Annotated in this window: 52 protein-coding genes (1 of these 52 running past the window's edge); 26 read left to right on the top strand and 26 right to left on the bottom strand. The window is 44.9% G+C overall.

Annotated elements, in window-relative coordinates; genetic code table 11:
- Window positions 1-1,185, top strand: partial view of a methyl-accepting chemotaxis protein gene (locus tag BI182_RS16980; RefSeq protein ID WP_286809704.1) — the end only. 1,854 nt of this gene lie to the left of the window's left edge; only the last 1,185 of its 3,039 coding nucleotides appear in the window; its start codon lies beyond the left edge, outside the window; it ends in the stop codon at window positions 1,183-1,185.
- 166 nt (window positions 1,186-1,351) lie between these two features.
- Here BI182_RS16980 and BI182_RS16975 read toward each other — a convergent pair whose 3' ends face one another.
- From BI182_RS16975 to BI182_RS16950, 6 genes are all read right to left on the bottom strand, one after another.
- Window positions 1,352-2,566, bottom strand: coding sequence for an SHOCT domain-containing protein (locus tag BI182_RS16975; protein WP_286809700.1), 1,215 nt, complete (start codon window positions 2,564-2,566; stop codon window positions 1,352-1,354).
- A gap of 136 nt (window positions 2,567-2,702) precedes the next feature.
- On the bottom strand, window positions 2,703-4,295 hold the full coding sequence (locus BI182_RS16970) for an FMN-binding glutamate synthase family protein (protein ID WP_228878310.1): 1,593 nt from the start codon (window positions 4,293-4,295) through the stop codon (window positions 2,703-2,705).
- A 298-nt stretch (window positions 4,296-4,593) separates the two neighbouring features.
- On the bottom strand, window positions 4,594-5,283 hold the full coding sequence (locus tag BI182_RS16965) for a DUF4956 domain-containing protein (RefSeq protein ID WP_070370233.1): 690 nt from the start codon (window positions 5,281-5,283) through the stop codon (window positions 4,594-4,596).
- Window positions 5,284-5,295: 12 nt separating this feature from the next.
- Window positions 5,296-6,075, bottom strand: a complete 780-nt coding sequence (locus BI182_RS16960) for a polyphosphate polymerase domain-containing protein (protein WP_148638371.1) — start codon at window positions 6,073-6,075, stop codon at window positions 5,296-5,298.
- A 289-nt stretch (window positions 6,076-6,364) separates the two neighbouring features.
- Complete coding sequence (locus BI182_RS16955; RefSeq protein WP_286809694.1) at window positions 6,365-7,909, bottom strand: sensor histidine kinase; 1,545 nt, start codon at window positions 7,907-7,909, stop codon at window positions 6,365-6,367.
- 4 nt (window positions 7,910-7,913) lie between these two features.
- Complete coding sequence (locus tag BI182_RS16950; RefSeq protein WP_070370230.1) at window positions 7,914-8,585, bottom strand: response regulator transcription factor; 672 nt, start codon at window positions 8,583-8,585, stop codon at window positions 7,914-7,916.
- Window positions 8,586-8,785: 200 nt separating this feature from the next.
- Here BI182_RS16950 and BI182_RS16945 point away from each other — a divergent pair, with 200 nt between their 5' ends.
- Both BI182_RS16945 and BI182_RS16940 read left to right on the top strand, forming a co-directional pair.
- Complete coding sequence (locus BI182_RS16945; protein WP_228878313.1) at window positions 8,786-9,139, top strand: rhodanese-like domain-containing protein; 354 nt, start codon at window positions 8,786-8,788, stop codon at window positions 9,137-9,139.
- 23 nt (window positions 9,140-9,162) lie between these two features.
- Complete coding sequence (locus BI182_RS16940) at window positions 9,163-10,722, top strand: ASKHA domain-containing protein (RefSeq protein WP_286809686.1); 1,560 nt, start codon at window positions 9,163-9,165, stop codon at window positions 10,720-10,722.
- Window positions 10,723-10,786: 64 nt separating this feature from the next.
- Here the strand turns inward: BI182_RS16940 and BI182_RS16935 are convergent, their stop codons facing one another.
- Window positions 10,787-12,160 carry a TrpB-like pyridoxal phosphate-dependent enzyme gene (locus BI182_RS16935; protein WP_286809682.1) on the bottom strand — a complete coding sequence of 458 codons (1,374 nt, stop codon included), beginning with the start codon at window positions 12,158-12,160 and terminating at the stop codon, window positions 10,787-10,789.
- A gap of 477 nt (window positions 12,161-12,637) precedes the next feature.
- Between BI182_RS16935 and BI182_RS16930 the strand changes: the two genes are divergently transcribed.
- Window positions 12,638-13,759 (top strand): resuscitation-promoting factor, encoded by a 1,122-nt coding sequence (locus tag BI182_RS16930; RefSeq protein WP_286809678.1) that lies wholly within the window; start codon window positions 12,638-12,640, stop codon window positions 13,757-13,759.
- Window positions 13,760-13,848: 89 nt separating this feature from the next.
- On the opposite strand, the gene BI182_RS16925 is transcribed toward BI182_RS16930, so the two are convergent.
- On the bottom strand, window positions 13,849-15,456 hold the full coding sequence (locus BI182_RS16925) for a GGDEF domain-containing protein (protein ID WP_286809675.1): 1,608 nt from the start codon (window positions 15,454-15,456) through the stop codon (window positions 13,849-13,851).
- 523 nt (window positions 15,457-15,979) lie between these two features.
- Here BI182_RS16925 and BI182_RS16920 point away from each other — a divergent pair.
- Both BI182_RS16920 and BI182_RS16915 read left to right on the top strand, forming a co-directional pair.
- The gene (locus BI182_RS16920) at window positions 15,980-16,735 is read left to right on the top strand and encodes a tRNA1(Val) (adenine(37)-N6)-methyltransferase (protein ID WP_070370225.1); all 756 of its coding nucleotides are present in this window, start codon (window positions 15,980-15,982) and stop codon (window positions 16,733-16,735) included.
- 82 nt (window positions 16,736-16,817) lie between these two features.
- Window positions 16,818-17,426, top strand: a complete 609-nt coding sequence (locus tag BI182_RS16915; protein ID WP_070370224.1) for a CheR family methyltransferase — start codon at window positions 16,818-16,820, stop codon at window positions 17,424-17,426.
- Between the two features lie 35 nt (window positions 17,427-17,461).
- On the opposite strand, the gene BI182_RS16910 is transcribed toward BI182_RS16915, so the two are convergent.
- Together BI182_RS16910 and BI182_RS16905 are read right to left on the bottom strand one after the other, a co-directional pair.
- Window positions 17,462-18,427, bottom strand: a complete 966-nt coding sequence (locus BI182_RS16910) for an ATP-binding protein (RefSeq protein WP_286809667.1) — start codon at window positions 18,425-18,427, stop codon at window positions 17,462-17,464.
- Window positions 18,414-19,442 carry a DnaD domain protein gene (locus tag BI182_RS16905; RefSeq protein ID WP_286809664.1) on the bottom strand — a complete coding sequence of 343 codons (1,029 nt, stop codon included), beginning with the start codon at window positions 19,440-19,442 and terminating at the stop codon, window positions 18,414-18,416. The genes BI182_RS16910 and BI182_RS16905 overlap by 14 nt, the downstream gene beginning before the upstream one ends.
- Window positions 19,443-19,717: 275 nt before the next feature.
- On the opposite strand from BI182_RS16905, the gene murA reads away from it, so the two are divergent.
- The 10 genes from murA (at window position 19,718) to BI182_RS16855 (ending at window position 29,706) form a co-directional block, all read left to right on the top strand.
- Window positions 19,718-20,995 (top strand): UDP-N-acetylglucosamine 1-carboxyvinyltransferase, encoded by a 1,278-nt coding sequence (gene murA, locus BI182_RS16900; RefSeq protein ID WP_148638385.1) that lies wholly within the window; start codon window positions 19,718-19,720, stop codon window positions 20,993-20,995.
- A gap of 163 nt (window positions 20,996-21,158) precedes the next feature.
- Entirely contained in the window at window positions 21,159-21,947 is a 789-nt protein-coding gene (locus tag BI182_RS16895) for an MBL fold metallo-hydrolase (RefSeq protein ID WP_286809658.1), read from the top strand.
- A 29-nt stretch (window positions 21,948-21,976) separates the two neighbouring features.
- Window positions 21,977-23,080, top strand: coding sequence for a S1C family serine protease (locus tag BI182_RS16890; protein ID WP_070370219.1), 1,104 nt, complete (start codon window positions 21,977-21,979; stop codon window positions 23,078-23,080).
- A 439-nt stretch (window positions 23,081-23,519) separates the two neighbouring features.
- Complete coding sequence (locus BI182_RS16885) at window positions 23,520-24,773, top strand: ammonium transporter (protein WP_228878343.1); 1,254 nt, start codon at window positions 23,520-23,522, stop codon at window positions 24,771-24,773.
- 71 nt (window positions 24,774-24,844) lie between these two features.
- Window positions 24,845-25,183, top strand: a complete 339-nt coding sequence (locus BI182_RS16880) for a P-II family nitrogen regulator (RefSeq protein ID WP_070370217.1) — start codon at window positions 24,845-24,847, stop codon at window positions 25,181-25,183.
- Window positions 25,184-25,658: 475 nt separating this feature from the next.
- Window positions 25,659-26,915 carry an ammonium transporter gene (locus BI182_RS16875; RefSeq protein WP_502691647.1) on the top strand — a complete coding sequence of 419 codons (1,257 nt, stop codon included), beginning with the start codon at window positions 25,659-25,661 and terminating at the stop codon, window positions 26,913-26,915.
- A gap of 56 nt (window positions 26,916-26,971) precedes the next feature.
- Window positions 26,972-27,310: a P-II family nitrogen regulator gene (locus tag BI182_RS16870; RefSeq protein WP_070370216.1), complete on the top strand. Its 339-nt coding sequence runs from the start codon at window positions 26,972-26,974 to the stop codon at window positions 27,308-27,310.
- A gap of 192 nt (window positions 27,311-27,502) precedes the next feature.
- Window positions 27,503-28,513: a sugar-binding transcriptional regulator gene (locus BI182_RS16865; RefSeq protein ID WP_286809645.1), complete on the top strand. Its 1,011-nt coding sequence runs from the start codon at window positions 27,503-27,505 to the stop codon at window positions 28,511-28,513.
- A 2-nt stretch (window positions 28,514-28,515) separates the two neighbouring features.
- Window positions 28,516-29,310 (top strand): HAD-IIA family hydrolase, encoded by a 795-nt coding sequence (locus tag BI182_RS16860; protein WP_286809834.1) that lies wholly within the window; start codon window positions 28,516-28,518, stop codon window positions 29,308-29,310.
- A gap of 120 nt (window positions 29,311-29,430) precedes the next feature.
- Window positions 29,431-29,706, top strand: a complete 276-nt coding sequence (locus BI182_RS16855; RefSeq protein WP_228878349.1) for an HPr family phosphocarrier protein — start codon at window positions 29,431-29,433, stop codon at window positions 29,704-29,706.
- A gap of 40 nt (window positions 29,707-29,746) precedes the next feature.
- On the opposite strand, the gene BI182_RS16850 is transcribed toward BI182_RS16855, so the two are convergent.
- From BI182_RS16850 to BI182_RS16775, 16 genes are all read right to left on the bottom strand, one after another.
- Entirely contained in the window at window positions 29,747-30,577 is an 831-nt protein-coding gene (locus BI182_RS16850; RefSeq protein WP_286809640.1) for a hydroxymethylglutaryl-CoA lyase-like TIM-barrel protein, read from the bottom strand.
- Entirely contained in the window at window positions 30,555-31,532 is a 978-nt protein-coding gene (locus BI182_RS16845; RefSeq protein ID WP_286809637.1) for a homocitrate synthase/isopropylmalate synthase family protein, read from the bottom strand. Before BI182_RS16845 ends, BI182_RS16850 begins: the two co-directional genes overlap by 23 nt.
- Before the next feature lie 275 nt (window positions 31,533-31,807).
- A complete protein-coding gene (locus BI182_RS16840) occupies window positions 31,808-32,116 on the bottom strand; it encodes a 2Fe-2S ferredoxin (RefSeq protein WP_148638399.1) in 309 nt (102 codons plus the stop codon).
- A 203-nt stretch (window positions 32,117-32,319) separates the two neighbouring features.
- On the bottom strand, window positions 32,320-35,034 hold the full coding sequence (nifB, locus tag BI182_RS16835; RefSeq protein ID WP_286809630.1) for a nitrogenase cofactor biosynthesis protein NifB: 2,715 nt from the start codon (window positions 35,032-35,034) through the stop codon (window positions 32,320-32,322).
- Entirely contained in the window at window positions 35,027-36,376 is a 1,350-nt protein-coding gene (gene nifE / locus BI182_RS16830) for a nitrogenase iron-molybdenum cofactor biosynthesis protein NifE (RefSeq protein ID WP_070370209.1), read from the bottom strand. Before nifE ends, nifB begins: the two co-directional genes overlap by 8 nt.
- A gap of 239 nt (window positions 36,377-36,615) precedes the next feature.
- The gene (nifK, locus tag BI182_RS16825; RefSeq protein ID WP_070370208.1) at window positions 36,616-37,980 is read right to left on the bottom strand and encodes a nitrogenase molybdenum-iron protein subunit beta; all 1,365 of its coding nucleotides are present in this window, start codon (window positions 37,978-37,980) and stop codon (window positions 36,616-36,618) included.
- Entirely contained in the window at window positions 37,980-39,569 is a 1,590-nt protein-coding gene (nifD, locus tag BI182_RS16820; protein WP_286809627.1) for a nitrogenase molybdenum-iron protein alpha chain, read from the bottom strand. Before nifD ends, nifK begins: the two co-directional genes overlap by 1 nt.
- Before the next feature lie 15 nt (window positions 39,570-39,584).
- Window positions 39,585-39,968, bottom strand: a complete 384-nt coding sequence (locus BI182_RS16815; RefSeq protein WP_286809624.1) for a P-II family nitrogen regulator — start codon at window positions 39,966-39,968, stop codon at window positions 39,585-39,587.
- 14 nt (window positions 39,969-39,982) lie between these two features.
- On the bottom strand, window positions 39,983-40,309 hold the full coding sequence (locus BI182_RS16810) for a P-II family nitrogen regulator (RefSeq protein ID WP_148638407.1): 327 nt from the start codon (window positions 40,307-40,309) through the stop codon (window positions 39,983-39,985).
- 48 nt (window positions 40,310-40,357) lie between these two features.
- Window positions 40,358-41,179: a nitrogenase iron protein gene (nifH, locus tag BI182_RS16805; RefSeq protein WP_070370204.1), complete on the bottom strand. Its 822-nt coding sequence runs from the start codon at window positions 41,177-41,179 to the stop codon at window positions 40,358-40,360.
- 562 nt (window positions 41,180-41,741) lie between these two features.
- Complete coding sequence (locus tag BI182_RS16800; protein WP_286809617.1) at window positions 41,742-42,692, bottom strand: toxin-antitoxin system YwqK family antitoxin; 951 nt, start codon at window positions 42,690-42,692, stop codon at window positions 41,742-41,744.
- Window positions 42,693-42,704: 12 nt separating this feature from the next.
- Window positions 42,705-43,343, bottom strand: coding sequence for a Fe-only nitrogenase accessory AnfO family protein (locus tag BI182_RS16795; RefSeq protein ID WP_148638411.1), 639 nt, complete (start codon window positions 43,341-43,343; stop codon window positions 42,705-42,707).
- Window positions 43,344-43,564: 221 nt separating this feature from the next.
- A complete protein-coding gene (locus BI182_RS16790) occupies window positions 43,565-44,047 on the bottom strand; it encodes a DUF6773 family protein (protein WP_148638412.1) in 483 nt (160 codons plus the stop codon).
- A complete protein-coding gene (locus tag BI182_RS16785; protein WP_148638414.1) occupies window positions 44,034-44,246 on the bottom strand; it encodes a helix-turn-helix transcriptional regulator in 213 nt (70 codons plus the stop codon). The genes BI182_RS16790 and BI182_RS16785 overlap by 14 nt, the downstream gene beginning before the upstream one ends.
- Before the next feature lie 165 nt (window positions 44,247-44,411).
- Window positions 44,412-45,296 carry an SPL family radical SAM protein gene (locus tag BI182_RS16780; protein WP_286809615.1) on the bottom strand — a complete coding sequence of 295 codons (885 nt, stop codon included), beginning with the start codon at window positions 45,294-45,296 and terminating at the stop codon, window positions 44,412-44,414.
- Window positions 45,297-45,320: 24 nt separating this feature from the next.
- A complete protein-coding gene (locus tag BI182_RS16775; RefSeq protein WP_286809614.1) occupies window positions 45,321-45,965 on the bottom strand; it encodes a pentapeptide repeat-containing protein in 645 nt (214 codons plus the stop codon).
- A 151-nt stretch (window positions 45,966-46,116) separates the two neighbouring features.
- On the opposite strand from BI182_RS16775, the gene BI182_RS16770 reads away from it, so the two are divergent.
- From BI182_RS16770 to BI182_RS16725, 10 genes are all read left to right on the top strand, one after another.
- Entirely contained in the window at window positions 46,117-47,325 is a 1,209-nt protein-coding gene (locus BI182_RS16770) for a pyridoxal phosphate-dependent aminotransferase (RefSeq protein ID WP_286809613.1), read from the top strand.
- Window positions 47,326-47,345: 20 nt separating this feature from the next.
- Entirely contained in the window at window positions 47,346-48,293 is a 948-nt protein-coding gene (locus tag BI182_RS16765) for a 3'-5' exoribonuclease YhaM family protein (protein WP_084633490.1), read from the top strand.
- A gap of 9 nt (window positions 48,294-48,302) precedes the next feature.
- Window positions 48,303-49,031: an acyl-[acyl-carrier-protein] thioesterase gene (locus BI182_RS16760; protein ID WP_148638422.1), complete on the top strand. Its 729-nt coding sequence runs from the start codon at window positions 48,303-48,305 to the stop codon at window positions 49,029-49,031.
- 389 nt (window positions 49,032-49,420) lie between these two features.
- Complete coding sequence (locus tag BI182_RS16755; RefSeq protein WP_250933572.1) at window positions 49,421-51,097, top strand: formate--tetrahydrofolate ligase; 1,677 nt, start codon at window positions 49,421-49,423, stop codon at window positions 51,095-51,097.
- 94 nt (window positions 51,098-51,191) lie between these two features.
- Complete coding sequence (locus BI182_RS16750; RefSeq protein WP_070372694.1) at window positions 51,192-51,851, top strand: cyclodeaminase/cyclohydrolase family protein; 660 nt, start codon at window positions 51,192-51,194, stop codon at window positions 51,849-51,851.
- A gap of 41 nt (window positions 51,852-51,892) precedes the next feature.
- Window positions 51,893-52,798, top strand: a complete 906-nt coding sequence (locus tag BI182_RS16745) for a bifunctional 5,10-methylenetetrahydrofolate dehydrogenase/5,10-methenyltetrahydrofolate cyclohydrolase (protein WP_070372693.1) — start codon at window positions 51,893-51,895, stop codon at window positions 52,796-52,798.
- A gap of 28 nt (window positions 52,799-52,826) precedes the next feature.
- On the top strand, window positions 52,827-54,791 hold the full coding sequence (gene rsxC / locus BI182_RS16740; RefSeq protein WP_286809588.1) for an electron transport complex subunit RsxC: 1,965 nt from the start codon (window positions 52,827-52,829) through the stop codon (window positions 54,789-54,791).
- Window position 54,792: 1 nt separating this feature from the next.
- Entirely contained in the window at window positions 54,793-55,410 is a 618-nt protein-coding gene (locus BI182_RS16735; protein ID WP_070372692.1) for a methylenetetrahydrofolate reductase C-terminal domain-containing protein, read from the top strand.
- Between the two features lie 33 nt (window positions 55,411-55,443).
- The gene (locus tag BI182_RS16730) at window positions 55,444-56,346 is read left to right on the top strand and encodes a methylenetetrahydrofolate reductase (RefSeq protein ID WP_070372691.1); all 903 of its coding nucleotides are present in this window, start codon (window positions 55,444-55,446) and stop codon (window positions 56,344-56,346) included.
- Between the two features lie 282 nt (window positions 56,347-56,628).
- Window positions 56,629-57,486 (top strand): amidohydrolase family protein, encoded by an 858-nt coding sequence (locus BI182_RS16725; protein ID WP_070372690.1) that lies wholly within the window; start codon window positions 56,629-56,631, stop codon window positions 57,484-57,486.
- The last annotated feature ends 185 nt before the right edge of the window (window positions 57,487-57,671 follow it).

The following is a 57,671-nucleotide window of genomic DNA, read 5'->3' as shown; positions in this document are numbered from 1 at the left end:
AAAGTCATTGCTGGCTTTAACCAGACCCTGGATGCCGTGATTCATCCCATCAACGAGGCCTCCGAAACGCTCAAAGAATTGGCAGCCGGAAATCTCAATACTCAAATGAGCGGCGATTATCAGGGAGACCATGCCATCATTAAAGAAGCGATGAATCAGACCATTGCGAATCTGAAACGTTATGTCGATGAGATTGCCATTACGCTGGCAGAAATGAGCCGGGGAAATCTGGATCAGGAGATCACCTCCACCTATTCCGGGGATTTTCTGGTGATTAAGGAAGCCCTAAATGGCATCAGTGCCAGCTTGAGTAGCACCATGTCCGATATCGATGTGGCTGCTGCCCAGGTGGAGATTGGCGCCCGACAGATTTCTGATGGTGGTCAGGCGCTGGCCCAGGGAACCACCGAGCAGGCCAGCTCGATCCAGGAACTGACTGCCTCCATCGAAGAAGTGGCTGGTGAAACCAAACAAAACGCCAGCCGGGCTAATGAGGCCAACGAGCTGGCGGTGCGAGTTCGTAAAAATGCCGAGGTGGGGAATGGACAGATGAGCAAAATGATCTCGGCTATGGGTGACATTGATGAATCATCAAACAATATTTCAAAAATCATCAAGGTTATTGATGATATTGCCTTCCAGACCAATATCCTGGCCTTGAATGCGGCCGTCGAAGCGGCCCGGGCCGGACAACATGGCAAAGGCTTTGCGGTTGTTGCCGAAGAAGTCAGAACTCTGGCGGCCCGCAGTGCCGAAGCTGCCAAGGAAACCACCGGACTGATTGAAGGTTCGATGGAACGGGTCGAGGTTGGGACAAGGATTGCTGATGAAACGGCGGAAAGCCTGCGAGAAATATTAAATGAAATTGAGAAGGTAACTGGCCTGGTGGGCAATATTGCCCAGGCGTCCAATGATCAGGCCTCAGAAATTGCCCAGATCACTCAGGGGATTGAACAGGTTTCTCAGGTGGTGCAAACCAATTCGGCAACAGCAGAAGAAAGTGCTGCCGCCAGCGAAGAATTAACCGGTCAGGCCGAAATGCTTAAGGCCATGGTTGGAGCCTTTAAGCTTAAGGAACAGTCCCAGCGCCAAAAAGAAAACACCGCTCCGATTAATAACCGTGCTAAAGTAGAGTCGAATCAGCCCCAGATTATACTGGATGCGATGGAAATGGATAAGTACTAAGCGGTGAAAATCAACATTGGTCTGTAATTAGCCTGCAAACTGTTATTGGGAATGGTTGCTTGACGATGTTAACCGAAATAGTTTAAAAATTAAAAAAACCGAGAGCCGCACGTAAAAGTGCGGTTCTCGGTTTTTTAGGTGGCATCAAAATAAAGCGGAGACAAGCTTATAATTTAGCCAACAATTCCTGCTTTTTCTGATTGAACTCTTCCTCGCTGATAATGCCTTTTTCTTTTAAACCGGCCAGTTTTTCGATCATCGCAATCGGGTCTTCGGCTGTCGGCTCGGTGGTTTCGGTTTGGCCTGGTTCAGTTGGGGCCTGCTCTGGGGCTGCTGCAGTGGCAGCGTCTGGCTTATGGGCCTGATAAATCTGGATGACCCGCTCGGCTTCCCGGGCATAGAGGATGCTGATGGTTTCGATGGCATCAATGGTTTTGATCTCGGTGTCATTGGGGTTCATGCCCAGGGTCAGTGACAAGTCCAGAAAAGAAACCGTACTGGGCTGGGTGGTCAGTGACACGATCTGGTCGTAGGGAAAACTTTTTTTGGAACTTGATTCCCGATCATAAAGAACAATTTTTTGGCTGGTGCAGGTGATGAACTTTTTGGCAACCAGGCTACCCAGTCCCCAGGCAAAATAGACCAGCTTTTCCTCCGGTTCCAGAAAACCCGCAACAATTTCCCGGGTCGTGGGATCGAGCTTGGCAGTGATGAAGGCATCAACCTGGTTGTCGTCAATCACAAAATCGTTACTGCCCAGACGCTTTAAGTATTCTGTCAGGGTGAGGATGTCGATGGTTTTAATTTCTTCCACTGGAGTGGTGATCAAGGTGATGCCGTTAACCAGTAGGGTGCAGTGGGCATCGCCCTGATTGATGGTGATGCAAAAGAGTTTTTCTTGGGGGATTGAGCCCACCGCAAAAAAGGACGGGTTTTCAGGGAAAAGAATTTTAAAATAAAGGTTACTGGTGGTTAGTAGCAGGGTTTGTCCCTTGCCATCTTTGAATTGAAGCAGGAACTTTTCCTGGCTATTGTAGTTGGGGAAGGTTTTGGTTATGTTTTTCAAGGCTTTTTCTTCATCGGGGTAGAGCGTGATTTTTGTTGATACCGGACTATTGGCTGGCATTAATAGTTTATCGCTAAAATTTTTGGTAAAGCTGAGTAGCGCATCATCGTCGGCATTGATCAGGGGCTGGGCCGAAGTATCAGCAGAACTAATAAGTTGTTCCACCAGGATATCGGTATAGCTTTTAATTCGTTGATCCATTTCTGCTCTTAACCGTTCCTGTTCTTCTTTCTTAAGGGCTAAATCGGCTTGAATTGAATCAATACTTTCCTTGGCCAGATCGGTAACATCTTTAAATAGATCTTTTAATCCCATGAGTGATCTCCTTTTTCATTATAAAGAATTAATTTTATTTTACCCGTGAAGGAGTAAAATAGCAAATTAAAACAGCCGTCTGAATTTTTCTTAAGAAAAATTCAGACGGCTGATAAAGCCATTCAGTTAATGCTTTTTAGCCTTTTAAAATCGAAAGCGCTTCTTCGCGACCACAGTCCATCAGGTATGGAATTTTGGTGACCTTGGCACATTCTTCTGTTAAGGACATCAGTTCGTTGCGGGTGATGCTGTCGGTATTGAAGCATCGGGCCCCAGCCATTAACTGCTGTAAACCAACCCGGATTTTGTCAGAGTAGCTGTAGATCCCAATGGCGCCCAGAGGAATGTTCTTAATTTCTTTGGCCCCGACGATTTCTTTGACAGCTTCGTAGCAGACAAAAATTTCTTCTGCTGTGGAACCGAATTCGCTGACTGTTTTGGGCAGGTTGTTTTCTTTCATCCATTGCTCGATGTTTTTACCAACCATTCCCGGAATCATCAGTGCCCGGCCCATACAAACGGCTTTGACATAAGGCGCACCAAGTGCTAATGCTTTGAAAACACCGTCTTCACTGCTGAATCCGCCAGCAAAAGCCAGATCAGGAACGCGCTCGCCCTGAGCTTCCAGAATTTGAGCAAACTCAACGGCGGCTGAATGCAGGTAAATAGAAGGCATCCCCCATTCTTCCATCATTCGCCATGGGCTCATTCCGGTTCCGCCAGGAGCACCGTCAATGGTTAACAAATCGATTTTAGCTTTTGAAGACCATTTGATTGCCATCGCCAGTTCTCTTAAACCGTAAGCGCCGGTTTTTAAAGTAATTCGTTTATAACCTAAGGCTCTTAAACGCTCAACTTCGGCCATAAAGCTTTCTTCGCTGATAAAGCCCAGACGGCTGTGGCGTTCAAATTCGTGAATCGCGCCGTCATTAAAGGCGGCCTGAATCACGGGATCCATTGGATCAGGGGTGACAATGTAACCACGTCGCTGCAGCTCCATCGCGCGTTCGATCGTATTAACCTTGATTTCACCACCGATACATTTGGCACCCTGGCCCCATTTCAGCTCAATGGTTTCAATCTGGTGTTTGTTGATGATGTATTCGGCAACACCAAGACGGGTATCTTCGACGTTCATCTGGATCAGGATTTCACCCTTGCCGGTATGATATTTTTTATAGGCTTCAATCCGGCGATCCATGTCGGGTGCTTCAATAACCATGTTGTTTTTATCAAGAACCAGACGTGGGTCAATCCCACAGACGTTTTCGCCACATACAATGGTTACGCCAGAAACGGCCGCACCCACAGCAAAATGATCCCAGTTTTTCCGGGCAATTTCAGTTGATCCCAAAGCACCGGTAAAGATTGGAACATTCATGGCCACTTTAGAGTCCCAACCATAGGCACATTCAGTGCTGACGTTGGGGAAGCGGGTATTGTCGGGTGTCCCCACTTCGCCGTTGGGTAAGCCTTTGGCACCCAGGGCATAACCCTGAATATTTAAATGAGAATAATCGACCGGATAATCCTTATCACCACCGGCGGTGACATCGCCGAAGGGACCTGGATAAATCAGCTCCCGGCCTCGGAAAGTGGCCTTGAAAACTTCGCAATTTCCGCGACAGCCGTCCACACAGCGTGAACAGAGTCCGGAGCATGGGACAACACTTTTAGATCGGTTGAAAGTACCTGTGGCATCATTGCCATTCGGTTGTTGAAGATTCATAAATTTTCCCCCTTGAAAATTAGTTTTATCTTTATCAGGCAGCAGGCATAACTTAACGGTTGCTCTCGCCATTGAAAACAACCCTATCCGGATGACGTGATAAAAAAACTTACTTTACCATTATAAATCAAACGGGAATAAAGTCAATAGAGTACACCTTATTACGAATGATAACGTGAACAATTGCGCTGATTTGCCAGTGACCTCTCAATGATTGGAATATAAAACGAAAACACCGAGAAAACGATTTTTCTATAGCTTCCCGGTGTTTTCGTTATGAATCGATTATTAAAGAAGGTTAAATATAAACTTTTTCATCAATAATTTCGGTATTGAGGACAATGCTCAGGTTGCCATTACGGCAGCGTAATTTATCAATAAATTCTTTCTGATTGACATCGTCCTTCAGACAGATGCAATAGATGATTTCAAATAATGCGCCAAAATCGCTGGTTTTGACCCGTTGAATTTTATGACTGACGGTATAGTGTTTAAGAATGTCATCAAAACAATCCTGAAAGTCAATATCTTCAGGAATCGTAATTTTTAACTGCATGTTCTTGACCTTGGGTTTGCCATATTTGGTGATGTTTAGGATGACCATGACGGTACAGAGAATCACGGCAAAGATGGCGCCATAGAGGATATAGCCCATGCCACAGGCGAGGCCGACGGCCAGGGTAAAGAATACATAGGAAATATCAATAGGGTCGCCAGGGGCACTACGAAAGCGGATCAGGCTGAAGGCACCGGCCAGACTGAAGGCCCGGGCAACATTGTTGCCGACTAACAAAATGATAATGGCAATAATCATCGGTAGCATAATCAGGGTAACCACAAAACCAGGGGAATACCCGTCTTTGCCCCGGGTGCGGGTGTAGACAAAGCTGATAAACAAGCCCATGGCCAGTGCTGCAAAAATAACGCTTAGAGCCGTTTGGATGGTCAGGGTTTCGGTCAGGGTAGTAGAAAAAAGTGATTCAATCATGTAAGTCTCCTTTTAGTTATTAACACAGGGTGTCAATTGATTGGTGGTATAAATGGGTAGCGGAATCAGCTTACCGATACTCTGTTTGCGATAATCCTTATAGGCTTTTCCGTATTTTGAAAAACTGCTGCTGTAAACATCAAGTTCGGTTAAAGCGTGAGTCAGCCAGAGGGGGATGGCTCCAAGGATCTTAATCTCCATCAAGTATTGATCGGCGGGGATGAGCAAATTGCCAAAATCACCTTTTTCCAGAGAGAGACAATGCTGGCGGCTTTTTAAGTTGTAATCAAAGGTCACCCGGAGTTCGGGGTCGTTCTTTCCGACAAAGGCAATCCGTTCATAGCCGATGTAGGCTTTGGGGGTGACCGGATGATTTTTCAGGAAATACTCAATCTCCTCCAACACCAGCTGATTCATGGTGTTGATTTCCCGGGGGTATTGGAGCTTTGAAATAAAGCGGGAAGCTTCGTTGAGACTGAGGGTAGCCCGCCGTTTATTAACAACCCCGCCGATTTTCTTTTTCAGCTCCAGAAAAACCTGATCTTCCGGGGAGTTGGGAATGGAATAACTTCTCAGACGGAGTTTTTCTTTGTAATAGGGCTTGGAAAGAGAGTGACGGATAATGTCGTAGTTATCGGTATCATAATAAATATTGTAAATGGAATAGCTGCCATTTTGGGATGTGTAGGCGTCGGGTTTCATCTGCGTCAGCAGAACTGGCATCAGCTGTTTGAGCTTAGTTTCATTCAATTGATATTTATTTTCATAGCGTTTAAATGTTTTGGTGATCATGGTATTACCTCCGTAACGTTTATAGTTATTTCTCTGCGTTATCGCTGCTTTTCTAAAGTATACGCCAGCAGTTTGTTAAGCGTTTGTTAACTTTGTGTTTTTTTTGTGAACGTTCTGAAAATAAAAAAAGACACACCAAAGGTGCATCTTCAAGGTTGTCGATATACTACCGTACCGACCAATTGTTAATCTGTTGTTCGCTGCGGAATCGGACAGGCGATGCCATGTCCGCTCCGATGCGTACAACATGATGTAACAATTGTCGGTACTGGGTTAGCTTCTTGCGGGGTTAAATTTTAAGGGTAAACCAGAAAACCGAGCCTTCATTGAGTTTGGAGGTGACGCCGTAATCACCATGGTGCATATCCAGAATCGATTTGACGATCGACAGGCCCAGACCGGTGCCAGTGACTGCCCGTTTGTGGGTTTTATCGACTTTGTAATAGCGATCCCAAATATAGGGGAGGTCTTCTTCGGCGATCCCTTCGCCGGTATCACACACTTCAATCTTAACCCAGTCGGTTAGATCATCAGCCGGATTTGGGAAGATGGATTGGGTAACGGTAATTTTTTTATCCTCGCCGGTATAGTTGATGGCATTGGTCAGCAGGTTATAAAAGGCCTGGGAGATGCGGGTTTCATCGGCTGACAGGTTGACCTCCTGGTCGGCGATAAATTCGATGGTATAGCCTTCCATTTCCATTAGTTTGTTCATCCGGTTTATCGAGTCGCAGAGGCTGGTAGTCAAGTTGTAAGGCGCAGGATGAATGCTGAGATTGCCGGTTTGCAGCTTGGAGATATCCATCACATCGTTAACCAGGGTGGTTAAGCGTTTAGTTTCATCGACGATAATCTGGGCATTTTCGGCATTGTTTTCATCCGGTAAATCGCGCATTGCTTCGGCATAGCCGCTGATTAGAGTGAGCGGGGTGCGCAGATCATGAGAGATATTGGCAATCAGCTCCTGCCGCAGCAGCTCAACCTTGGAAAGCTCTCGGGCAGTATAGTTGAGGGTATCCGAGAGTTCGGCAATTTCTTTATAGCCGGTACCTTTGAACCGGGTTGAATAATCGCCGGTAGCCAGCATTTTGGCACTGTTATTGATGGCTTCGATGGGCCGGGAAATTAATCTGGCGATTACCAGAGCCAGGATTACTGAGAACAGAATCATGAAACCGGTAATATAATATAATTGCACCCGTAGCGTATTTACTGTCGCATTTACCGGGGAAATCATTGAGTTCAGTACCAGGGTTAATTCCTGATTGTTATTGTCTATGATGGTTTTAGAATAAATAAGCGTATCCTTTTCTTTTTCTTTTTCCTCGGCTGGCGGTTTGGTCTGAACGTCAGAGTTTTCAGAAAGCGCCGGATCTGAATCGGGAGCCGCTTCCGGTAGGGTCTCTTTATTATAGCCATCGTGGTTGTAGTACTGGAATAGTTCACCATTATTATCAGTGACTTCAGTATGTAGGGCTTTTTCATCAAATTCCGGTTTGCTGTGGATAATACAGCCTTTGACAACATGAGAAGAATAGATCGTTTCTCCGGAACTTGATAACACTTTGATGCAAATATCATTGTTTTCTGAAACAGACGAAATGATGGTTTCGATATTCTCATCATTAATGCTCTTTTCAATGGTGCTGGCGGTGGCCTTGATTTCATTGATTTTGATGCTTTTGTAAAAACTGTTCAAAAAAACAACCTGAAAAAACCACAGCAGCATCAGCAATACACCGCAAAAGCCAAGCAGGAAGAGAAAGATTTTCCATTTGACGCTGATCTGAAGGGGGCTGTTTTTCTTTGGGGATGATGTCCTGGCTGTTTTCAATGGTCTAGCCTTCAAACCGGTAGCCCACGCCCCGGAGCGTGGTGATCAGGCTGGCATAGTCGCCAAGGCTTTTGCGGAGCAATTTAATGTGGGTATCGAGGGTTCGGTCATCCCCGTAAAAATCATAACCCCATACTTCGGTAATCAGTTTTTCCCGGGTCAGGGCAATGTTTTTGTTGCGGATCATATAAAAAATCAGGTCAAATTCCTTGGGCGACATGTCAATATTTTCGTTATCAATGAGGATTCTTCGGGCAGTAAAGTCAGCAGTCAGGCCGTCCTTCACAAAGATGTCGTGTTCCTGGGACTGGTCCCGGCCGGCTCGTTTCATAATGGCATCAATTCGCATCATCAATTCTTTCGGCGAAAAGGGCTTCACCACATAATCATCAATGCCCAATTCAAAACCGTGAATTTTATCGTATTCTTCGCCCCGGGCTGACAGCATCAATACCGGAATGTTCTGGTTTTTTCGAATTTCTTTGACAGCCGAAAAACCATCCAGTTCCGGCATCATAATATCCATAATAATAATGTCAAAGGTTTCTTTGCGGCACAGCTCCACCGCTTCCATGCCGTTGGCGGCCTCCACGGCCGTATGACCTTCGAAAATGGCATATTTTTTAATCAGTGCTCTGATTTTTTCTTCATCATCGGTTATTAATATCTTATACATCCTCTTCACCTCTTTTGCTCATTATAATATAAACAGAATAATATTGCTAAGTGTTTATTACGTGAACGGGCGCTGATTAATGGCTGAAAAATTTTCCTTGTGTGACATTATCACAGATACAAATTGGGAAAGAAGGTAAACTAGTCATAGCAAGAAGCGTTAAAATTTACACCAATAAATTATGCAAGGAAGGTATTATTATGTTAAACTTATTATTAAGAAAATCAGAATCACGGCATTCAGTTAAGAAAATATCCCCGGATGAAGCGAAGCAACAATTGGAGACCAATCAAGCAATTGTGCTGCTTGATGTCAGAGAAGCAGCTGAATATGCCAATGCGCATATTCCCGGCAGCATTAATCTGCCCTTAAGTCAGGTTCAGCGGGTGGAAGAAATCATACCGGAAAAAAACACCACCGTCTTTGTTTATTGTTTAAGTGGTGGGAGATCCCAGGGGGCGGCCAGCCAGATGGTCAAAATGGGGTATCAGAACGTCTATAATCTGGGTGGCATCAATGGTTGGCGATATGAAACCGTCAGTGGAAGCCACTAAATAAAAACTTAAATGAGGTGGGCATGGGAGAACAAAAGATTAAGGCATTAACCAGGAAAGTATTTATTAAACTGTCGCCGCCAGGAAATGGCGACATTATCGGTGACCAGGAACGGATTCTTAGCGCATTGACCCACGAATTTGGGACAGTACGTTTTTCCCGTGGCTTGCTCAAAAAAGTATATCCGCTGTGCCGGGAGGCCAATTGGGAAATCACCCTGACCCTGGTAAATAACGGGATAAGCTGGGAGCTGATACAACTGGAAGCTGGTGATCAGTGTAAACGGCATTTTGGGTTAGCAGTTGATCTGGGCAGCACCTCGGTTGCTATGAAATTGGTTGATTTGAATACCGGCAAGGTGCTCGGTGAAGAGAGTATCTTAAACCATCAGATCCAGTATGGTGATGATATTCTCAGTCGGATCTTTTATGCCAAGAATAAACCCGATCATCTCATCGCCGTCCAGCAGGCAACTGTCAGCACCTTTAATGAACTGTTACAGCGACTGGAAATAACCACTGGGATCACGGCCCAGGAATCCTTTATCATGGTTGTTTCCGGCAATACCACAATGATTCACTTTTTGTTGGGCATTGATCCCTGGCCGATTTTTGAGTATCCCTTTGCACCGGTGTTTAACCATACCGGGTATTTGGAGGCCCGGGAGCTGGGTATTAACGCCGGTGGCTATCTGTATTGTATGCCCTCAGTGGCAAACTATTTAGGTGGCGACACTGTCAGCGGCTTGCTGGTGGCTGGCCTGCACGAAAAGGAAGAATTGGGTCTGTTTATTGATATTGGCACCAATGGCGAAATGGTGCTGGGAAATCGGCATTTTCTGGTTGCCGGAGCCGGGGCCGCCGGACCGGCATTGGAAGGCGGCATCAGCAAAAATGGCATGAAGGCCACCGCTGGTGCGGTGGATTCGGTTGTGATTGCCGAGAATGAGCTCCTCCTGACGACCATCGGCGGGCACCGGCCGCTGGGCATCTGCGGATCAGGGATTGTTGATTTGATTGCCCAAATGCTGTTAAATGGCTGGATCGATTTTTCCGGCCGCTTTAATCCCGAAAAATCCCGGCGGATTGTCAGCCGTGATGGAGAATACGGGGTGCTCTACGCCAATCAGGATGAATCCGGAAATGGCCAGGAACTGCTGTTTACCCAACGGGATATGAGTCAGTTTATTGACACCAAGGCCGCCGCCAGCACGATGGTTGCTTATTTACTGGAACGACTGGGGGTGGCGCCGATGGATGTTGAACGATTGTATGTGTCGGGTGCTTTTGGAACCTATATCAATCTGGAATCGGCCATTACCATCGGTCTTTACCCGGATTTACCCCGGGAACGCTTTGTGTTTTTGGGGAACAGTTCCCTGGAGGGCGCTTATGCTCTGCTGATCAATGGGGGAAAAATGGATGCAGTGGCGAGACTCCAGGAACGGATCGAGTATCTGGAATTCGGTGCCGCCACCGACTTTATCTCCCGGATGTACGCCTCCCGATTTCTGCCGCATACTGATTTTGATCTCTATCCCACTGTTAAAGCGGCCCTGAGAAAACAGGGACGTTTGCGATAATTAAAAAACAGGCCACCCGGCGATGGAAAAGATCCATTGCCGGGTGGTGCTGATTGGTTAAAAATTATTTTTGTTCAATCTCGGGCAGACTATCAAAGCCTTTTTGGAGATCTTCATCGGTGGGGACGTAGTCGGTCATGTTACCGGCGTTATAGTTCATGTAAGCCGTCATATCAAAGTAGCCAGTTCCCGTTAAACCAAAGACAATAACTTTCTTTTCGCCGGAGGCCTTGCAGGCCAGGGCTTCATCAATTGCTGCTTTAATGGCATGTGAGGATTCCGGGGCGGGCAGAATCCCCTCAACCCGGGCAAACTGGGTGGCCGCTTCAAAGACTTCATTCTGGGTATAGGCTTTAGCCCGGATATAGCCGTCGTGGTAAAGCTTGGAAATAATCGGGCTCATGCCATGGTAGCGCAGCCCGCCAGCATGATTGGGAGATGGCATGAAGCCGCTGCCCAGGGTGTACATCCGAATCAGCGGGGTGGTTTTCCCGGTGTCGCCAAAATCCAGGGCATAACGGCCCCGGGTTAATGAGGGGCAGGAAGCTGGCTCAACGGCAACAAAATCAATGTCATTTTTGCCTTCAATTTTGTCAGCCATAAATGGCGCAATCAGTCCCAGTAAATTGGAACCGCCACCGGCACAGCCGATGATAATATCCGGTTTAATGTCATATTTGTCACAGGCAGCCTTGGTTTCTAAACCGATAATCGACTGGTGCAGACCGACATGGTTTAAGACACTGCCCAACACATACTTGCAGTTGTCGGTGGTGACGGCTACCTCAATGGCTTCGCTGATGGCACAGCCCAGCGATCCGTTGGTGTCCGGGGTTTCTGCCAGAATTTTTCGTCCGGCGTTCGTGGTATCAGAAGGCGAAGCAATGACCTTGGCCCCATAGGTTTCCATGACGGCCCGACGATGGGGTTTCTGTTCGGCGGAAACCTTAACCATATAGACGGACAGATCCAGATTAAAGTAGGCACAGGCCATCGAAAGCGCCGTCCCCCACTGGCCAGCACCGGTTTCAGTGGTTAAGTAGGTGAGTCCCTGCTTTTTGGCATAATAGGCCTGAGCGGCGGCGGAGTTTAACTTATGCGATCCGGAGGTATTGGTGCCCTCATATTTATAGTAGATTTCAGCTGGGGTATCCAATTCTTTTTCCAGACAATAAGCCCGAACCAGCGGTGAAGGCCGGTACATTTTGTAGAAATCACGGATTTCTTCGGGGATTTCAATGTAGGCATCAGTGGTGTTGAGTTCCTGATCAACCAGTTCTTCACAGAAGACCGGCAGCAGTTCGTCTTTGGTGCAGTACTCACCGGTACCGGGATTGACAAAAGGCTCCGGCAGTTCTTTCATTTTGGCCCGAAGATTGAACCAGTATTTGGGCATCTCATCTTCACTTAAATAAATCTTATAAGGTATCTTTTCCATGGTATTTTCCTTTCTTACTGCGATTAACTCATTACAGACAGGGGGTCTGTAAATACAAAAAACTCGTCCTCTACTAAACGTAAAGGACGAGTATAACGACTCGTGGTGCCACCTTTTTTCGCAGGATCAAACCTGCCTCTGCAGAATACCAACATATTCCTCAACACTGACGTAGTTGTCACGTCATGGAATACTCGGCCTAAGCCTTTGACCATGCCCTCAGCGGTCCATTTGAAGGATTGCGTTCTGCAAGGCTCTCAGCTTACCTCGCTCTCTGTAAGGGCATTTTCCAACGTTATCTCCGCATCAACGGTTTATATTAATTTAATTAGATATATTCTAAATGAAAAATTAAGAAAAGTCAATCAGTAAATTCTAATCTTGACAATTATTCGGAAATGAAGTACAATCAATTTGTAAAGAAATTGTAACGAAACGGAGTTTCAATCTGTCGATTGAAATGGATAGGGAGGTTTTATGATAGAAAAAGCGAATAAAAGCCCGCATAAAAGAAAAAAGTCGATCTTAAAAATCGGGATGGCCAGCGTGATCATCACCTGTGTGGTGGGAACGGCCAGTTCCTTTGTTTTTGCCAAGGAGATCAAGGTAACCGTTGATGACCAGGAACGCGTGCTCAGCGGCGGGATGTTCCAGAATGTTGGTGAAGTGCTGGAGGATAACGGCATTGAACTGGGGGATCAATATACCGTCAATGTGGATACCAACTCGGTGCTGTTTACTGTTGATACTGTCGAAGTGAAGAGTAAAGCCAGTGGTGAATTGTCGTTCGATGGGAAAACCATTATTTATCAGTCTGAAGCAAAAACTGTCGGTGATTTATTGGGAGAGTATCATATAGAACTGGGCGACCTGGATCGGGTGGTCCCGGGACAATCAACCGCATTGGAAGATGTAAAAGAGGTCAAGGTTATCCGGGTTCAGATAGACGAACTGCCAAGCCGACAGGTGATTACCTATACAACCCAGAACAAAGATAATCCAGAGATGGAAGTAGGTAAAACAAAGGTGGTTCAGGCTGGTGTTGATGGTGAATCGAGCCAGGTTGAGCGGGTTCTATACGAGAATGGGGTGGAAGTCAAACGGGAAGTGATTTACGATGAGATTGTCACAGCCCCAATTCCCGAAATTGTCGAAGTAGGAACAAAGGCAGCTGCGGCGACTCCCGCTCCGGTGGTGGAAACGCCAGCAGTGGCAGAAGCACCAGCAGCAGTGGAAACACCGGTGACGGAACCGCCTGTGACTCAGACACCAGTGGTTCAGCCGCCAGCGGCGACACCGTCAACTGCCACGAATACCATTCCTGAAGGGGCGGTAAAAATGACGATCCAGTGTACGGCTTATACAGCAACCGGAAATGCCACGGCATCAGGGGTGATGCCAACAGCCAATCACACCGTAGCAGCCTGGAGTGGTCTGCCTTTTGGAACCAAGATCTATATCCCAGCCATGGGCACTACCTATACAGTGGAAGACCGGGGTGGGGCAGTTACCGAAGGAATTGTTGATATTTATATGGATTCCTATGATGCCTGTATTCAGTTTGGTCGTCAGAATCTGGAAGCCTATATCGTTTTTTAAATAAAAAAGGATGTGCCGTGGCACATCCCTTTTTTGTTTCATCATTTTGGGGAATTAAAAAAGCAGAAGCCGATCACACGGTTTCTGCTTTATTTTTTTAGATGTCTGAGAACCTGGGCACGGTAGTCAAAGGGATTTGCGATATCCCGGGTGTAGGGAATCGAAGCGATGTTGAGCGTCACTTCAGGTTCAATGCTTTCATAATCCAAAATCAGGGTATTAAAAGCATCGGTGATTTCCTGATTGATCAGCAATTGATTTTTGACCGATGTGTTTTCCATCAGAATGCTGAAAACACTGCCATCAAGGATATAAATCAGGTGCGTGCTGTAGCAATGGGTTTTGATGATCTTTAAGGTTTTATAGAGAATTTCATCCCAAAGTCTTGGGCCATTCATGGTTTTGAGTTCATCCAGATGGCGAATCGTGATCATTTCCAGAGTCAGGATGGTTTCGCCCCGGGAAGCCCGTTCCATGGCATATTTCAGATCCTTGTAATAAGCTTTTTCAATGGTCAGTCCGGGACTTTCTTCCAGATTATCATAGGAAGCAAGCTGCTGTTCGAGATTTTTTTTAAAACGGAACAATTCTCGTATCTTTCGGATTAACAAGGCACTGCTCAATAATACCATCGGGATTACAAGCAGCCAACCAACCTGATAGAATTCAAAAGGAATCTCCAGGTAGAAAACAGAAATTAGTGACAATACCACATAACTACAAAGGAGTAGAATCATAAAAAAGATACTAGCCCCATACGGCATGGCAATGGTAAAGATCAGACAAGTGAACAAAATAAATACGACACAATAATCAATGAAAGTAAACTCGGAAGCGGTGAAAATCAGAAAAGTACCAAAAACCATTAATCCCATAAAGAAAAAAACAAGCGGCGGAACCATGTCGGTTAGGCTGGGCTTTTTGAGGGTGGATTGGTTTACTTTTTTTTCAGGTTTAATCTTTTTTTCTTTGCTCGTTTTCGCTTGAGTCGTTTCAGTTTTCTTGGGAAGGGGTGGTGGTTTTTTATGAGCTGGCGTTTCGGTTGCTAAAACGGGTTGTTCTGGAGCGATTGGTTGGGTAAATTCCGGTTCGGGCGTCTGGGTAGGCATTTGGGCATCCAAAACAGATCCAGCAGGAGGTGATGCATGCTCAGTTTCCGAAAATCTGGCATTGAGAATGGCATCGACAGTATTTGGCTGCGGTAGCTCGGTTGTGGTTGGCTCCACGGATGCCTTGGGGATCGCAGTTGTCCGTTCCGATTCGAAAGCGTATGGTGTGGTGCGACCCAGTATTTTTGACAGGGTGGGCAGTTCGTCATCATCCTCGATTTCCCCAATGGGTGTCGAAAAGCCACCCGTTGGTTTAGGGGGGGGGGATGGATTCGTAAGGTGTTCACCATCAAAGGCCAGTCTGTTGGTACGTGTTTCAAAAGGACGGGAATTGAGTACGGCCTGATCGAGAGCGTCATCATCTGAAATATCCACCCCGGAAAGAAAATGTTCTCCGGGGTGGTAGGGATTCTGGATGGATGCTTCAAAAACATCGGAGCTGACTTCACGGGAAATGAAACCGTCATCAGTCAGCGAAGCAAGCTTCGCATCAATTCGTATTTCACATTCCTGAATGGTGGCATCCAGAAGCTGTTTCTTTTCGAGAATAATATCCAATTTGTTGGGTTGGATTTTGTCATTATTCATAAGTATCCATCGCTTTCGCTAATAATTTCAATGCAATATTTTTTGGTTATTGACTTTATCACCATAATCGTGGATGATAAAGGAGCTTTTAGAGGAGGGCGAATCATTACAATAAATTTGAAATAGTCCTCTACAACTACACATTATAGCAAAGATTTTACTTACATTAAAGGGAAAATCGAAAAAAGCCAGTAAATACAAAAAAATATTTTTTATCAACAGTGATTGACCAGTTTAATTCTCAAGCTGAAAGTTGAAAGCCGCTATTTATTGGGATTTTGATCAGGGGATGAGTTGTTTCAACTTTTAGCTGTGTATATGTGGATAAGTTTCAAAAAAACAATCAACAAACGGATTGTAAAATGATGGGTCAAAAAATCCCGCAATTTAGGGAGTTACAGGGAAAAGGTGGGAAAATTTCAAAAGTTATCCACAAACAGTGGATATAATTGGCGGAATTGTGGATAAACTTGTTGATTACCCCGCCAAATACTGAAATGACGACGATTAGGAGGAGTTAATTGTGGATAACTTTTTAAAAAAAGGGGAACGAATCGAAGACTTAGGATTAAATAATTTGAAAATAATCCAAAATCCTGAATTTTTTTGTTTTGGAATGGATGCGGTTTTATTATCCTGGTTCGTTTCGCGTCGGATAAAAGGATCTCCACATATCATCGATCTGGGATCTGGTACGGGGATTATTCCTTTGTTGCTTTATGGCAAAACCAGAGCGGCTTCGATAACCGGTCTGGAAATACAAGAACCGCTGGTAGAAATGGCCAGGCGGAGTATGGCACTTAATGATTTATCAGAGCAGATCCAGATTATCCAAGGCGATATTAAAGCGCCAGATGATAAGATACTACCAAACACTTATGATGTCGTGGTGAGTAATCCGCCTTATATGCGGGCCAAGGATGGTCTCAAGAACAATTGCGAAACAAAAACAATTTCCCGACATGAAATTCTATGCAGCATCGAAGATATTCTCATTTTCAGTAAACGCATGTTAAAAGATCGGGGGCGTCTGTTTCTAGTTCACCGGCCGGAACGGTTAGGCGACATTATTTCATTGATGCGACTCTATAAAATCGAGGTCAAGCAGCTGCAATTTGTATATCCTTCAATAAAAAAAGAGGCGAATCTGGTTTTGATTGAGGGGCGAAAAAGTGGGAAGCCAGGGTTAAAAACCGATGCCCCCCTGATTGTTTATCAGCAAGATGGTGCATATACCCAGGAAATTTATGATATATATGGGATGAAAAAGCCGGAATAGTCAAACGATTTAATTTCGGTAGCGGTGGGAATAGACCAGTGCTCATGACTTTTGACATCCAGAAAAAAAGCGGGAGGAATCGATGGCATTTACATATTTTTTTAGAGATTTACATACCCTGGAGCTGATCTGCAACCATGCCATCCCGGAACTTTGGTCGAAGCCGACGATTAAGATCTGGGATGCCGGTTGTGCTATGGGGCCAGAGCCTTACACCCTGGCGATGTTGCTGCGGGAGCGGTTGGATCAGGGTGGTTTTGAAAGAGTGAAAATCCAAGCAACCGATATTGATGGCAGCGACCTGTTTGATCAGATTATTTGTCAGGCTGAGTATCCCCGGGAGCAGGTGCAGCGGATCCCCGCTGAAATTTTTGAAAAATACTTTATCAAGGTCGAAAACCGGGATTTTTATCGGCTCAACGATGAGATTCGGGGGGCGGTAAGTTTTCAGAAGCATAACCTGTTGACCCTGAGAAGCATTGGCAATGATTTTGGCCTGATCGTATGCAAAAATGTTCTGCTGCACTTTAATGAACAGGAACGCATTGATGTGCTACGGATGTTTCATGATTCGCTGATGGATGGGGGCTATCTGGCCATGGAGCAAACGCAAAAGTTGCCAGCCGAATTAGCTGATCAGTTTGAAGCGGTGGTCTCAAATGCCCAAATTTATCAGAAACGCTGCCAATAAAAAGGTGTCCAGAATTAAGATCTGGACACCTTCTTTTATGAACGGCCCCGTCGGGCCTTGAGAATACGAATGTCTTCCCCTAAAAAGGGAATGGTTTTAAAATGGCCGCAGATACGGGAGGAAAGTCGTTCGTCATAAAGCTCCTTGATTTTTAGAACCGTCAGATTAGAGGAAATGATCATCTTTTTTTCGGCATTGAGGCGACTGTCAATCACCTCGTAGAGCTGTTTTTGACTGTATTCTGAAGAAAACTCAGCTCCTAAATCATCGATGATCAAAAGATCGCAGAGCAGCAGCGGTTCATAAATTTCGGTAGAGGTCTTCTTCTCCCGGAACAGCTGATCCTGAATGCTGGCCACCAGGTGGGCAGCAGTGACATAGACAATCCCATAACCTTTTTCGGTGAGTTTATTGACGATGCAATTGGACATAAAGGTTTTGCCGACTCCGGGCGGACCGGTAAAAAGCAGCTGGTCTTCGATGTTTTCAAAATTCTGACAATATTTCAGCATATTCTGTTTAATACTAAGAGCGTTGGAACGATGACTGGCTGATCCCGAACCAATCGGCTGTTGGGAATAATAGTCAGGGTTAAAGCTCTCAAAGGTTTCCCGCTGGGCCCGGGTTTTTAAATCATAGCTGGAAAAACTGAGTTCAGCCAGACACTGATTCAGGCAGGCACAGATTCCCTCGGGGAGAATCCCTGAGTCACGACAAAGGGAGCAGTAATACGAGTGGTTAAGCAGGGCGGCTTTTGCTCCGGCCAGAGTTTTTTTTCTGTCTTCAAGCGCACTCATCTGCTGGCGGATAGGAGCGGTTTTATTGACTTCTTTGGCGATGGTGGCTCGGGTCAGGGCAACCCCCAAGCGGTTGATTTCATTATCCAGTTCAGAAAGCTCGGGAATCTGGTTATAAAGAATGGCTTTCTTCTGTCGCTGTTTAAATTGGTAGGCTTGCTGCTTTTCTTGCAGCAGGGCATAGGCTTCATTATAGGTCTTCATTGTTTATCTCCAGTTCCGGCCATAAATCCTCGGCATAGTCAACTTCCATATCCAGGTAAGCCTGTTTTCGGGCATCGCTCATCGGTTCAAGGGACTCTTTATGAGCAAATTTTTGTTTTGGCTTGTCATTTTTGATATCTTCCAGGGTTTTAAAGCCTTGTTCGTGCCAATTCTTCAGAATGCCGTCAATATATTTCATATTGGGTTTGTTGGTGCGGGATAAGGCCTGGACAATGATTTCCATTGAAAAACCATAGTCATTAAACCAGGTATCCATCATCTGCCGCTCAGAAACCATCGGATTTCGCTGGATACCCAGATATTTGAAAATCTGATAATAGGCTGTGCGTTGATGCGCTGAGTTTTTGATATAGGCTTCGGCTTCGATATGATCACGAACCTCAGCCGTATAAAAACTTCTGGCTACGGTTTCCAGATACGAGACGACCTGGGTCGGGGTAAAGGTGCGATCTTTTTTATTGATCATGTTAATGGAATATTCGACAATCAGAATTACCGCTTCCGGAGTAAAATTGTATTCATCCAGCCAGCGCTTAAACAGCAACGTTTCTTTTTTTGTGATCGTCCGGCTTTCGTACATATCCTGGATGGTGGTGTACATCCGTTGAATCCGGTCTTCCATGCTATTGGAAGACTGGATATTTTTAGGTACGGTCGTCTCGGGGATCGCCTCATTTTTATAAAGAATGGTACCGGTGATATTATAAAAACGGACCAGGGCATCCCGGGTGCCGGTGTATTCAATGGCGATGATTTTTTCGGCGGCCCAATAGTCCCAGGCTTTTTTCACATCGGTTTCCAATAGATTCAGATCTTTGGCGATATCTTCGTTGCTGATGGGGGTCAGGCCCTGGTTAAAGCATCGCTTTAAGCCGTAAAGATAGACCTTCACGTAGTCTCCCCGGGCTGTTGGCATATAGTGATTAATAAAAATATTTTCGAGTGGGGTCACACCCAAGTCATCATGGCTGGAAACTAATTCAAAACGATTCATTTGTTACCTCAAGTTATGGATTAATATACTTTCTCGCGACTAAAAATCTTTAGTTTTGATAAATAGTGTGTTAAGCTATTATATCACATTGAAAATAATTTGTGAGGAATTCCTGCTTTCATTAAGCTGGGAAAAGAATTCTTAAAGAGTATAAGAAAAACGGCTTTGTTGATAAAAAAACGGCATAAAATCGATACTTTTCTTGATAAAACTGAAACTTATGATATAATAACCAATTGGATATTGCATATACATTTGCACTGAAAGGAATAAATATGGATGCTTTTATTATAGAAGGAGGTAACCCCCTACAAGGTGAGGTTGCGATCTCCGGGGCGAAAAATGCGGTGCTGGGGATTATTCCGGCGGCAGTACTGTGTGCCTGCTCAAGTAAAATAGATAATGTTCCCGATATTAAAGATGTTAACAAAATGATTGTTATTCTCGAAAAACTGGGAGCTGAAATATATAGAGAAAAAGATACCTTAATCATCAATACCGAAAAACCGATTTCATATGATGTGTCGGACTATGAAGAGGAAACCGGCCAGATGCGGGCTTCCTATTATCTGCTGGGAGCGCTGCTGGGACGATATCGTAAAGCGATTGTGCCCCTGCCCGGCGGTTGCAACATCGGGGATCGCCCCATCGACCAGCATATCAAAGGCTTTCAGGCTCTGGGAGCAACCGTGGTGATTGAACATGGCCAGGTAAAAATGGAAGCACCGGAACTGAGAGGAGCCCATATTTTTCTTGATGTTGTCAGCGTTGGTGCCACCATCAATATTATGTTGGCAGCCGTTCGGGCTGATGGCAAAACAATTATCGAAAATGCCGCCAAAGAACCCCACATCGTTGATGTGGCTAACTTTTTGAATTTGATGGGAGCAAACATCAAGGGTGCGGGAACAGATGTTATTAAGATTGTTGGTGTTGAAGAGATGCACGGCTGCGAGTATTCGGTGATCCCGGATCAGATTACCACGGGTACCTATATGATGGCCGCGGCAGCCACCGAAGGGGATATCTTAATTAAAAATGTCATTCCCAAGCATATGGAGGCGATCACGGCTAAGCTCAGCGAAATGGGGGTCATCGTTCTGGAAGAGGACGACGGAATTCGGGTTATTGGAAAACATCCATTAAAGGCGGTCAATGTCAAGACCATGCCTTATCCGGGGTTTCCTACGGATCTACAACAACCGATGGCAGTTTTAATGACGATTGCCCAGGGAACCAGCACCATCACTGAGAGTATTTTTGAAAGCCGATTTAAATACGTGGACGAATTGCGCCGGATGGGGGCCAATATTTCCATTAATAGTCGAACCGCCAGTATTACCGGGGTCAAGTCCTTATCAGCCACCAAAATCCGAACCACGGATCTGCGGGCCGGGGCGGCCATGGTGATTGCAGGGTTAATTGCTGATGGTGAAACAAAGATCACTGAAATTGTCCATATTGACCGGGGCTACGAAAATCTTCAGGAAAATCTGCGAAATCTCGGGGCAGTAATTCGTCGGGTTTCCGAGAAAGATCCTGCTTGCCTTTAGAGCGTATTGGGGATAGATACGATGACTATCTTAAATCCCGTAAAGTTAGGTTAAGTCAGGTTTAAGCATCATTCGCTAGGATAATCCTAACAATTCAGCTGGTCCTTGGCGCATTTAAATGGAATAATTTTACAAGATATTAAAATGAACAAGGGAGCAAGGATTGAAATTTTGCAGTTTATATAGTGGAAGTTCAGGAAATAGTTTATTTGTCTCAAACAACAGCACCAAAATACTCATTGATGCTGGCCTCAGCGGAAAACGAATCCAGTCTGCCATGGACGCCATTGAAGAAGATCCCCGGGAAATCGGTGGCATCATGGTGACCCATGAACATAGTGATCATATTCATGGGGTTGGGGTTTTGTCCCGGCGTTTTGACCTGCCGATTTATGCCAATGAAAAAACTTGGGCAGCAATGAAAAAGGACTTGGGAAAAATTGCCGAGCATAATGTAAAGATCTTTGATTTTGAAGAGCCTTTTATTATTCAGGATCTTCAAATTGAAGCCTTTAAAACATCTCATGATGCAGCGGATTCAGCCGGTTTTGTCATATCTGACGGCAAAAGCCGGTTGGGAATCGCCACCGACTCAGGGATTATTACGCCAGAAATGCGCAGCGCATTGTGCGGCTGTGATCTGGTCGTGCTGGAGTCCAATCATGATGTTTCAATGCTGGAAGCCGGATCGTATCCTTTCTACCTCAAACAGCGGATAAAAAGTGATTTTGGTCATCTATCCAATGAAACAGCCGGAGATCTGGCCTTGGCACTGGTACTGGAAGGGACCCGGAAACTGGTGCTGGCCCACCTTAGTCAGGAAAATAACTATCCATTGTTGGCCTATGAAACCACTGCCCGGATTCTTACTGGTTCCGGTGTGGTATTGGATGGAGATGTGAAACTTTCGGTGGCAAAGCGAAGCTGTGTGAGTGAGGCAATTAATCTATAAAGAACTTCAACTAAGATTGAGGTGAAACGATGAACGACGATCTGAAAAAAGAAAAAAAACCGAACTCCCTGATCATCGGCATGATCGGAGCCATTATTGGTGGCGTAATTGTTGGGGTACTGCTTCTAGGTGTCAACTTTTTTTTCGACAGTAATAGTGTAATCCAAGGTGCCAAGAACGAAATTATTGTCAATCAGGGTTCGGCGGACACGGTAGTTGAAGCCATTGCCCAAACCGTGCCACCATCAGTGGTGGGGATTGAAACAACCGGAGTGTCTATGACTGTTTATGGACCTCAGGAGGCGAGTGGCGTGGGTTCGGGATTCATCCTAACCAGTGATGGCTATATTGCGACCAACCAGCATGTGGCCTCGGATGATGTATCGGCATTAAAGGTTTCGCTGGCCGATGGGAATACCTATGATGCCAAACTGGTCTGGTCGGATGCGACCCTGGATATGGCCATTATCAAAATTGATGCCAAGGATTTACCGGTATTGGAATTGGGAGATTCGGATAATGTGGTTGTTGGAGAACTGGCAGTAGCGGTTGGAAATCCGATGGGACTTAATTTTGAGCGAACCGTTACGGCAGGAATCATATCCGCTCTTAATCGGAGCATCCCATTGGAAAACGGGCTGGCAGAAGATCTGATTCAAACCGATGCGTCAATCAATTCAGGAAATAGTGGGGGTCCGTTAGTTAACAAAAACGGTGAGGTAATCGGGATTAATACCTATAAACTAACCACTGGGGAAGGGATGGGCTTTGCCATTCCAATCAATATTTTAAAACCGATTCTCAATGAAATTGTCGCAACCGGTAAATTTGATTCCACCGTGATGGGTATTACCGCTTATGATCGGGCGATTGCTGATTATTATCTGACTGACAGTGATGTCAATTTTAACGAAGGGATTTATATTGCTTCGGTACAACAAGGCGGTGGGGCTGCCAATGCAGGTTTGGCTGCCGGCGACATCATTAAAGAGATCAATGGTGTCAAAACCAATACCATGCTGAAAATGAAAGAAATTCTCTATGCAGTTAATGCCGGTGATAAGGTCAGTGTGACCTTTGAACGGAATGGGCAAAGTCAGACAAAAGATGTGGTTGTGACGGCGGGGCAATAAAGAGAAAACTGTTTGCAATGAAAATTTATGAAAATCACATTGACAGTCGATTTTTATGGTGTTATAATCAAAAATATCTTAAGGTAAGCTTAATAGAAGTCAAAGAAGACCGGACTATTAAGATGATACCTGGGATTTAAGACGCTTATCAAAGGTGATAACAGAAGTTTCTGTTATCACCTTTTTTTTCAAACTAAAATAGGCAAATTAATTTATCAAAGGCGATAACAGTCATGAATGTTATCGCCTTTTTTTGAAGGATTTGTCTTTGACTATTGTTTGAATGAGAATAAGACAATGAATTGCCAGTGAACTAAGAACATTAGGCGAATTCCCCAAAAGACTGAAATTATAAATTGCATAAGAAGATGACTAAATGGTTTAAGATTATCATATTTAAATGATTGAATCAAAATAATTAAGAAAAGAGGAAGTTAAGATGATTAATTCTGGTGATGTCGCATTTGTTCTGATCGGTTCAATGCTGGTATTCTTTATGACCCCCGGCCTGGGATTATTTTATGGAGGGATGGTTCGGCGAAAGAACGTCATTAATACATTAATGTCGGTATTGTTTTGTTGTGGACTGGCGACCGTTATGTGGTTTGCCATCGGTTATTCAATCTCATTTGGAGAAGATGTTGGCGGTCTGGGTGTTGTCGGAAATTTGAGCAATGCTTTTTTTAGTGGGGTCAGTGCCACAGAAGCCGGACCTTATGCGGCCAATATACCGGGTGCCCTGTTTGCGATTTTCCAGCTGATGTTTTGTATTATTACACCAGCTATTCTGGTGGGAGCCTTAGAAGGCCGAATGAAATTTTCGGCAATGTTTATTTTTATTGCCTTCTGGTTATTGCTAGTCTATTACCCATTGGCTCATATGGTTTGGGGCTTAGGCGGCTTTATCGCCGGATTGGGAGCGGTCGATTTTGCTGGCGGAAATGTTATTCATATTAGTTCCGGAGTTTCTGGTTTGATTGCCTGTATCATCCTTGGTAAAAGAAAAGGTTATGGTATTTTAGCGTATCATCCGCATAACATTCCAATGGTTTTCACCGGGGGCGCGATTCTTTGGGTTGGTTGGTTCGCCTTCAATGGGGCATCAGCGCTGGCCGCTAATGGATTGGCGGTTCAGGCGATGGGTAATACAATGATCGCATCGGCTGCTGCAATGTTAAGCTGGATGCTGATGGAATCAATTCTTTATAAAAAAGTGACGGTTCTGGGGGCGGTGACTGGTGCTGTTATCGGTTTGGTGGCCATTACTCCGGGTTCAGGATTTGTACCATTTGGTGCGGCACTGGTGATTGGCGCTCTGGTTAGCCCCATCTGCTTATTTTTTATGACCAAGGTCAAACAGAAGTTTGGCTATGATGATTCACTGGATGCCTTTGGTTGCCACGGAATTGGCGGAATCTGGGGTGGTATAGCGACTGGTCTGTTTGCTCAGTCAGCCATAAACCCGATTGCGCAGTGGGACGGTTTGTTTTTCGGGGCAACCGAATTATTTGTGGCACAATTGATGGCCGTAGGAATTTCTGTTATCTATTCAGCTGCGATGACCACAGTCATAATGCTGGTGCTTAAAAAAGTCATGACTATCCGTGTTTCGCCGGAGGCAGAGGCATTGGGTCTGGATATCAGCGAACACAGCGAACAAGGTTACCCGGCTTTCTCGGGAATTGATCAATAGAACGATATTGAAATGTGGTTGAGGAGTCATGCCATCATGGCTTCGCAATCAGTAAAGAAAGGAAAAAACTTATGAAACTGATTGAAGCAATTATCCGTCCGGAAAAGTTGGAACCTTTAAAGGACGCATTTTTAGAAGCAAAGGTCAATGGTATGAACGTCCGTCAGATACTCGGATGCGGGAACCAATTTGGATGGGTAGCCCATAATCGGGGAACCTCGGTCATGATGAATATGCTACCTAAAATCGAAATAAAGATTGTGGTTGCCGATGATAAGGTTGAGGAAACTGTCCAACTGATTATGGATACCGTCCGAACTGGTGAAATTGGTGATGGTAAAATTTTTATCAAACCGGTGGAGGAGTGTATTCGGATCAGAACCGGCGAGCGGGGCGACATCGCACTTTAAAAGTTAGTGATTGAGGACTGAGACGATTATATTTAAATATAATCGTCTTTTTTTTGTGGCGTATTTTAAATAACTGTCAGCTTTGTGATTCTTGAAATTCTAGGATTGACTCCCGGGTTGAGTAATGCTATAATTCGACTTGCTGAGTCGGAAATGGGTCAGCTAAAATTAAATAGTAGCATCAACCTTAAATAATAGCGAAAAGGTTCAGTCGATTGTCAATGAAGAGGATCGACCCAGCGATGAACCGGATCTGAATTGCGATGATCAAAGGCGATAACAGTTTTTTTGTTGTCGTCTTTTTTTGCGTTGAGCGTCTGAATTACTGATTTATCAGATAATTCAATCAACTTATCAAAGGCGATAAGCATAGCGGCCGGCCATACGTGCAGGTTTTAAAGTGGGTTGATCAGATAATCACTGAACCCGATTCAGTGATTGGCATAAATAACGAAAAAAGAGAATTATGGAGGAAATTATGATTAATTCAGGAGATGTAACATTTATTCTGATTTGTACCATGCTGGTTTTTTTTATGACCCCAGGACTGGCACTATTCTATGCCGGGATGGTGCGACGGAAAAATGTGCTTAATACGATCATGTCAGTGGTGTTTTGCTGCGGACTGGCAACGGTGATGTGGTATATGGTGGGATATTCCCTGGCTTTTGGTCCGGATTTTGGCGGGTTTGGTGTGATTGGTGATTTAAGCAATGTGTTTTTCAGGGGCATTAGTGCATCGGCGCCAGGCCCCTATGCGGGTAGTATCCCGGGTCAGCTCTTTGCTATTTTTCAACTGGTATTCTGCATGGTTACGCCGGCGATTGTGGTCGGTTCGCTGTCGGGAAGAATGCGATTTTCGGCTTTGTTTATTTTTGTAACGTTCTGGATGCTGCTGGTTTATTATCCAATGGCTCATATGGTTTGGGGTCAGGGTGGTTTGATTGCCAGCCTCGGTGCGGTTGATTTTGCCGGCGGTTTTGTCATCGAAATAAGTTCGGGGATTTCTGGCCTGGTGGCTTGTATTATTTTGGGATCCCGAAAAGGATATGGCATTAAGTCCTATCATCCCCATAATATTCCGCTGTTTGTCATCGGTGGGGCGATTTTATGGGTTGGCTGGTTTGCCTTTAATGGCGGTTCTGCCCTGGCTGCCAACGGTTTAGCGGTTCACGCAGTGGTGACCACCCTGCTGGCATCGGCAGCAGCGATGCTAACCTGGATGCTGGTTGAAATGGTCGCTTATAAAAAAGTGACGGTCATGGGTGCCATTACCGGTTCGATCGTCGGCTTGGTTTCCATTACGCCCGGAGCTGGTTTTGTACCGACCGAAGCGGCTTTGTTTATCGGCGCTGTGGTGAGTCCAATCTGCTTTTTCTTTTTAACAAAGGTGAAGGTTAAATTCGGCTATGATGATACCCTGGATGCGTTTGGTTGTCATGGTATCAGTGGGATATGGGGGGTTATTGCCACCGGTTTGTTTGCTCAGACGGCCATCAATCCGGTCGCCCAATGGAATGGTTTGTTCTTTGGTGACACCCAGTTATTTGTGGCTCAGCTCATTGCGTTGTTAATTGCAGTGCTTTATTCAGGAACGATGACGGCAGTAATTATGTTAATCCTCAAAAAGGTCATGGCGATCCGGGTCGCTCCCGAAGCCGAAGCCCTGGGTCTGGATATCAGTGAACATAGTGAAGAAGGTTATCCCGCTTTTTCTGGAATTGACCAATAGTGGCTGATCGACTAAAATACCAGAAGACAGTAATTCTAAAACGAAAGGATAAAGAAATGAAACAGATCGAAGCGATTATTCGTCCGGAAAAGCTGGAACCGCTCAAGGATGCTTTTTTGGCAGCAAAGGTCAATGGCATGAATATCCGGCAAGTACTGGGATGTGGTAACCAGTATGGTTGGGTAGCTCATAACCGTGGCACCTCGGTAATGATGAACATGATTCCCAAAATTGAAATAAAAATTGTAGTAGCTGACGACAAGGTTGAAGAAATAATTCAGTTGATTATGAGTGTGGTGCGAACCGGGGAAATTGGCGATGGCAAAATCTTTATTAAGTCAGTCGAGGAATGTATCCGGATTAGAACCGGAGAACGAGGCGATATCGCATTGTAAAAAATGGGGTCTAATCGTTTTAAAAGAGCCCCCTATATTTGCATTCGTAAATATAGGGGGCTCTTTTATGTTTGCTCGTTTACAAAAACAAATGAAAGGATTGACATTTTCATCGATAATACTATAATTAAGGAATAGTTGCAAAATTTCAGAAATGAATATAAAAAAAAGTACAGATAGCGAGGTGAGGGAATGAAAAAAGTAGTGGATGATGAACGTCTGATGGTGAAAATCTGTGAGATGTACTATAACCAGGATATCAATCAAAAGTTGATTGCCAAAGAGTTGGGTCTTTCCCGTCCAACGGTGTCCCGGATTCTTCAGAACGCCAAGGAGCGAGGGATTGTCAAAATTATTATCGATCCTATTTTTGGTAACAACTATGTGGATCTGGAAAAAAAGCTGGAGAGTCGCTATGGCTTGAAAGAAGTTTTCATTGTGGATATGAAACAGGACAGCCGGGATCAGAAGGATGAGTTGGCTAAAGCGACTGCCAATTATCTCGAGCGGTTAATTAAAGATGATACGATTATCGGGGTTTCGATGGGTTCTTCCATTGGCCAGATCTATCGTTTTATCTCAAAGGGAACCTCAAAGCGGGTGACCTTCATTCCCCTCATCGGTGGGATCGGACATCTGGGTATGGAGCTGCACTCCAATACCATTGTCGAAGCTTTGGCAAAGGCTTTTGGCGGCGTTTCTTATTTGCTCCACGCCCCGGCCCGAGTGTCTGGAATCAAGATCAAAGAAGAATTAATGAAGGAGCCGGATATTAAGCGGATCATTAAAATGGGCGATGGCCTGGACGTAGCGGTGGTTGGGATCGGCGTTCCCAATCGTGGATCGGCGATTATGTCTACCGGTTATTATGACGAAAAAGATATGGAAACCATGCGCCAAAAAAATGTGGTAGGTGATGTCTGTATGCAGTTTTTTGATATCAATGGGAGCACAGAAGCCTTTGAGGCTGATAACTGTGTGATTGGGGTTGACATCAAGAAACTTCGGCGGGTTCCTCATTCCATTGGTGTGGCCAGTGGTTCTGAAAAAGCCCGGGCGATTCAGGGTGCCATCAAAGGTGGTTTTATTAATGTCCTGGTTACTGATGTGGAATGCGGAAAAAAATTGCTGGAATTCGATGAATCTTTTGATCAAGAGGATAAGAATAGATTAGGTACTTCAGAAATCGAGAGAGCCGATTGAAAATGATATTGTCAAAAGAGGAAGCCTTAAGAGATGTTAAATTATTTGCTCTGGATATGGATGGAACGTTTTATCTGGGTAACGGTTTAATTGATGGGGCACTGGATTTTATTGAAGCGCTCAGAAGCCATCAAAAAGATTTTATTTTTATCACCAATAATTCATCCCGGGGATCCAGCTTTTATCAGGAAAAACTGAAGAAAATGGGCTGCTTTGTGGAAGCCGACCGGATTATTACCTCCGGGGATGTGACCATAAACTATTTAAAAACCTATTATCCCGGACAATCGGTCTATCTGATGGGCACGCCGCTATTGGAGGAGAGCTTCCGGGAACATGGCATCAACCTGGTCCAGGAGCAGCCAGATGTGGCAGTCGCCAGCTTTGATACCACCCTGACCTACGAAAAGCTCAAAAAAATCTGCACCTTTATTAACAATGGCGCAGTTTTTTTATCCACCCATCTGGATTTGGTCTGTCCCACCGAAACTGGTTTTATCCCCGATTGCGGTGCCATGTGTGCTCTGATCACCAAATCCACCGGGGTGGAACCCAAATACTTAGGCAAGCCTTTTTCCGAAACCATGGAGATGATTTTAGCCATTACCGGGCATAAAAAAGAGGATGTGGCCTTTGTCGGCGATCGTATCTATACCGATGTGGCCACTGGCGTCAATAACGGCGGTAAGGGTTTTCTGGTGCTGACTGGAGAGACAAAAATGGCGGATGTCGCGAATTCAGCAGTGGTTCCGGATTGTGTTTTTGACTCGCTGAAAGAAATGATCAACTATCTATAAGCCTGTTTATTTTAGTCAAAAAGGGGAAGATAATAAGAAGACGAATCGAACATGTTGATGACGGGAACGAATAAATGAATAAACGGAAAGGAATGAAAGATTCATTAACAGGTAAGAAGTATGCATAGCAAAACAGTTACGATTATTAATCCCAGCGGTTTACACGCCCGGCCAGCGGCGGAGTTTTGTCAGAAGGCCGGAGAATTCAGAGCAGATATCCGCATTAAAAAACTGGGCGACGATTCCAAAGAGGGTGATGCCAAATCGCTCTTGAGTATTATGGCTACGGGGATTGGGCAGGGCGATGTGGTTGAAATTTTTGCCACCGGTGAAGATGAAATGCTGGCCGTGGAAACCCTGGTGGCACTCGTCGGCAGTGGTTTTGGTGAAGTGTAATTATTATAAGACGTAAAAAAAACACCGTGAGGTGTTTTTTTTAGTGGGCGGATATTCGATCAGGTATACGCCCCGGGTTATTTTTGTAAATAATCGATTTTAGATCGGCTTGACGCCACTGCAGTTCGTCCAGGTTGATACCGAAGTCCAGTTGACCCTGGGTGGCGATCAGGAGATGTTCCAAATTGCAGTTGCCGGCCCGCTCACCGATGCCGAAGAGGGTGGTATCGGCATATTTGGCGCCGGAGCGGAGTCCCTGGATGGAGTTGGGCACGGCCATGCCCAGGTCGTTGTGCATGTGTACCTCAATGTCGATGTTGTCAGGAATCCGGTTGATCGTGGCCTTGCAGAGACTGGGGGACATGATCCCCACGGTATCTGAAAAACGCAGGGTGGTGGCCCCCAGATGCTGGGCGGTTTCAATCAGTAAAACGACAAAATTCCAGTCGGCCCGGGAGGCGTCCTCCAAACCGATGGTCAGTTCTCTTTTTTCGGAATGGACAGCCGCGGCGCAGGCACTCAGGGTTTTAAGTACCTGGGATCGGGTGGTGCGCAGCTTCTCACGAATCAGCAGATCCGAAGCCGGGACACAAACATGGATAATGTCGGCGCCGCAGCCGATGGACTGGCTGATATCAGAGAGATTCATCCGGTTCCAGCCAATAATCTTCGCCTGCTTACAGGACAGTTTGATTTTTTCAAAGGCCCGGCATTCCTCTCTGCCCATGGCCGGGGTACCGGCTTCAATCCGGGCAACCCCCAGGGTATCCAGAGCTTTGGCGATGGTGATTTTTTCGCGGATCGAAAAGGCCATTCCGGGGCTTTGTTCACCGTCTCTTAAGGTCGTATCAACAATATATCTGTTTGTCATTTTGTACCTCTCTGGCAAGGGTTCGCAGTTCCCGATCGGACAGATTTCGGCCTAATTTAGTGCAGTGGGATTTTAAGTGTTTTAGAATGCTATGGGCGGCTGACTCGGATAATTGCGAATCGTTTAGTTTATACAACAGGCTTTGGCGGCCGGAGTGTTTGCCCAGGACAATTTCTCGCTGGTTACCAACGCTTTGGGGACTAAAGGGTTCATAGGTATTGGGGTTTTTTAATACCCCATCCACATGAATACCGGATTCGACCTTGAAAATATCGGTTCCGATGATCGCCTTCATTTTGCCAACCGGCTGGCCGGACAGTTTTTCATAAAGGTCACGTAGCTCACTTAAAACCGATAAGTCACCGGTAAACAAATCAGGTTGACTTAGTTTTAGCCCCATCAGCACTTCTTCCAGCGGTGGGAAGTTATGATGGTTGGCAAAACCGCAGCTGATACTCTGCCCGCCAGCCAATAGCCATTCCAGAGCGATGGCAGTGGCACAATGGTGGTGATTGCCGGGGCAGAGATCCAGAGTGTCAATACCGCTGTCCAGCAGGGCCTTAAAAACCTCTGAATAATCCCGGGTCATCAGGTCTTCTAATCCGGTGATCCGGATCTTTTGATGGTGACAGGAATGTAATTTGCCAACGGGGATATTTTTTTCCACCAGCTCATTTGGCTCCAGTTTCCAGAGGGCTTTCGGTTCTTTCGTCCCTGGGCTAGCCGAAGCGAGCGATTCGGGAAAAATCCGGGTTAGAAAAAAACGTCGCTGCCCCAACCATTGTTTTAAACCGGCAGCAGTGACCGGAAAATTAAGCCGGTCAACCAGCTCCGGGGTCAATTCGATTTTGGTGACGCCACAGGTAAAAAGCAGGTCACAGAAATGGTTAAGATCCTGGCTGGTCATCCCGGACGTATTAAAGGTTGTCAAGGTTCGATCAATAATAGTAACCATTTGTGTACCCCGCTTTCGTTTGTTTTAATTTAAAATTGATGCTGCCAATGTTAGGGCAGCATCAATTGGTGTAGTATAAAATAAAAGATTAGCCCAGTACCGACAATTGTTATATCATGTTGTGTGCCTCAAGGCGAACAGTTGCGGAGCTATAACATAATAGGGTGGCATTCTTGCATTCGCAACTGTACGAATTGTGCGCATTCAACAGATTAACAAGGGTCTGACCCCTTGGTCATTGGTCGGTACGGTAGTATGGCACTACCCCAAGAGAGCTAAATAACCAGGTCTTCGACCACCTTGCCGCCTTCGATGTGTTCGTCCATAATCCGTTCCACATCGTCGACGGTCACCTTGCCATACCAGACGCCTTCGGGATAAACAACCACGATGGGACCCTTGTCGCAGATGCCGAAGCAGCCGGTGTTGTTTAACATGACGTCACCGGATAATTCCCGCTCGTCGATTTCTTCAAGAAAGGTCTGCAGGATTTTCACTGAATCCTGTTGAAAACAATACCCCTGTTGGGTGCCGTTGATCCGGCAGCTGGTGCAGATAAAAATATGATGTTTAGGACTAACCATTTTTAAATTCCTCCTGATGCGTTTATAAATAGTTTTAAATGATAATAATTGTCAACTTTACCGACGGAAAGTCTGTCTAAAAGTTAACCCAGTACCGACAATTATTACATCATGTTGTTTGCATCGGAGCGAACAGGTTGATAAACCTGTCCGATTCCGCAGCAAACAACAGATTAATAATTGGTCGGTACGATAGAACAATGCTAGAAATTACCGGCCGTGCGCAGTTCGGACTTTAACATTTCCTGGGCGGCGGTTTTAACAGCATCTTCAATCCGGTCGTAGGTTGTGAAGACCTTGATACCCTTGCTTTCTAACCGTTTGGTGGGTAGATCACCGATACGCATGGTGATGGTACCGTCGCAATCATTTAGGGCTTTTAGAATGGTGCCGATCTTATCTTCCTTTTCGTCACATTCTTCTTCGCCGCTGCAATACTTGCCGATCACCCGCTTTTCTTTAAACTGAACTTCGTCGTCAAGGTAGTCATAGATATACAGTTCAGAGGCCTGGCCGAAATGCTGATCCACCAGCATCCCGCCTTTGGAGGTGATCGCAAAGCGCAATCCCTTTGGGGACACTATGGTCTTTGATTCACTTCTGGCTTCATTTTCCCGGAAATCCAGGGAGATGTCGCTGTCCAGCTTGCCGATGGCATCAGCCCGGCATTGTTTGCAGTGATACATTTGTTTTAGATGAACACCGCACTTATCACGAATCGCATTGATTTCGCGGTTGGTGGCGATTTTTAAACCTTCAAAGGCGGAGCCTTTCACGGGAATCAGGGGCATCACATTGGAGATAAAACAGCCCATGTCTTTGACCGTTTTGACCACTTCTTCGATGTGGGTATCATTGATTCCCATCAGGGTGACCGTATTGATTTTGACAATCACCCCTTCATCAATCAGGAGCTTGATCCCGGAAAGCTGGTTGGCCAGAAGAATTGAAGCAGCGGCTTCGCCATGGTAGCGGTTTCCCATAAAATCCACATGTTTGTAGATTTTGGCACCGATAGCCGGATCAACCGCATTGACGGTAACGGTAACATGGGATACCCCCAGTTTGGCCAGCTCTTTGGCATAGTAGGGGAGCATTAAGCCGTTGGTGGATACGCAGAAGGTAACATTGGGGTCATGCTCATGGATTAATGTCAGGGCTTTTCGGGTTTGTTCAAAGTTTGCCAGCGCATCTCCGGGGCCGGCTATGCCGACAACGGTGAGGTTGGGCACCTTTTCTTTAACCAGTTTATATTTTTCAAAAGCGGCCTCGGGGGAAAGAATGTCGGTGGTCACGCCGGGACGGCTCTCGTTGGGGCAATCAAATTTGCGGACACAGTAATTACACTGAATATTACATTTAGGGGCAATGGGGAGGTGCATCCGGGCGTTTTTCTGGGAGGCACCACAGCTATAGCAGGGATGGTTGGCGGTTTTTTCCTCAATGGTCTGAGCCTGCGGGGTTAGTGGGTCAGTAGTTTTTTTGTATTCCAGAACTTTCATTTGTGCCTCCGTTTTCGGCTCTAATCCGTATTTGGATTTGGGCCCTTCATTATAATAGGTGTTGTACAGGGTTTCCCGGAATCCTCCTTCCACTGTTTTAAGAATGGTGTTGGTTATCTGATCCAGGAGAACCTGAGAGCCTTCATAGCCCAAGGTCCGAACCCGCTGGCCGCCGATGCGGTCATGGATCGGAAAGGCACAGCGGATCAAGGGAATCCCATGTTTCTCTTCAATCCGGCGGCCATCGGAATTCCCCAGCATCAGGTTGGCACCGAGTCTCAGGGCTTCTGCTTCAATGGTTTCGAAGTCCACATCATTTAAGATCACGTAGTTGTCAACAAAAAGCACATCGGCCAGTTTGGAAAGCTCAGCTTTAATCTTTTCTTTGAGCTGGGGACAAGCAGAACCAGTGGCGGCAATCACGGGCATTACGCCATTTTCACAACAGAGGCGGACTGCCGAAACGACAAAATCGGGTTCGCCGAAGATGGCGATGCGACCCAGGGCATTGTATTTATGGGAGTCGACCATGCCATCAAGATAACGCCCGCGTTCTTTAACGATTTTCTCCGGAATGGCTTTTTTTGACAGTTCGGATAGAAGCTCCATTAAGGCATCAGTATCCCGGAGTCCCATTGGTAGGTTCAGCCGTTTGTAGGGGACACCATAGTTTTCGTAGAGGTAAACCCCCGGGGATTCGTCAGGTTTGATGGTATCAGACAGTTCGATGGTAGCCCGGGCTCCTGCCATTTTCTGGATTTCTGAAATCGGGGTACCATGCATCGGTAGCCGATAATAAGAACTCTGGTGGACACCATCGAGATTTTCGGAAAGATCCGGCAGCAGGATATAGGAAAGCCCAAACTGATCCAACACATCTTTTAAATAACGGGTATCTGCCGGGGAAATCATCGAACTGATGATATTGATCTTATTGTGTTTGGCAGTGTCCATCTCGACATGGGAGACAATCGCCCGGAGTGCCCGGGTAAAGCCTTCAAATTGGGTACCGCCGTAACCCGCTGATTTGACCGGAATGATTTTTACCGTCTCATCAGGATGAGCAGCATAAAAATTCTTGATGATGTATTCAATGTCTTCGCCGATGGTTTCGGCCAGACAGGTGGTGGAAACGCCGATGACTTCGGGTTGATATAATTTGATCAGATTTTCCAGGCCGATGATCAGATTTTTCTCGCCACCGTAGACGGTCCCTTCTTCAGTCAGGGAAGAGGAAGCGATGTCGACTGGCTCGTTGTAATGGGTGGCCATATGACGGCGGATATAGGTGCTGCAGCCCTGGGATCCATGGAGGATATTCATACATTTCTGAATGCCATAAAAAGCATTGGCGGTTCCCATCGGCATGCACATTTTACAGGGATTAATATTTAGGTTGACTAAATTTTTAGACATTGTTGATACCTCCTATGATTTCCCAGACCGGACTGTTCATCGACAGGTTGATTTCTGAGGCGAAGTTCAAGGTGCCTTCGTAGCCCGCCAGAGGATGCTTCCGTTCATGGTTGTGGTCACAGAAGGCGACCCCCAGTTTATAGGCCAGCGGCCGTTCCTTGACGCCGCCGACTAATATATCGGCTCCCATTTCCTTCATAAAGGCTTCCAGTTCGGCCGGATTGGCATCGTCTAAAATGACGGCATCCTCGTCGACCAAATGCGAGATAACTTCGTAATCATCCTTGCTCCCGGTTTGGGTGCCGACCATTACGGTGTTCATGCCAAATTCGTGAAACTGGCGGATCAGGGAGATTGCTTTAAAGCCGCCACCGACATAGATAGCGGCTTTTTTTCCTTCAAGATTTTTGCGATATTTATTTAAAAGAGGAATGACTCTATTTTTTTCTTCTTCAATAAAGGCTTTAGCGCGCTTGATCACGTCTTTATCACCGACCGCATAGGCAATCCGCATCAGTGAATCGGAGGTATCGGTGACGCCGAAAAAGCTGACTTTAATAAAAGGAATTGAAAAGGCTTCTTCCATCTGTTTGGCCAGATAGGTCATTGAACCGGCACATTGAACCAGATTGAGTTGGGCTGTAGGGGCTTGTTTTAAATCCTCGACTTTGGCGTCGCCGGTAATATTGGCAACGACTTCCACGCCGATCCGTCTTAAATAATTTTTGATGATCCACATTTCCCCGGCCAGGTTAAAGTCGCCGAGTATGTTGACACCACATGTTTTTTCGGGTAAAACGTCTGGGGTAACCAAGCTCATGATGGCATTACAGGCCATTTTATAGCCGGTTTTCTTGGTTCCGGAGAATCCTGGGGATTTAACAGCGATGACCCGGATGCCGTACTTTGCTTCGGCGTTGCGACAGACGGCGTCGATATCGTCACCGATGACGCCGACAATACAGGTGGCGTAAATAAAAATGACTTTTGGGGCATGACTGGCCATGATTTCATCAATGGCGGCCACCAATTTCTTTTCGCCGCCGAAAATGACGTCTGTTTCCCGCAGATCAGTGGAATACGAGTTGCGATAGCCTTCTTCGCCGCTGGATAGACTGCCGCGGATATCCCAGGTGTAGCTGGCACATCCAATCGGGCCATGAACAAGATGGAAGGCGTCAGTGATGGGGTTTAAAACGACCCGGGCGCCACAGTAAACACAGGCCCGTTGACTGACGGCCCCAGAGACACTGGCGGACTCACACTTGATGCCGTCGCCGCTGCATTCCGAAAAACGGATCGACTGGGCTCTTTCTGGTAAAATTGCCGCATCATTTTTCATTGTACAGCCTCCTTTCAAATAAGGGGAAGAAAATCCCCCCTGGTGTTTGTTTCTAAGAATCGTCCTGGAGACAATCACCAAATCGTTGTCTGCTACAAGATCGGACAGGCGCGCCTGTTCGCCTTGATGCAGACACCTGATTTATGATTGTCTCCGGACTTACTTCTGTTTGCTATCTGGGGGTATATATAAGATTAACCCCAGTTGTAGATAATGAGATAACCCAGTACCGACAATTGTTACATTACCATTTCCAGATCTTCATCTTCACAGTCACGGTCTTGACGGTCCATGAGCGCATTGAGGATCAGTTCAGCCAGTCGGATGGCACCTTTATAGCCAACGATCGGCATGTAAGAATGAACATAACGATCGATGATCGGGAAACCAACACGGACCAGAGGGATATCTTCGGCACGGGCGACTTGTTTGCCGTGAGTGCCGCCGATTAATAAGTCTACCGGATCATTTTTAATCCATTGGTGCAGTTCAAACAGGTCACCGGCTTGCTTGGCAGTACAGCCTTCAACGCCGAATTTTTCCAGTAGCGCAGCGGCTTTTCGGTCAAAGGCCGCTCCAGGGGTCCCAGTTACCATGTATTTAGGAATCATGCCCATTTCCAGAACGATCTGAGCCATCCCCAAAACAGTGTCCGGATCGCCGAAAATAGCCACGGTTTTGTTGTGGGTGTATTGATGAGAATCCAAGAGGATATCCATTAACTGGCCCCGTTCTTCTTCAATTTCATAAGGGACTTCATTTTTAGAGAACTGGTTCAAAGCCATAATGAAGGCATCGGTGTTTTCGACGCCAATTGGCAGTGGCAGGGTTTTGTAAGGCACCTTGCATTTTTTCTCCAGGGTGTCAGCGGCAAATTCAGAGGTCAGTTCGCCTAAGCCCAGACTCATTTCACAGTTGCCCAGATCCCGGATATCAGCAATAGTGGTGCCGCCTTTGGGATACATGGTGTAATTGCCGGTCATTGGGGCATCTAAAACGCCGCTGGTATCGGGCAGCATAATGAACTCGGTACCCATCAGCTTCATCAGCCGTTTCATTTCCCGCATGTCGCCAGGGTTGACAAAGCCGGGGAAGAGGGCCAGTTTGCCATTTTTTTCGCCAGTTGATTCAGATAGATATTTAATAAATCCGGAGATCATGTTATAATAACCGGTAATATGTGAACCAACATAGCTTGGCGTATTGGTGTGAACGACCAATTTGCCTTCAGGTACTTTGGCATCCTGGATGTAACCACTCAGGTCATCACCGATGGTTTCACTCAGACAAGTGGTATGCACTGCAATGATCTCAGGGTCGTAAATATCAAAAATGTTTTTAATCGCCGTTTTTAAGTTGGAGCCACCGCCGAATACGGATGCGCCTTCGGTAAATGAACTGGAAGATGCAATAGCTGGATCTTTAAAGTGTCGGGTTAAAAACATCCGATGAAATGAACAGCATCCTTGAGAGCCATGGCTGTGGGGCATACATTGGTGAACGCCCAGGGCTGCGTACATCGCACCGACTGGTTGACATGTTTTTATCGGATTGATTCGTAGGGTGGATCGGTCCGATAATTTTTTTGGGGTTAATTCTAACATTATTCCATACCTCCTAAGCTGCCAACTAACGTGGGTTCACTTTTCCATGGGGCTTGAACCATATTCCAAACCGGGGTATAAGTGGCCATTGTAATGTCTTTGGCGAAATTGAGTGCTCCTCTGAATCCAGCGTAGGGACCGCTGTAATCATAGGAATGTAGTTGTCGTGAGGGAACTCCTGATTTTTGAATAATAAATTTGTCTTTAATTCCCGAGAAGAAAATATCAGGTTTTAATAGTTTTAAAAATTCTTCTGTTTCAAAATGGTTAAAGTCATCGGTAATGATGGCACCTTCGGAAATATCAGACCATAAGCCATCATATTTTTCCAGCGGAACACCGGCGGCTTTCAGAGCTTCAAGTTTTTCGGGCGTATGGAAGGTTTTGTAATTTGCTTCGTCTTTAGTGACCGTAATACTTTCAATGTTTTTAGAATCCGCATCCATTTTAATCGTCGGAATCACATCACGACCTTCGTAGTCGTCACGATGTCCAAACTCGTAACCAGCCAGGATAACTTCCACTCCCAACGATTTTAACAGATTGATATAGTGGTGGGTTCGTGATCCGCCAACGTAAACAGCGGCTTTTTTGCCATCGAGTTTTGATTTATAATAACTCATTGCTTCTTCAATTTCGCCGATTTCTTCAGCAATGACGGCTTCGGTACGAGCCAGTAATTCGGGATCATCAAAATACAGAGCAATATCCATTAAAGACTTTTTAATCCCATCGACACCGATGAAATTAACCTTGATCCAGTCCATGCCGTATTTAGTTTTCATCATTTCGGCAATATAGTTAATCGAACGATGGCATTGAACCAGGTTCAGATCGGCGGTATGGGCATTTTTAAGATGATCATAGCTGCCGTCACCAGTCATGACAGAGACCACGTTGTAACCGATGCGCTTTAAGATCCGCTCAACTTCCCAACCGTCACCGCCGATGTTGTATTCACCCAAAAGATTGACGGAGTATTTTTGTGGTTCGGCATCACCGGTACCGATGATGTATTTCATCAAACCGTTGTTGGCAATATGGTGACCGCCGGATTGGCTGACGCCCTTATACCCTTCACAACTGAAGGCTAAAACCTTGATGCCGTACAGTTTTTCAGATTCTGCAGCCACCGCATGGATGTCATCACCAATTAATCCAACCGGACAGGTGGAGCTGATCATGATACATTCCGGGTTGAAAATTTCAACCGCTTCTTTGATGGCCTGTCGTAATTTTTTTTCACCGCCGAAGACGATGTCGGTTTCCTGCATGTCGGTGGAAAAACTGTATTGGGTAAAGTCTTTGGTGTTTTCATCACCCTTGGCTTTGTTTCGTCTGGTTCCCCAGGTGTAGTAGGCACAACCGATGGGGCCGTGAACGATGTTGACAACATCTTTTAATGGGCCGATAACAACCCCTTTACAACCTGCGTAGCAGCAGCCACGGTTGGTCATAATCCCGGGAATCGCCCGGGTATCAGCGGCGATGACTTGCGGCTCACCGCCTTCAATTTCAATGACATGTTCTTTTCGGTTTTTATATATTTTAGAGCTATATTTATCGAGTACTTTATCTCTAGAATCCATTCAAATCACCTCTTTCTAAAATGCATCCGCATTTTTTTCGCCACTTCGTACCCGAATGGACTCTTCAATTGGGATGACAAAAATTTTACCATCTCCCGGATTTCCAGTTTGATTGCTATCGATAATAATGGAAACAACCTTGCTGACATCCTCATCTTCACAAATCACGGTGAAAAATCGTTTCGGAATTAAACGGGAGGATTCGGTTAATGCTTCACCCATGGATGAGACGGGCATCTCACCAGCGTCAACAATATCCTGAATGATCGATAAATCAATACTTTTCTTGCCACGACCAAGCACCTTTAAACAGGTAAAAGCAGGATAGCCTTCGTTGACAAGGGCTTCTTTGGTCTGGTTTACTTTATTCTGCCTGATAATCGCCATAACTTCTTTCATATCAATTCCTCCTTTTACAGGCCGGCTGTTCCAGTACTGATTGTATACGCTTCTTCTACGGGAGAAATGAAAATACGACCATCTCCAAAAGTACCTTCCTTGCCAGTTTTTGCATATTTCATAATTATTTTTACAACATCATCTTTGTCTTCGTCTTTGACAATACAAAGCAGCATGACTTTGGGGATTTCATCATAATAAACGTCCCCAACTTTAATACCTTTTTGTTTTCCTCGTCCATATACATCCAGTTTTGTTACAGCTGAGAATCCAGCGGACAACATTTCGGATAAAACAACGCCTGTTTTCTCAGGTCTGATAATTGCGCGTACCATTAACATATGTAAAACCTTCCTTTCGCTCTTAAAGCATTAATCTTAATGTACCGACTAAATGTCCATCAAGCCGTGTTCCATCAACAGTTCTTCCAAACGATCCTGGTGCATTGGGGTAGGCACTACAAACATTTCATTACTGTCGACAGCAGCAGCCAAATTACGATATTCCTGAGCCTGGTTGGCAGTGTCATCAAATTCCAGAACGGTTTTTTTATTGATTTCGGCCCGTTGAACCATGTTATCACGGGGTACAAAGTAGATCATCTGGCTGCCCAGCTCTTTTGCAAAGGCATCAACCAGTTCTTTTTCGCCATCAACATTACGACTGTTACAGATGATCCCACCAAGTCGAACGCCGCCACTTGAAGCATATTTCTGAACCCCTTTTGCGATATTGTTGGCAGCATATAAGGCCATCATTTCACCCGATGCGACGATATAGATTTCCTGCGCTTTACCTTCACGGATCGGCATGGCAAAACCACCACAGACAACGTCACCTAATACATCGTAGAAGACATAATCCAGATCGTCGGTGTAGGCACCGAGTTGTTCCAGCATCCCGATGGAAGTAATAATTCCCCGGCCAGCACAGCCAACACCGGGTTCCGGTCCACCTGATTCCACACATTGAATGCCCCGGAATCCTGGTTTTAAGATCGCTTCCAGTTCGATTTCTTCGCCTTCTTCACGAAGGGTATCCAAAACGGTTTTTTGTGCCAGACCACCAAGCAACAACCGGGTTGAATCCGCCTTTGGATCACATCCGACTACCATAATGTTTTTGTCCATTAAGCCAAGTCCGGCTGTCAGGTTCTGGGTTGTGGTTGATTTACCAATACCACCTTTTCCATAAATAGCGATTTGTCTCATAATCTGTTCCTCCTGAGTGTGAAAAATTTAAGATCCAATGCAAGTTTTTGAGCAAAAATAAAAGAAGTCCTGGCCTTTCACAACAGTGTAAATGGTAAGACTTCCTTGTCTAAAAAACTTATTTTGTTTTGCATAAACGAAAAGGTCTTAATCGGCCGCCCTGATTGAGCAGCAAATTAAGACCTCTTTGTCTAAATAGGGGTGGATGTGAGGGTAACAAAAAGGTCTCAGCACTTACCCAATTGTAAGGAGCTGAGACCACATTGTCTTTGTCAAATCCGTATTGCATTGTTTTCTATGGGCTTATTATCCATGGAATTAAGGGATAAGTCAAGCTGCTTCGCTTGTAAACCCTTTTCAAAGTGAAATGGGTTTAAGAATTGGCTGGCAGTGCGAGTGTTTTTTTTGAGCCCAAACCGGGGTTGTACTTTAGTTTGCTGATGCGTTTATGAACTGTCAGATAGGATGAAATCATTTTCACGGGTTGCTAATGTATTTTGAATCAATTGACAAATTCTTGCTTAAATAAAACTTAAGAGATCCTTAAATATCACCCAAACGATCAGCCACAGCTGGAGCAGGAAGAACAGTCGCCGCAGGATTTTTTCATTGGATCATGAACCAGTATGGACCGGACGGTGGCGGTTTTTAAATCAACTGTTACAATATTATCCTGAATGATTTCCATTTTGCCATCACTAAAAACAATGGTCATCGGTTCGGGAACCAGTATTTCCGGATCCAGAGTACCCGGTTTCATCAGCGGCTGGACGAACTGCTTGCCTTCCGGGGTGGTGATCATCAAACCGTTGTTGCCGGTAATCAGGGAGCGGACCTTCCCGGCGGGGGAATAGTTCACTGAATTTTCGTCGCAATTAATGCCATGAGCGTTGCTGTCATAGGCGATCACAATCCCGATCGGGGTGACAATGGGTTCGGGCAGGGCGGGTTCAAAACTTTTCAGCTTGCCGTTTTCATATAAGGAGAAACCGTAGCGCACCTTCACCAGCCCATCGGGACTATTGATTTCGATGGTTTCCTGAGGCCACATGGTCAGACTCTTCAGTGCCCCGCTTTCATAAAAGCAGAGGCTCACGACCTTGGCGGAAAAGGCTCCCACCGCCAGATCAAAGGCCATTGGTTTGGCCAGGGTATATTCGTCATGCTCGGTCCAGTAGCCGTTAATCCGACCGTTTAAGGGGAACAAACGGTGGATCCGGCCATTTTCATAAAAGCTGATTCGTTCGGCGGACAGGTTTCCCAGAGAGGTGATCACCTCAGTCGCATTTTCCAGATCGATACTTTTAATCTGGCCGCTTTTAAAAAATTCCAGGGCCAGCCCCTCCCGATTTCTCAGGTTGGCCGGACCATAGTGGGGAATCAGCATCCCGACTGGGGTATTGATGGTATTGGGTTCGTCGAAGGCACAGCCTTTGGGTGAACCGTCGGTATAGGTTTCTAAATAGGTGACCCCGGCGAGGGGGCCATAGTTTTCAGTTTGGCAGGTTGGCATAATAAGCTCCTTCTATTCACAGACGACATGGGTAATCACCACATGCGTAGCGGAATTGTTTTTATTTTCGACCCGGTATTGCATCTGCATTGCCGGTAACTGGTGTTCAAACCATGGCGGGATATGATCACAAACCAGCTTAAGGGCATAAAATGGCGTTTCTTTTAAAAACGGCAACAGCGCTGCTTTTGAACTGAGCTCCGGATGTTTTCTCTGTACCTCGGTTAAATCAAAATGGTAATATCCGGGGATCTCGGTTTCTACCGGTGTCCGGGATAATAAAATAGCATCGGCCTGTGCTTCCTCATTCTGGCTGATCAGATCGGCCTGGATGGCATCCAAAAGTTCGGGATCAAAATCTTCAGCTTCACAGATAACAAAGCCGGAACGGTCAAAAATCTGATAGGGGACGCCGCTGATTGATTTGGCAATAATAATCCGGCAGTCATTGAAGGCACCCAGCATCTGGCTGATGTTTTCCCGGATTGAAGCCAAACCACCCGATAGATCACATGAAAAAGGAATCCGCTCGGATGGACTCCAGTGGGCTGCTTCTTTGGAAAAGAAGACAAAATTCGACATCTCATCAAAGCGGGCCAGTTGGCCGTTGTCATCACAAAAGACCGCCATCAGGTTTAAATTTTCTTTCATTTGTTTACCTCTTATGATTAAATCTTATAATACGAAATCCAGTGTAAATTAGTTGTAGTATAGCACAGAAATAAAAAAGCGAAACGCAATTAACACGAAATCCGGTGAAAAACGATTGCAGAAATTTGGGACTTAAGTAAAGTTTGATTTTTTAGTAAACGGTAAAAAGCAGAAAGAAAAACACCCCTTGATTAGTCAAAGGGTGTTGGTTAGGGAATAGACTAGTTTAGATCATCATCGCTGAACTGGTTTTCCAGTTTTTTCTGGCGTTTTTTTACCAGGGTGCCGGTAATAAACAGGGCGACAAAGATCAGGGCAAACAACATCGCAAAGATAAAGGCCGTCAGAGCGCCCAGGGCCAGCAAATTGTCTTTTAAATAAGCGTGATTTAGATACATCGTAATGGCATAAATGACGGCAAAAGAACCGGAGCCGATCAGGCTGTAGATCAGGTAGTTTTTGGTGGTGGGTTTACTGTAGAAATCCCATTGACCCTTTTTATAACAGCCGACCATGACCCCGCCACAGCAGATCATAAAGATGGCCCACTCAAATCCCCATTGGCTAAAAGGGGCATTGAGAAACATCGACTGGACGATAATACTGCCAAGCAACAGCCAGAAAACAATCCAGAAACAAACATGCTCGATTTTATACAATTCCAGTTCCTGGCGCTCATCAACCACTTTTCTAATTTTTTTCATTGTCGTTTTCCTCCCAGAATAAATCGTTCAACGTTTTTCCCAGCGCTTTACAGATGGCGATGCATAATTGTAAAGAGGGGTTGAATTTACCGGTTTCAATCATACCGATGGTTTGGCGGGTGACGCCAACCCGTGTGGCCAGTTCTGCCTGGGAGATATCTTTTTCAACCCGGGCTACTTTCAGTTTTATATTTTTCATCTAATCACTCCTGACATGATTTATAGTATACTATAAAAAACAAAAAGTCAAATATATATTGCATTATGTCATATAAAAAAAGCAGACTGTGATTGTCTGCTGGTTGTGAAAAGGGCCTTTTGAGGCTGGCCGCAGCAATCAATTTTTAATTGCGGTACAAGGAACCTAATCAAAAAATGACAACTGCTGGCTACCGTGCTCCAGTTTATAATGGCCGACAATGTCCTCCATTTTGTAGAGTAGCCCATAATGCTGGCATTCCCTGGTAAAGATCGTCCAGAGACTTTTGGCCTGAGGGCTGGCGCAGCTGTAGGCATTGCCAAAACGGCGGAGGTACTCTTTTTTGATGCCGGGAAAATGGGCATCCAGCTGATCGTAATAATAAAGGCGTTGGGAATCCCGCAGAGTCACCCCGAAGGCGGGATAAATAAACCGGGCGCCCTGCTCGGCTGCAGCAGTCACAATGGCCTTAATATTTGCCGGGGTATCATTAATAAAAGGCAGAATCGGCATCAGCAGAATGCCGGTAAAAATACCGTGATCCGATAGCGACTTGATGGCTGCAAAACGGGCCGAACTGGGCGCGACCTGGGGTTCGATTATTTTAGCAAGCGCATCGTCGAAACAGGTAACTGTAATTTTGATAATCACAGGTGATCGCTTCTGAATTGCTAAGAGTAGATCCTTATCCCGGGTAACAAGCGGGCTTTTGGTGGCGATGGCCACCCCATAACCATAGCGTTTAAACAGCTCCAGGGCCTGACGGGTGAGCTGATGTTTCTTTTCCATGGGATTGTAGGGGTCGCTCATGGCGCCGGTACCTACCACGCCCTTTAAGGTTTTGCGGCGCAGGTTATCTTCCAGAATGGTCAGGGCTTTTTCTTTGGCCCGAACCTGGTCGAAGGCGTTGATCCCATAGCAGTCGCTGCGGCTGTCGCAGTAAATACAGCCATGGGAGCAGCCCCGGTAGATATTCATGTTATAGTCGGTGCCGAACCAGAAATTATTTTTGGTTCGGGTCAGCATATTTTTAGCCGGGATGGTTTCCATAAGCGACCTTTCGTTAGTGCGTTATTAGCGGACAATCAAACCCATTAGCTTAGCCAATTCGGCGGCCTGGAAGGTGGTGACAACAGCCCCGCTTAATGCTTCGATAGAGACGATCAGGCCGCCAATCTGGCAGCTGGTGAAGTCCAGTCCTTTCAGCGGTGTTTTAAAAAAACTGGTTTGGCTGAAATTGACATCATCCAGTTTAATCTGGGTAAGTTTACATTCGGAAATGGTGGCTTCGCTGAAATCGCATTGGGAAATTTCCAGGGCCTTGAGTTTAGCCTTGCTGAAATTGGCATAGTGGAAACTGGAGTCCGTAGCCAGAAAATTCTCCAGCTGGGCTTGAAAAAAATCAGCACCCACCAGCTTACAGGCAAAAAATTCACAGCGGTTAAAGTAGCCCTCAGCAAAATTACTATTGGACAGGCTGCAGGATTGAAAACGCAGATCCCGGCAGTCAACTTTTTCAAAATTGCAGTCCGAAAAGTCACAGTTTTCAAAAAGTGATTCCCGAAATGAGAGCTGGGAAAAATCCTCATTATTAAATGTTAAATCTTTAAAATGCTGGCCTTCAATATCCTCTTCTTCATCCCGGGCCCAGGCCAGCAGGGAGAAAAAATCCTCGGTGAACTCCAGAACAGGAGGAATGTTTGGTGTTGATCGTTTCATAAAGCCTCCGGTAGTATAGTATATTATGATCAGTTTAACACGATTTTTAAAACTGCACAATTAAATGGGCTTCAGATATTTGCAATTTTCAGCGATAAAGCTTATAATTTTTTAAGAGTCATTGTGATTATACAAAAAAACAGGAGAAAAAATGAAAACATCTCAGCGTATCCAAAAAATGGGGGAACCCGCCCTTTTAAAATATTATCCACTGGTTAGTGAGGCCCAGAAAAAGGGCAAGAAAGTTTATTTTTTAAACATCGGCCAGCCGGATATCAAAACCCCGGCCGGTTTTTTAGACAGTGTTAACTGTATTGATCAGGAAGTCTTATCCTACCAGGCTCCGGAGGGGATCATCGAGCTTCGGCAAGCAGCTTGCGATTATTACCGGCGGCTGGGTCTTCATTACGATGTTGGGGATCTTTTTGTCACCAACGGCGGCAGCGAAGCCTTGCTGTTTACCTTTATCGGAATCTGCAATGCCGGGGATGAAATCCTCACCGCCGAACCGCTCTATAGCATTTATAAGGAAATGGCGGCGGCCACCGATGTTAATCTGGTTGGTTTTAAAACCTACGCTGAAGACGGCTTTGCCCTGCCAGCGGCTGCGGTGATTGAAGCAGCCATTACACCCCGAACCAAGGCGCTGTTGATGACCAATCCCGGGAATCCCACCGGTAAGGTTTTTTCCCGGGAAGAAATTGAGGTGATGGTGAAACTGGCCATCAAACACAATCTCTATCTGATTTCTGATGAGGTTTACCGGGAGTTTGTCTATGACAGTCAGGACTATCTGAGTCCGGCCCAGTATGACGAACTGGCCCAGCATTTTATTCTGATTGACAGTATTTCCAAACGCTACAGCGCCTGTGGCGCACGGATTGGTTTTATTGTCTCCAAAAATAAAACCCTGATGAATCAGCTTAAAAAACTGGTCCAGATGCGATTGTCGGTTTCGACAATCGATCAGATTGGAGCGGTTTCGTTGCTGAAGCTGGATGGGGATTTTTTTGATGGGGTTTTAAAGGAATATACCTGTCGCCGGGAGATTGTTTACGCTGCCCTTCAGGAAATTCCTGGGGTTATCTGCAAAGAACCCCGGGGGGCTTTTTACTTTATGGCCAAGTTGCCAATCAAAGAAGCCAGTCATTTTATCGAGTGGCTGATCACTGATTTTGATTATCAGGGTGAAACAGTGCTGTTATCCCCGGCCAATGATTTTTATTTAACCCCCCAGGACGGTGCTGATGAGGTTCGGATTGCCTATGTGCTTAATGGCGAGGATATGAAAAAGAGTATGGAAGTATTAAAGCATGGTCTGGCTGCGTATGAAAAAGCTTTTCCAGAGCAGTGTAAATAAAAAAACAAGAGGAGAATAAATTGAAAATCAAGTCAGTACAGAAGGGGCAAAATTATCTGGGCTTTCTCTTTATAAAGTCGCAGATGACCAAAACCGCTACCAATGGCAGTCGCTATTTTAATATGGTCTTGAATGATGCCGATTTTGACGAAATCGATGGGAAGAAATGGGACGTAAAACCAGAGGAAGAGGAAATCTTCACCAATGGCAAACTGGTAAAAATAAAGGGGAAGGTTCAGGAATTCAACAACCGGCTACAGCTGATCGTCGAAAAAATGCGATTGGTCGATGAATCAGATGAGGTGAGCATCAATGATTTCATTGAAACCGTACCGGTGGATATTGATGAAATGCTGGGTTATATCAATGATACCATTGATGATTTTACCAATGCTGACATTGCTGCCATCACCAGTAAAATCTTTAGTGATCAAACCGAGATTCTGAGCTATTTTCCAGCCGCCAAAAAGCATCATCATGCCATAAAGGGCGGACTGCTTTATCATATTTATTCGATGCTCCGTATCGGCAAGAGTCTGGCGGGAATTTATCCCTTGATCAACCGGGATCTGCTGTATGCTGGCATCATCCTCCACGATATCGGAAAAATCAATGAGATGGTTTCGGATGAAAACGGATCGGTATCCGATTATACCCCTGAGGGCAAACTGCTGGGGCACATCACCCAGGAAATTGTCGAACTGGAGCTGGTCGGTCAGTCTCTGGGCGCCGATCCGGAGGTTCTGATGATGCTTAAACACATGATTCTTTCCCATCATTACCAGCCGGAATTTGGCAGTCCCAAACGGCCAATGTTTCCGGAAGCAGAACTGCTCCATCACATTGACATGATCGATGCCCGGATGTATACCATGGAACAGGCCTTGAACCGGGTGGAACCGGGAAGCTTCACTGAAGCCAATTGGAGCCTTGACGGAATCAGTCTGTATCGCCGCAGTTTTTTATAGGAGCAGCTTATGAGTCTTGTCTATCAGGAAAAAAAGCGGGTGGCCTGTTACGAATCGGATTCCACCGAGAAAATGCTGCCCACCACTGCCATGAACTATTTTCAGGAAGCCTCCACCAACCAGGGCAATCAGTTGGGTTTGGGTGGGGATTACTTAAAGGAAAACAATCTGGCCTGGTTTCTGGTCAAATATGCGATCCGCTTCTACGATTATCCTCGCTACCAGGATGAGGTGACGGTGACGACCCGGGCGACCGGGATGGAGAAATTCTGTGCCACAAGACGGTTCACCGTCGAGGATGCAAGTGGCGTGGTTAAGGTTACCGCCGATACTCAGTGGTTGCTGATTAACCGGGAGACCGAAAAAATGGAGCGTATTGACGAACATCCGGAGATGGATGCCTATGAGTGTTTTGATAAAGGGGAACCGATCTTCAAGAAGCTTTCAAAAATTAATCAAGTCGATCTCGAAAAGTGTTTCTCGGTACGGTTTCTCGATATTGATTTTAATCAGCATGTCAACCATGTCAAATATCTGGCCTGGGCCATTGAGGTTCTGCCCCTGGAGGTGGTTAAAAGCAAGGTCCTGGCTGAAGCAAAAATGATTTATAAGGCCCAATGCTTTTACGGCGATCAGATCCGGGCGCTCGGTGAGAAATTGGGGGAAAGCCAGTATCGGATTGATATTGTTAATCAGGACGATATCATTTTGTGTCAACTGGAGCTGATGCTTAAGTAAATGAACCGCCTTCATCGGATTTTTTTATGATCTGGTGGCGGTTTTTCTTTTACCCGGAAAGGATAGGAAGATTAAAAGTTGTAAGATTAATGCTATTTACAAAAACAATAATAAAACGCTTTCAAAGATTATAAAATGGTGTATTTGTAAAAAAATTGATATAAAAATGAAAATAAAATTTAATAATAGAGAATAAATACACATATTTAAAGAAAATGATGAGCCAAAAGCATCTAGAGTAAAAAATGATACAAAATTAACAATTAAAACAGGGATTGCAGATGAAATTATAGTAAAATTTTATCATAACTATTGTTTGATTTTTATTATCGAATCGGTTAAACTTATAGTAGTTGTTAAATATTTATCAAAGTATTGGAGGAGAAAAAATGGGATTTAAATCAGACATTGAGATTGCACAAGAAGCTACACCACAGGATATTCGTGAGATAGCAAAGAAATTGGGTTTAACAGAAGACGATCTGGATTTATACGGGAAGTATAAAGCAAAGGTAGACTATAACCTGTTAAAGAAAACAACCGGAAAAAAAGCCCGGTTAATCCTGACCACTGCCATCAATCCAACACCAGCCGGTGAAGGAAAAACGACCACCACAATCGGGGTTGCTGATGGATTATCACGAATTGGAAAAAATACCCTGGTAGCCTTGAGAGAACCATCCTTAGGACCAGTATTTGGTGTCAAAGGTGGAGCCGCAGGTGGCGGATACGCTCAGGTTGTGCCAATGGAAGATATCAACCTTCACTTTACCGGTGACTTCCATGCCATCGGAGCTGCCAACAATTTACTGGCAGCAATGCTGGATAACCACATCAAACAAGGAAACGAACTGAAAATCGACGCCAAGAAAATTACCTGGAGACGATGTATTGATATGAATGACCGTCAACTGCGAAATGTTGTCGATGGTTTAGGCGGATCCGGAGACGGTGTTGTCCGTGAAGATGGATTTGACATCACAGTAGCTTCTGAAGTTATGGCCGCCTTCTGTCTGGCCAGTGATATCTCTGATTTAAAAGCCCGACTGGGACGCATCATCGTTGGTTACAGCGTTGCCGGAGAACCAATCACTGCTGAACAGTTAAAAGCCAACGGTGCCATGGCAGCTCTGTTAAAAGATGCCTTGAAACCAAACCTGGTACAAACCCTGGAAGGCACACCCGCCTTTATCCATGGTGGACCATTCGCCAATATCGCTCACGGCTGTAACTCAGTAATCGCAACCCGTATGGCCATGCATTTTGCTGACTACGTCGTCACCGAAGGTGGATTCGGAGCCGACCTTGGCGCTGAAAAATTCCTCGATATCAAATGTCGGATGGCTGGTTTAAAACCGGATGCCGTAATCATTGTTGCTACCGTACGAGCCCTTAAATACAATGGTGGCGTTGCCAAAGCTGACCTGAACAACGAAAACCTGGACGCTTTAAAAGCCGGTCTGCCAAATCTGTTAAAACATGTTGAAAACATCACCCAGGTCTTTAAACTGCCAGCGGTTGTTGCCATCAACGAATTCCCACTGGATACTGAAGCTGAACTGGCACTGGTTAAAGAAGAATGCCAGAAGCTGGGCGTTAACGTGGCCATTTCCCAGGTATGGGCAAAAGGCGGCGAAGGCGGGGAAGCATTGGCCAAAGAAGTGGTTCGTTTAATTGACGAAAGCGAAGGCACCTTCGAATACTGTTACGAACTGGATATGCCAATCAAAGCAAAAATCGAAGCCATTGCCACCCGTATTTACGGAGCAGACGGCGTAGACTTTACTCCGACCGCAGCCAAAGAAATCGAAAGACTGACATCCCTTGGCTTTGACAAGGTGCCAATCTGTATGGCTAAAACCCAATATTCTTTAACCGATGACCAGACCAAACTGGGTCGTCCAACTGGTTTTAGAATCACAGTACGTCAGGTTAATATCTCAGCCGGAGCTGGCTTTATTGTCGCGCTGACCGGAGAAATCATGAAAATGCCTGGTCTGCCTAAAGTACCAGCAGCCGAAAAAATTGATGTTGATGAAAACGGCGTAATTGCTGGTTTATTCTAGAAATAATCTCTTTCTGTATCGAGAGGGTTCTTAAGAACCCTCTCGATACAGGAATGTAAAAAAATAACAATAAAAATTGAAGTGGAGTTAGTAAATGGAATTTGATGCAGTAGGAACTGACCTTGGTTCTATCTCGGAAAAAAAATGCACAGAATTTGTTGAAGCCCTGTACAGCAAGGCAGCGGTTCCAGGTGGTGGTGGCGCAGCCGCATTAGTCGGTGCTGTCGGAACGGCTCTGGCCGGAATGGTTGGAAACCTTACCACGGGAAAGAAAAAATACGCAGAATTCGAAGACGATATTCAGCGGATTTTAAAAGAAGCGCAAGTGCTTCAGGATCGTCTTTTAGCGATGATTGATGAAGATGCAAAAAACTTTTTACCGCTATCAAAGGCTTATGGTCTTCCCAAAGAAACCGAAGAAGAAAAAGCTTACAAAGAAAAAACCTTAGAAGAATGTACAAAGGTTGCCTGCAGTATTCCGCTTGAAATTGTTGAAGTATGTTACAAGGCAGTTTTATTACAGGAAGAACTGGTAGGAAAAGGTTCAGCGCTGGCAATCAGTGATGTTGCTTGTGGTGTTCAGTGTTTAAGAGCGGCTATGATCAGTGGTTGGGTGAATGTTTTAATTAATATAAAAACAATCAAAGACGCAGATTATGTAGCTGATGTTAATAATCGAGTCAAACCGATGCTGGACAAAGGCGTTGAAATCTGTGATCGTGTTTATGCAGATGTTGAAAAACAACTTTCATAATAATTAATTAAAAATTTTGAACAAAGAGGAGAATTATAATTATGGCAGCAAAATTATTAAGCGGAAAAGAAGTTAGTGAGTCAATGCTGGCTGAAGTACTGAAAGATGCCAACGAACTAAAAGAAAAAGGCATTCAGGTAAAAATGGCAATCATGCGAGTTGGGGAAGATCCAGGTTCTATTTCTTATGAAAAGAGCATCATCACCAGAATGGGAAAATCAAATATTGAAGTTGAATCTGTTCAATTCCCGATTGATGTAACCGAAGCTGATTTCATTGCCAAACTTCAGGCAATCAATGAAGACAAAAACATTCACTCTGTGTTAATCTTCCAGCCGCTTCCAGATCAAATTGATGCTGAAAAAATCAAATATCTGTTAAGCCCTGAAAAAGATCCAGATGCCCTTAATCCAACAAACTTAGGTAAATTGATGATCGCAGACGAAAGAGGATTCTTCCCATGTACAGCTGAAGGTGTTATGGAAATGTTCAAATTCTATAATATCGATGTTAAGGGTAAAGACGTTGTTGTTATTAATAACTCTAACGTGTTGGGAAAACCACTGACAATTATGTTAACAAACGAATTTGCGACTGTTACCATGTGTCACGTTCATACAAAATCGACAGCTTCCTTCACAAAAACTGCTGATATTGTTGTTACTGCTTGTGGTATTTATGGTCTGGTTCGTGCTGATATGTTAAGCGAAGATTGTATTTTAATCGACGTTGCAATGTCTCAGATGAAAGATGAAAACAAAGAATTTGTATTAAACGAAGAAGGCAAGAAAATCCGAGCTGGGGATGCTCATGTTGACTGTCTGGACAAGGTTGCCATGATTACTTCAGCAACACCAGGATGTGGCGGCGGAACAGGCCCAATTACAACAGCTTTACTGGCTAAACACGTTATCAAAGCTTGTAAAATGCAAAGCGGATTACTATAAAATCTGAAAAAACAAAGGAGGTATACAATTGGAGGATTACACGAAGTTTAAACTGAAAAGAAAGGAAGAGCTCGATGCGGTTTTGGCAGACAAGAATGACTTGTTTGTTGTAGCCTGTAACAAATGCTTCAAAGAACTCGCTAGTTTTGATGAACCTGAATGCGGTCTGTTTGAAGAGATTGCCAAAGAACAGGGCAAGAATATCGTTGGCTCGGCACAAATCGATTTTTTGTGCAACGAACCATTAACATCGAAGGCCTTCCAGGATCTTATTCCCCAAGACGCCAAAAATGTATTTGTTATTTCATGTGGTTTGGGTATCCAGACCATGGCAGGATTGCTTGATATTCCGGTTTATGCCGGTAGCGACACTGTAACTGTTGATGGTTACCATGGAATGGCATTAACAACGACCTTATGTGAAGCATGTGGTCAGTGTTATCTGAACATGACCGGTGGGATCTGCCCAGTTGTAGACTGTTCTAAGAGCCTGTTGAACGGCCAATGCGGTGGTGCTAAAAATGGCAAATGTGAAGTTGACAAAGAAATGGACTGCGGATGGCAGCTCATTTATGAACGATTGGAAAAACAGGGACGTTTACAGGAACTGTTGGATAAACCAGTGGAACTTCGGGATTATACCAAAGTTAATCATAAGTTCGTCAGCGAATATGTAAAATCAGTTCGTGAAGAACGATATGAAGGTTACTATGGTGGTATTCACCCAACCGAATTCAAAGAGCTGAGTGAACATATCGGACTGGTAGCATTCCCAGATCCAGTCAATGTGGTGATTCCCATGTCACAGCATGCTGGAGCTCCAGCAGAGCCAATTGTGAAAGTTGGCGATCAGGTAAAAATGGGTCAGAAAATTGCTCAGGCTGCTGGTGTTGTCAGTAGCGCCATTCACGCCAGCGTCAGCGGTACTGTTGTAGCGGTTGAACCGCGACGACATCCCGTGAGTGGACTGGATTCACTGGCGATTGTGATTCAATCAGATGGTAAAAATACTCTGGATGAATCCGTAAAACCAGCTGGTGACATTGACAGTTTATCTGCTGATGAAATTATTGAAATTGTCCGTGAAAAAGGAATTGTCGGTATGGGGGGAGCTGGATTCCCAACTGCCGTTAAACTTAAATCGCCAAAACCAATTGAACTGGTATTACTCAATGCCTGTGAATGCGAACCGATTTTAACTGCCGATCACCGAGTTCTGCTGGAATATGCTGATGAAGTGATTTATGGTTTAAAAGCGATGATGAAAGCTTCTGGCGCTCCAAAAGGTGTGATTGCCATTGAAGACAATAAATTGGATGCCGTTGAATTGATGCAGGCTAAAACTGCTGATATTGAAAATATCGAAATTGTTGTTGCTAAAACCAAATACCCACAAGGGGCTGAAAAAATGCTCATCAAACGGGTTATGGGCAAGCAAGTTCCAAGTGGTGGACTGCCAATGGATGTTGGCGCAATCGTGTGTAATGTCAGTACCGCCAAAGCTGTATCTGATGCAATCCAGTTAGGAATGCCGCTCATTGAACGGGTTGTTACTGTCAGCGGTAACCGCATGAACAAACCAGGTAACTACTTAGTTAAGATTGGTACCTCAGTCAAAGATATCGTCAACCATTGCGGCGATGTTAAAGGTGATGATGTTACTGTTAAAATCGGTGGTCCAATGATGGGCTTCGCCCAGGCGGATCTCAATGTGCCGATGCTGAAATGTTCTAACGGAATTATTGCCGTTGAAACAATTGTTAAAGAAGCAGTTGAGTGTATCAAGTGTGGTCGTTGTATGGATGTCTGTCCAATGGAACTGCGCCCACTGTACTTCACAAAATTCGCTTTAGAAGAAAACTGGGAAGGCATGAAAGCACAAAATACCATGGATTGTATTGAATGTGGATGTTGTGAATATATCTGTTCATCAAAGATTCCAATTGTTGAACGCATTAAAATTGGAAAAACTGCCATAAGGGAGGGTAAATAATATGCTGATTACCCAACTAAAATCACAAGAAGCAATCGAAGCGCTGGCTCAGGGAAAAACGGTAATCATCAACTGTCATGGCTGTAAGGAAGTCTATTTTGCAGAACATGAAGCGGATGCATTTCAAAAAGAACTGTCAGCCAACAAAGAAGTAACTCAGATCATCACCACCGATTACATCTGTAATCCGGATAATCTGAAGCTGCAATTAAAAAAACATACTGATGTCATCAATGCGGCTGATACCATTTTGGTATTCTCCTGTGGTGTTGGGATCCAGACTGTTGCTGCACTATTTGAAGGCAAAAAAGTCTATTCCTGCTGTGATACCTATCCATTGCCAGGATTCCAGGGCGTAACACCACTGAATGTCGATTGCGGACAATGTGGTGAGTGCTACCTCAATGGTACTGGTGGAATCTGTCCAATTACTGCATGCTCAAAGAGTCTGATCAACGGCCAATGTGGCGGTGCCAAAGAAGGTAAGTGTGAAGTTGATAAGAACATGGAATGCGGCTGGGAACGAATTTACAGAAAATTGGAGAAACTGGACAAACTGGATAACATGAAATATGACGCACCCAAAGTGCGCAACTATAACAATCCAAACGCAGAATAACCAATAATTTAAAAAGAGTAGGAGTAATTATAAATGAGAATAACTGAGCTGTTTGAACGTGGCGAGTTTGTATTAACTGCGGAAGTAGGACCTCCAAAAGGGGTTGAACTTGACCATTTAATTAAAGATGCCCATGAATATTTAAAAACCCGGGTTCATGCATTGAACGTAACAGATAACCAATCCTCAGTCATGAGAACTGGTTCACTGGCAACCTGTCGAGTTCTGAAGGATGAAGGGCTATTGCCTATCTTCCAGGTAACTTGTCGAGATCGAAATCGTATTGCCCTGCAGTCTGATATCTTAAGTGCAGCATTACTGGGTATTGAAAATTTACTGCTATTAACTGGAGATTACACAACATTGGGTGATCATCCTCAGGCAAAACCGGTTTTTGATTTAGATTCCGTGTCATTGATTCATGCAGTAAAAAGATTGGAAGAAGGTTTTGATATCGCTGGAAATGCGGTTGATGGGGCTCCTCCAAAATTTGCCAAAGGTGCCGTTGTATCACCATGTAGTGATTCAGTCGATGTTCAGTTGGCAAAAATGGAAGCAAAAGTAAAAGCTGGATGTGAATATTTCCAAACTCAGGGTGTTTATGAGCCAGAAAAATTCATCAAATTTATGGAACAAGCAAAACAATTTGGTGTACCTGTACAATTGGGTCTGATCATTCCTAAAAATGTCGGTATGTGCCGATATATGAATGCTAATGTAGCTGGTGTTCATGTTCCTGATGAAATGATTGCTGAATTACAGGCAGATAAAGAAAAAACCAAAGCTGGTGATACTGGTGTTGAAATCTGTGCCCGTCTGATCAGAGAATGTAAAGACTATGCTCAAGGTGTTCATATCATGTCATTAGGTTGGGAAAATAGAATTCCAGAAATTCTTGACTTAGCTGGTATTGCACCAATCACTCCAGTCGTTTAAGAACAAATTAAAACGGAATACCGGCCATGCCGGAGTTTCTAAAATGCTCCTCTTAAGGTGGGCGGTTTATCTAAGTAAACTGCTCATTTTAAGGAGAACGGTTTATTCAAATAGACTGTTCAACTGATGGAGGAGCTTTTATTTTGGTTGTAGCGGTATCAAAATTTATGATACCGGTAGGTTTACAGGTTGGTGAAAAATTGAAAATAGCAGCAATTGCAATAGCGGCAGCTAAATCTGAAGCTACGAATATGCGTTGCGACGTGTACGTAAACAAAAAGCATGTTAATTGATTGTCATGTTCATGTTGGGCTCGGTCAATTAAAAGGTTTGAAAAAATCTGATGTAGCTGATGAAGTCTCAGTTGAGGCGATAAAAGGACTAATTAAAAGCTATCAGAATAAAGGGGTACAGGCAATCCGTGATGGCGGGGATGGTTCGGGAATTGGAATAATTTTCAGAGATATTTCAAAAGATTCCGGTCTTATTTTTAAGACCCCCATCCATGCATTGTATAAAAAGGGCCATTATGGTGACTTTTTAGGCGACTCCGTGGATAATGTAAAAGATGGTATCAAAAAGATGAATCGTCTCATCAAAAAGAAACCAGATTTTATTAAAATTATTTTAACCGGCATCATGAGTTTTACCGATCTTGGTGCCTCAGGTCCGGTGGGGTTTTCTAAAAGTGAATGTTCGGAAATGATTGATCATGCCCATCAACAGGGTTTATCGGTCATGGTTCACGCCAACACCCCAGAGGGTATTATGATCGCTTTGACATCGGGGGCGGATACCATTGAGCACGGCTATGGAATTAATGATGACTGCCTTCATGCCATGCGTGAAAGTGGTACAATCTGGGTGCCGACTTTGGCACCTTTTGCCAATATCGCCAGATGCAACGAAAGTAGCCCGATGAAAAAATATCAAAAAGTATCGGAAGCATATTTTAGACAACATCAGTTGATGGTAAGAAAAGCGGATGCAATGGGTGTGAACATTGCATTAGGTAGTGACTCAGGAGCGACGTTAGTTCCCCTGGGACAAGGCACGTTAGATGAGCTTGCTTACTTAATTGACTGTGGATTGACCAAAGAAAAACTGGAAAACATTGGAAAATGGGTTATTGACCTCTAATTGTGAATGAGCTTAAGAGAATTCCTGAAAATTTTATTTACAGGGATTCTTTTTTTTTTTTTAGACTTTAGTCTGTTGAGCACGCAAAACGTGCGAAATAATAAACCACCTGCTATGCGGGTGGTGGGCAAAAGGGTTATACCCAAAAATCACCTTTCCATGTAAGATAGAGATGTTCAGGCTCT

Source organism: Acetobacterium sp. MES1 (genome assembly GCF_002237635.1).
GTDB lineage: Bacteria > Bacillota > Clostridia > Eubacteriales > Eubacteriaceae > Acetobacterium > Acetobacterium wieringae.
The sequence above is the reverse complement of the archived record's forward strand: the minus strand, read 5'-3'. Positions and strand labels throughout refer to the sequence as shown.

Excerpts from the sequence above, each read along its gene's own strand:
- BI182_RS16770 (WP_286809613.1), top strand. The coding sequence starts at position 46,117 with ATGAAAACATCTCAGCGTATCCAAAAAATGGGGGAACCCGCCCTTTTA.
- BI182_RS16960 (WP_148638371.1), bottom strand. The coding sequence starts at position 6,075 with ATGATCACCAAAACATTTAAACGCTATGAAAATAAATATCAATTGAAT.
- BI182_RS16905 (WP_286809664.1), bottom strand. The coding sequence starts at position 19,442 with ATGAATCGTTTTGAATTAGTTTCCAGCCATGATGACTTGGGTGTGACC.
- BI182_RS16730 (WP_070372691.1), top strand. The coding sequence starts at position 55,444 with ATGAGAATAACTGAGCTGTTTGAACGTGGCGAGTTTGTATTAACTGCG.
- BI182_RS16745 (WP_070372693.1), top strand. The coding sequence starts at position 51,893 with ATGGCAGCAAAATTATTAAGCGGAAAAGAAGTTAGTGAGTCAATGCTG.
- BI182_RS16945 (WP_228878313.1), top strand. The coding sequence starts at position 8,786 with ATGTTAAACTTATTATTAAGAAAATCAGAATCACGGCATTCAGTTAAG.
- BI182_RS16810 (WP_148638407.1), bottom strand. The coding sequence starts at position 40,309 with ATGTTAATGGTACGCGCAATTATCAGACCTGAGAAAACAGGCGTTGTT.
- BI182_RS16800 (WP_286809617.1), bottom strand. The coding sequence starts at position 42,692 with ATGCCAACCTGCCAAACTGAAAACTATGGCCCCCTCGCCGGGGTCACC.
- BI182_RS16870 (WP_070370216.1), top strand. The coding sequence starts at position 26,972 with ATGAAACAGATCGAAGCGATTATTCGTCCGGAAAAGCTGGAACCGCTC.
- BI182_RS16775 (WP_286809614.1), bottom strand. The coding sequence starts at position 45,965 with ATGAAACGATCAACACCAAACATTCCTCCTGTTCTGGAGTTCACCGAG.
- BI182_RS16725 (WP_070372690.1), top strand. The coding sequence starts at position 56,629 with ATGTTAATTGATTGTCATGTTCATGTTGGGCTCGGTCAATTAAAAGGT.
- BI182_RS16940 (WP_286809686.1), top strand. The coding sequence starts at position 9,163 with ATGGGAGAACAAAAGATTAAGGCATTAACCAGGAAAGTATTTATTAAA.
- BI182_RS16975 (WP_286809700.1), bottom strand. The coding sequence starts at position 2,566 with ATGGGATTAAAAGATCTATTTAAAGATGTTACCGATCTGGCCAAGGAA.
- BI182_RS16930 (WP_286809678.1), top strand. The coding sequence starts at position 12,638 with ATGATAGAAAAAGCGAATAAAAGCCCGCATAAAAGAAAAAAGTCGATC.
- nifH (WP_070370204.1), bottom strand. The coding sequence starts at position 41,179 with ATGAGACAAATCGCTATTTATGGAAAAGGTGGTATTGGTAAATCAACC.
- BI182_RS16735 (WP_070372692.1), top strand. The coding sequence starts at position 54,793 with ATGCTGATTACCCAACTAAAATCACAAGAAGCAATCGAAGCGCTGGCT.
- BI182_RS16965 (WP_070370233.1), bottom strand. The coding sequence starts at position 5,283 with ATGATTGAATCACTTTTTTCTACTACCCTGACCGAAACCCTGACCATC.
- BI182_RS16855 (WP_228878349.1), top strand. The coding sequence starts at position 29,431 with ATGCATAGCAAAACAGTTACGATTATTAATCCCAGCGGTTTACACGCC.
- BI182_RS16865 (WP_286809645.1), top strand. The coding sequence starts at position 27,503 with ATGAAAAAAGTAGTGGATGATGAACGTCTGATGGTGAAAATCTGTGAG.
- BI182_RS16780 (WP_286809615.1), bottom strand. The coding sequence starts at position 45,296 with ATGGAAACCATCCCGGCTAAAAATATGCTGACCCGAACCAAAAATAAT.
- BI182_RS16850 (WP_286809640.1), bottom strand. The coding sequence starts at position 30,577 with ATGACAAACAGATATATTGTTGATACGACCTTAAGAGACGGTGAACAA.
- BI182_RS16890 (WP_070370219.1), top strand. The coding sequence starts at position 21,977 with ATGAACGACGATCTGAAAAAAGAAAAAAAACCGAACTCCCTGATCATC.
- BI182_RS16885 (WP_228878343.1), top strand. The coding sequence starts at position 23,520 with ATGATTAATTCTGGTGATGTCGCATTTGTTCTGATCGGTTCAATGCTG.
- BI182_RS16860 (WP_286809834.1), top strand. The coding sequence starts at position 28,516 with ATGATATTGTCAAAAGAGGAAGCCTTAAGAGATGTTAAATTATTTGCT.
- nifD (WP_286809627.1), bottom strand. The coding sequence starts at position 39,569 with ATGGATTCTAGAGATAAAGTACTCGATAAATATAGCTCTAAAATATAT.
- BI182_RS16915 (WP_070370224.1), top strand. The coding sequence starts at position 16,818 with ATGGCATTTACATATTTTTTTAGAGATTTACATACCCTGGAGCTGATC.
- BI182_RS16790 (WP_148638412.1), bottom strand. The coding sequence starts at position 44,047 with ATGAAAAAAATTAGAAAAGTGGTTGATGAGCGCCAGGAACTGGAATTG.
- BI182_RS16935 (WP_286809682.1), bottom strand. The coding sequence starts at position 12,160 with ATGGAAAAGATACCTTATAAGATTTATTTAAGTGAAGATGAGATGCCC.
- nifB (WP_286809630.1), bottom strand. The coding sequence starts at position 35,034 with ATGTCTAAAAATTTAGTCAACCTAAATATTAATCCCTGTAAAATGTGC.
- nifK (WP_070370208.1), bottom strand. The coding sequence starts at position 37,980 with ATGTTAGAATTAACCCCAAAAAAATTATCGGACCGATCCACCCTACGA.
- BI182_RS16755 (WP_250933572.1), top strand. The coding sequence starts at position 49,421 with ATGGGATTTAAATCAGACATTGAGATTGCACAAGAAGCTACACCACAG.
- BI182_RS16840 (WP_148638399.1), bottom strand. The coding sequence starts at position 32,116 with ATGGTTAGTCCTAAACATCATATTTTTATCTGCACCAGCTGCCGGATC.
- BI182_RS16760 (WP_148638422.1), top strand. The coding sequence starts at position 48,303 with ATGAGTCTTGTCTATCAGGAAAAAAAGCGGGTGGCCTGTTACGAATCG.
- BI182_RS16795 (WP_148638411.1), bottom strand. The coding sequence starts at position 43,343 with ATGAAAGAAAATTTAAACCTGATGGCGGTCTTTTGTGATGACAACGGC.
- nifE (WP_070370209.1), bottom strand. The coding sequence starts at position 36,376 with ATGAAAAATGATGCGGCAATTTTACCAGAAAGAGCCCAGTCGATCCGT.
- BI182_RS16815 (WP_286809624.1), bottom strand. The coding sequence starts at position 39,968 with ATGAAAGAAGTTATGGCGATTATCAGGCAGAATAAAGTAAACCAGACC.
- BI182_RS16950 (WP_070370230.1), bottom strand. The coding sequence starts at position 8,585 with ATGTATAAGATATTAATAACCGATGATGAAGAAAAAATCAGAGCACTG.
- BI182_RS16925 (WP_286809675.1), bottom strand. The coding sequence starts at position 15,456 with ATGAATAATGACAAAATCCAACCCAACAAATTGGATATTATTCTCGAA.
- BI182_RS16785 (WP_148638414.1), bottom strand. The coding sequence starts at position 44,246 with ATGAAAAATATAAAACTGAAAGTAGCCCGGGTTGAAAAAGATATCTCC.
- BI182_RS16970 (WP_228878310.1), bottom strand. The coding sequence starts at position 4,295 with ATGAATCTTCAACAACCGAATGGCAATGATGCCACAGGTACTTTCAAC.
- BI182_RS16750 (WP_070372694.1), top strand. The coding sequence starts at position 51,192 with ATGGAATTTGATGCAGTAGGAACTGACCTTGGTTCTATCTCGGAAAAA.
- BI182_RS16880 (WP_070370217.1), top strand. The coding sequence starts at position 24,845 with ATGAAACTGATTGAAGCAATTATCCGTCCGGAAAAGTTGGAACCTTTA.
- BI182_RS16845 (WP_286809637.1), bottom strand. The coding sequence starts at position 31,532 with ATGGTTACTATTATTGATCGAACCTTGACAACCTTTAATACGTCCGGG.
- BI182_RS16910 (WP_286809667.1), bottom strand. The coding sequence starts at position 18,427 with ATGAAGACCTATAATGAAGCCTATGCCCTGCTGCAAGAAAAGCAGCAA.
- murA (WP_148638385.1), top strand. The coding sequence starts at position 19,718 with ATGGATGCTTTTATTATAGAAGGAGGTAACCCCCTACAAGGTGAGGTT.